Source organism: Prolixibacteraceae bacterium (genome assembly GCA_019720755.1).
GTDB lineage: Bacteria > Bacteroidota > Bacteroidia > Bacteroidales > Prolixibacteraceae > Halosquirtibacter > Halosquirtibacter laminarini.
In genome coordinates, this window is record CP081303.1 from 3,495,858 (window position 1) to 3,553,528 (window position 57,671).

Below are 57,671 nucleotides of genomic sequence, written 5' to 3' on the forward strand. Positions count from 1 at the left end.
CAGAAGACTTTGGTCATGGAAGAATTGAAACTCGTATTTGTGATGTAATAAATGACTTTGAAGATGCTCCAGTGTTGACCAAATGGAGAGGTATCCATAGTTTAATTAGAATAACAACCCAGACATTAGAATCTTCAACAAATAAAGAACGAAGTGATGTGAGGTATTACATATCCTCTTTAGATACAACAGCTGAGAGGTTTAATAAACTTATACGTTCACATTGGGCAATCGAAAATAATCTTCATTGGACACTCGATGTAAGCTTCAATGAAGATAAACAACAGCGAAAAAAAGATCATGCAGCTGAAAATATGAATATGCTTTGTAAAATGGCTCTTAACATCTTAAAGTTGGATACGGAGAACAAAAAAACATTGAAATGGAAGAAAAATAGAGCCATATATGTCGATGAATATAGAGAAAAGCTTATCGCTCGTTCACAGACTTGTTAATTCTATCTAATATCCAACATGTTATAAATGCAATTTCCCTGTCTTTGGAGACCTTAACTTAAGTTTTTTTTTAGTTTTCTTCACGTTCTTTTAATTAAATTATAATTTGTTTTCTTTTTGTTGATTTATGACTTGAATGCAAGCACTAACTAACTGCCTTATAATTAGACTAAGTGGATTTAAATTATTCTGTAGAACAAGTAATTAGAAGTCAAGACTTTTTTTGGTTCTTTTATATGATAGTCTTGTATTTGATGACACTCCTAAAACTACAAATACAATGTTCTGACAATTATTTTTAAACTATCGCAAAAGCGATCGCCTAACATTTACCATAACATCTTTTTATATTGCAATAATTCAACATTTGACACAATCAACATTTTATTCTCTTAACTATAGTTAAATATATAAGCCTATTAAACAAATATAAACATAAAAAAATAAATTTAATCATAAATAAACAAATATAAACATAAAAACAATTACACTATACATAGTGTGGTTTCGTGATATTTAATTAATTTTAATTATTTGAGTATTTTTAACAACTGAATTTTACAAGAGCTTTTTGTGAATGTATTTCAGACAAATAAACAACTATGCAAGAAATTATTTTAGAAGAACCAAGTGCAAATTTTTATGGATTTGAAAAAATAGACTTAAAAGGGAAAACCAAGTACAATCCATTAGCTATAAGAAGTAACGGCAATGTAAAACTTTCAATTGAGCAAATTAGTTTTACACAATGGTTAACAAATGAAGAATTAAATATAGAGCTTTCCAGTATAACAAAAGTTGAGGTGAAATCATTTCATAATATGAAAATAAAATGGCCTCGTAAGGTTTTACGTATACACTTCCAAGATGGAAATGAAATTAAAGTTATGGGTATTTCTTTAGGAGGTAAATTAAGTTTCTCAAAAGGATGGGAGGATAAAGCATATTTATGGAAGGAAAAAATCGATTCAATTTTGAAGAAATAATTGATGTATAATTATGTGACTATTACCTTGTAATCTGTATATTTACATGTACTATTAATTCCCAAAAAGTAAAACAGTGACATTTTTTTAGATCCCGGAACTTTATGTGATTAACAATTTAAATAAAAGAATAATGCAGCCTAAAAACGACCTTGAAAAAGAACTTATAAAGTGTAAGAAAAAAAACAAATATTTGTCGATCTATATCTGTGTAGTGATATTCATATATCTTTTCAATACATTTTTCTAAATTAGGAATCTTATAAGAGTTTGAAGTTATGTATAAATATTCTAAGTAAAGGAGTTGGTTTATAAATCTATAAAATCAATTTCTTTTCTTGTTTTTAGTTCGCTACCCCTGCTTCGACAAGCCCAGCAACCTTTCTGTCTAAGGGTGGTCCCTGAACTTGTCGAAGGCTGAGTAACCTATATCTAAACCAGACTACATATTTTTTTTCTGAAACATCTCACTGATCCTCCTAAAAGCATGCCTGATTCCGTTTCCCCACGATGCTATTTCTAGTACTAGATCAATTGGATTTTAACTGCTTACATCATCTTTGTCTATAAAATTTCAACGGCTTCAATCTTAACTGAATGCAGAAGTATTATGGTAAGGTGTTAAGCCAGGCTTCTGCTTGCTTTGTCCAATTCGGAGCATTAGAGTTATCTAATCCCATTCCATATCCGTGTCCTCCTGTTGGGTATAAATGCATCGTCGATTTTACGTCGTTTTTTACCAATGCTTGATACATTCTAATGGAATTTTCAATGGGAACTGCTTTGTCGTCTGCAGAATGAATGATAAAAGTTGGAGGGGTGTCTTGGGTAACATGCAACTCATTCGAAAATTGGTCGGTTAGTTTGTTGCTCGGTTTTGAGCCTAGTAAGTTTCTACGAGATCCTTTATGTGTAATATCATCCTGCATACTTATAACAGGGTAGATTAACATCATAAAATTAGGACGAGCACTTAAATTATCGATCTCATCGGTTTTATTGTATATAGTAGTATCATAATGGGTTCCGAGTGTTGAGGCCAAATGTCCTCCCGCAGAAAAGCCTATCACACCCACTTGGTTCGCATTCACATGATAGTCGTTTGCGTGGTATCTTATCCAACGTATTGCCCTTTGTGCATCTTGCAAGGGAGCTTTGTGCGAAAAGATCACAGAAGCGGATTGGGGTAATCTATATTTTAATACAAAAGCCGCAATACCTCTTGAGTTAAGCCACTTGGCTATGTCGGTTCCCTCCCAATCGTAAGCCAATCCACTATAGCCTCCTCCTGGCATAATTAAAACGGCTTTACCGTTGGCATTTTTTTTAGACGGAATATAGACTTCTATACTTGGTGTCTGCACATTTCGGATAAATTTGATGTCCGTCTCCCTCAGTATCTCCTTTTCGTTTGATTCTTGATAGTTTGGTAATATCTCTGTTTTCCAAAGTGATATCTGTTTCTGCGCTACACCGTGAAGTGATAAGAAAAATGTCATTAAAAAAATCCATGTTGTTTGTTGCATGTGTGATATGGTTTTATTGGTTTGTTCTATCAAGTTGTTTGATCTAATCTTTTGTTTTGCCTTTCAATCTTTCATTTTTTTATAACACATAGGAGTGTTTTAAAGAGATTGCGTATCCATCAATTCATCGACAGATCTTATATTCGTAAGAGACCTGCTTTCTCCATAAAGCTACTAAATATTTTATTTTAGTGCTTCAAATTAAAGCCTTGAGAAGATACTGAACCTATATCTTTTTCATTCAGGAAGTAGCTTATGAGATGTACTAGGCGGTCTGCTGTTGTGTGTCCGACTTTGTTTTGTCATTATACGATATTAAATAAGATCTAATAGATAGAAGTCTATTTTTTCTATACTTTATCTGTTCTAAATTTCTCAAGAAATGAAGCAGTAGGGTTACAATTCCTCAAAAGATATTTTTGTTCTATGAACACGCTTTCCTGAACCGTGTCGCATCAGTACCTAGCTTTTTAAGTGTTACTTGTTTTCTCCATGTTTGGTTATTCTTTTATTCATGGTTTACACATATCTACTGCATGGTTTGTCCATCGATTTTACACCGAATCGATGGAGAATCGATGGACAAACCATGAACAAACCATGAACAAACCATGGACAAAGTACGAATGAAACCATATGGAGATAGTAATCAATTGATGAAAGCTATTCACAATTGTATTGTGAATCATGTGATTATAAATAGTTGTGTTATGATTTCAATGCGGCATGATGTAGCTTCATTCGAATATTGAAAGATGGGCACTCTTTTGGGAGGTTTTTCAAAGAAAAATGATATTCCATTCTATATTATTCGAGGGGTATATCGGTATGGTTTGCTAAGGTTGAACGATCACAATGTATGATATTGTAGAGGATTCTCATATTTTTCATTCAAATCGCTCGCTTGATTATTGTTAAAAGTGAAATTCAGGGCATAAAAAAAGGTTTCTGTTAAAAAAACAGAAACCTTTTGTAGCGAGAGGCGGGCTTGAACCGCCGACCTCAGGATTATGAATCCTGCGCTCTAACCAGCTGAGCTACCTCGCCATTGCGGATGCAAATATATTGCTTTTTTTATTCCTTACAATAGAGAGATGATAAAAAAATAGATTTTTTTGATTTGTGGTCTCTTTAGATCTTGTAAATGAATGATTTGTAATTTTTTATATGAATATGTTTCACAAAGTGTTCATTTGTATGCTACTTTTTCCTTTAATTTTTTAAGTTTACGATAATTGGACGACTCATCATTGGATTTAGAGTTAAAATTAAAACTATTGCTTATGACCGTTATTAACCTAAGAAAAAAAGTTGTCTTGGAGTATCCTTTTAAGGCCTCTTTAAACTCTTTGTATTATGCTTTGTCTAACCCATCTGGTTTAGAGAGTTGGTTCGCTGATAAAGTGGATGGCTATGATGATTATTTTATGTTTTATTGGGAAGGGGATGAGCAAAGAGCCGAAAATGTAGAGGTAGATCCATTGGTTTTTATTAGATGGCAATGGGATACAAGGGAGAGTGATGAGGAGTTCTTTGAATTTCGAATCGTAAGAGAAGAAGTTGGAGGAGGTATTCTTCTAGTTGTAACAGATTTTGTAGATGCGGATGATGAAGAAGATTCCATTCTACTGTTAAATGAACAGGTTAAGACCTTAAAACGTATGCTTGGCTGTTCTTAGGACGTGAGATTCTGTCTCTCTTTGTAATAATTCATGTCATTTCCTTCTTGTAATTAGAGGGGATGGCATAGATTTGATTTGTCATAAATGAATCATTTTATTGACATACTAATTTGTTATGTCTTTTTTTTCTTTTCTCCTGATCTATACATTGTCGTGTCTTGTATGGGTAGTGAACTGATATTATGACTCTTTATATATTCAGTTAAGGAAAATGCACTTTCTTTTTTATTTATATAAATATATTTCCCCCTCCTTTTTTCAGTGTAATCTTCGATCCTGCCATTAAATTTATGATCAGATTGTTCTTTATAAATTTGCTTGGTGAAAGAGAATATTGACTATTCATAACATACAATTGCTTCGTATTCTTTAAATATATTAATAACTTTGTGTGTCATTTCTTTTAGTTTACTATAAGAGTGAAATAGAATCAAACGATCGATTATTTAGTTCAAAAGATATTCAATGAAGCGTTTACATCGTTATTTATTAAAAGAGTTTATCGGACCGTTTATCATGACCTTTTTCATCTGTTCCTTTGTATTGTTTATGCAGTTTATGTGGCGATACTTAGAGGATTTTGTTGGAAAGGGCTTGGACTGGTCAGTGATTGCGGAGTTGTGTTCCTATATCTTTTTAAGTCTCTTTCCTATGGCTCTTCCTTTGGCTATGCTTATTGCATCCATTATGACACTTGGGAATTTAGGTGAGCGGAATGAGCTCTTGGCAATGAAGGCTGCGGGGATTTCACAAATGAATATTTTCAAGCCATTAATTCTGATCTCTGTCCTTCTATCAATCGGTGCATTTATGTTTAGTAACATGTTGTTGCCCGTTATTAATAGAAAGTTGTCAATCTTAATCTATAGCGTACAGCAGACTAAGCCTGAAGTGATGTTTAAGCCTGGTGCTTTTTCTGATAATATTCCTGGGTATAAGATTAAGGTGGAGAAAAAATCTGAGAATGGCACACTAGAGGAAGTGATGATTTATGATCACTCCAAAAGAGGAGGCAATGTTAATGTAACATTGGCTGATTCGGCATATATGGGATTAACCTCGGATAAAATGAACATGAAATTAACGCTTTTTCATGGCACTACTTATGAAGAGAAGAAACCGGAAAGTCGGAAAGAACGTGAGAATAAGCCACTTTCAGTGATGAGTTTTGATAAGCAGAGCTATTTAATCGCCTTAGAAGGAATGAATTTCAAGCAGAAAGATGAGAATCTATTTAAAAATAGTTATCGATCTCTACCGATGAAGGATCTAACTCATATTGCTGATTCTATATATGATAAGTCGAACCAGTGGGCACGATCTAAGATTGTTAGAGCAAATTTAATTTCGCCTCTTGTTCGAAGTATGGCATATACTAACTATCCTGATTCGGTAAAACAGAGAGTAGATGCTCCAAAGTTTCATGTGGACTCTATTTTGTATGTAGACTCTCTTTATGCAGCTGCTCCATTAAAAGAGCAAAAATCTATCTTGAATAGAGCAATCGAAGATGTTCGTTCTAATCAAAGAACGATTGTTCGCTCTGGAGAAGAGACGATGGGGTTGCGAACTTTGGCCAATAAATATGTGATTGAATGGCATAAGAAATTAGTTCTGTCTATTGCATGTTTGGTGTTCTTCCTTATTGGTGCTCCGCTTGGATCGATTATCCGAAAAGGAGGTATGGGGTGGCCTTTGGTTGCATCCATTGTATTGTTTATCATCTATTATGTCATAAGTAGTACCTTGGAAAAAGTAGCACGAACAGGCTCTATGGATATATGGGAAGCCATGTGGCTCTCTACATTGATATATTTTCCAGCAGGAATAATTTTGACTTATATTTCTGCAAACGACTCCTCTCGTTTTAATATTTCGTTTATCTTTAAGCCCTTGAAAACCTTGATGACCAAATATTTGTTTAAGAAGGATAAAGATGACACGGAGTCTGAAGAGGATTGAATTGAAGAGTAATAAATAAGAAACTATAAGATCTATTGATCTAAATATTACGCCTTAAATAGGCGTCTGTCGTACAAAAAGAGTGAAGCAATGAATATAGCAAACACAGGCAATATTGACGCTCAAGGGGGAGTGTTAAATACCATCGAAGAGGCACTACAAGATATCAGAGATGGAAAATTTGTTATTGTCGTAGATGATGAAGATCGTGAGAATGAAGGAGATTTTATCTGTGCAGCAGAAAAGGTTACTCCTGAGATGGTCAATTTTATGGCAACCCACGGTAGAGGATTAGTATGTGTTTCGTTGACAGAAGCACGATGTGACGAGCTCGAACTAGAGATGATGGTTGGTAAGAACTCTTCTCATTATGATACTCCTTTTACTATCTCTGTAGATAAGATTGGGGATGGTTGTACTACGGGTATCTCTGCTCATGATAGAGCAAAAACAATTCAAGCATTAGTAGATCCGAATACTGATCCTGCTGTTCTTGGTAGACCTGGTCATATCTTTCCATTGAAAGCAAAAGAGCGTGGTGTTTTACGTAGAAGTGGACATACTGAGGCTTCTTCTGATTTGGCTCGTTTGGCAGGACTTTATCCTTCAGGAGTATTGGTGGAGATAATGAATGAAGATGGTTCTATGGCCAGACTTCCTCAGCTTATCGAGATAAGCAAGAAGTTTGGGATTAAGATAATCTCTATCGAGGATCTTATCTCTTATAGGCTGGAGAGAGAGAGTTTGATTGAGAGAGGTGATGAGGTTCAAATGCCTACACAAGATGGTCATTTCCGTTTGATCCCATTCCGCCAAAAATCCAATGGGGTAGAACATATCGCATTGATTAAAGGAGAGTGGGAAGAGGATGAGCCTGTCTTAGTTCGTGTGCACTCTTCTTGTGCAACAGGCGACATCTTTGGTTCTATGCGTTGTGAGTGTGGAGAACAGCTTCACAAAGCAATGTCGATGATTGAAGAGGCCGGTAAAGGGGCAGTCGTTTATATGCAACAAGAAGGTCGTGGTATTGGTCTAATGAACAAAATCAAGGCTTATAAGTTACAGGAAGAGGGACTTGATACTGTGGATGCAAATGTGCATCTTGGTTTCGATCCTGATGAACGTGACTATGGTGTTGGAGCGCAGATTCTTCGTAGTCTAGGGATCAAGAATATGAAATTGATGACCAACAATCCTATTAAACGTGTAGGTTTAGAAGGATATGGACTAAAAGTGGAAGAAACGGTTTCTATAGAAGTGGAACCAAATAAGTTTAATGCATTCTATATGAAAACAAAGAAGGATCGTATGGGACATGTATTAAGAAAGGTGGAGCCTAAAGGAAAAAAATAATACGATATAATTTTATTATAAAAGGCATATCCCTATGGATTTGCCTTTTTCATTTTTATCAAATTATCATATGCTATTTGATGACAAGCCTTTGCAGGACAAGCTCGAAGAGGGAGTGGATTACTATATGAGTGAGCATGGATACCGAGTTATGACAGAAAAATTTCTCATGAAAAAGGGATACTGTTGTGGTAGTGGTTGTAAGCATTGTCCTTATGAACCCCAAGCCATTAAAGGCAATACCACCTTGCAAGAGAAGTTTTTAAATAGTGATGAATAGTTTTTATTGTAGCAGATTATGAAGATTTCAAAAGATATCCGTATCGTTTTTATGGGAACTCCAGGCTTTGCTGTGGAGAGTTTAAAAGCATTAGTTGAAGGGGCTTACAATGTTGTAGCTGTGGTTACTGTTCCTGATAAACCGGCTGGACGAGGACAAAAAGTTCGTATGTCGGAGGTAAAACAGTATGCGTTAGAACACGACCTCCCTGTTTTACAACCAGAGAAATTAAAAACTCCTGAGTTTGTTGAAGCGTTGAGATCTTTTAAGGCTGATCTTCAAATTGTCGTTGCTTTTAGAATGTTGCCAGAAATAGTATGGGCTATGCCAAAGATGGGAACTTTCAATTTGCACGGTTCTCTGCTTCCAAATTATCGAGGGGCAGCTCCTTTAAATTGGGCTTTGATTAATGGAGATAAAAAGACAGGGGTCACTACTTTCTTATTAAAACATGAGATCGATACCGGAAATCTACTTTTCCAAGAGTCTATAGATATTGATCTATATGATAATGTGGGTACTGTTCATGACAAATTGATGGTGATTGGAGCTTCTTTGGTGTGTAAGACTGTAGATGCCTTAGCATCTGGTGATGTTGCTCCAATGGATCAAGATAAAATGATTGCTGAAGGTGCTGTGTCCAATCATGCTCCGAAGATATTTAAAGCAGATTGTCAAGTTTCCTCAGGTCTTAGTGTAATGGATTTTCACAATAAGGTGAGAGGATTATCTCCTTATCCAGCTGCTTGGATTGCATTAAATGATGGGGATAAGAAGTATACTGCAAAACTTTTTTCTACAATTCCTTCTGTAGAATCTCACACGGACCCAATAGGACAAGTTGTTCAAGATAAGGATATGTTAAGAGTCTCTTTGAAGGATGGTTATGTTTGGTTTGAAGAGATGCAACTTGCTGGAAAGAAAAGAATGAAAACCGTTCAATTTATCAATGGCTTTCGTATTGAAAAAGAGTTGATATTAGCATAATTCCCTCCATGGAATATCTACTTATTCTAGATAAATAGCATATTTATCTAGAATAAGTAATTTATTGTTTCTTATCTATTCCTAGGAGCTCTTCCTCTCAAATAGATTGTATCTCCAACATTTGGTTGACGTCCTCTACTCATTCTGTTACGGCGATATAGAGCCTTTAATCTAATACCATATTTTTGAGAAATATCATGCATGTTTTCTCCCTCTACCACAACATGGGTATTGGTTCCTCGTGCTGCTTTTCCTCTTTTTCGCTCTAGATATACATTGGTGTTCGGTTTTGGTAAATCTGATTCATGGGCATCATTATAGTTGAAAATTTCCCACTCCTTTAGTCCATATTTTTGAGCTATAGAAAGATATGTGTCTCCTTTAACGGAGACGATCATTCTACTCTTGTTGTTTTCTGTGATTCTATTTTTATTTCCAATAGTGAATTTAAATCCACCTGAACCACGGTCAAATGGTGATGCTTTATGGGTATTGTAATCTTTTTGGTAGAATTGGTCATATTGAGCAAGATCATTCTCTTCAATAATTCTTATTAAAAGTTGTGGATACTTGGGATTGGTTGCATATCCCGCTTTCTTAAGCCCTCTTGCCCATCTTTTATAGTCTGTTATTTTATGCTTGTAGAGAGGTTGATATCTCTTCTGTTGAAGAAAAATAGAGTGATCTTTGTAAGAGTGCTCTACGGTTTTGTATTTTCTAAAACATTCATTTTTCTTATCATCATCCAAGCGAACTGATGGTCCATCCCAAGAGCTATGACACTTTACGCCAAAATGGTTCTTTGCTTTTACTGCTAGATAACTATTTCCATCCCCCGATTCAAGTATCCCTTGGGCAAGTGTGATACTTGCAGGAATATGATATAGATTCATCTCTTTGATCGAAATTTCTCTATATTTTTCAATATATTCTTTACGAGTCAAAGGATTCTTTGGTCTGAATTTCTTTTTGTTGTTTGCTAAGGCAGGTGTGTTTATTAAGAACACACTATAGAGAACTAATAAGAATAGGGATGTTTTTTTCATCTCTTTGCAATAAGGTTGTATTAAATATGAACTTCTATTGGATAATATCCATTTTCATGGTGTTTTAAAGCAAGATATATACCATTATGTTTTATTAATCCTTAAAATTACTGAGAAAATATTATAAATATAAATATTTCTTCTTTAATCGTTGTTCTTCACCATCTAATGAGCCTTATTATAGCTTATATGATATCATTCGGACATAATATTATCTTTTTTTATATACAAAAGGCCATCCTCGGTGAGAAGATGGCCCTTGCAATTAAAATACAAAATCGAATTATCTATAACTATTTAGATACAACCTCTAGTTCATTTTCAATAAATGAAGAAAGGTGCATTACTTTCTTTTCAACTCCTTTATACATCAGTCCTCCATTAATTTGCATCACACAACCTGGGCAGTCGGTGATTACAATGTCTGCTTTGGTCTCTTCGATGTGCTCAATTTTCTTATTTAGTATACCATTAGATATAGGAGCGAAGTCAAGTGAATAAGTTCCACCGAAACCACAACAAACATTTGTATCTGTAAGTGGTTTGAACTGTTTGCCTAGAATATTTTTCAATAGATTTTCAGCAGTATAGTCCATGGATCTAGTGTTGTGACATGGAGTATGGTAAGTGACCGTTCTTCCGCCTTTCACTCTGAATTTTAGGTTTAGTTGCTCTAAGAACTGCCCCATTGGCATTAGTTTTTCTCCAATTTGTTTAGATAGTTTATATCTATCTGGATCTTCTCTTGTAAAGTCTAAGAACTCATGTTTGATTGCTCCACCACAAGTAGGACATACGACTAGGAATGCATCATAGTCTGCAGGCGACTTCATCTCATCCAAGTTTTTATGGATCATCGTTCTAGCATCTTCTGGATCTCCTGCAGCAATTGCTGGAAGTCCACAACAAACCGATTTTGATGGGATGTCAACCTGTACGCCATGTTTGTGAAGTAAGCGAGCCATTGCCATTCCAATCTCTGGATAGAAGTACTCTACAGCACATCCTGGATAGAAGAAGACTTTCTTCTTAGGATTTGCTAGAGGTTTAATCTCTTTTTGGAATGATTTTGTGAATGATTTCTTAGAAAGAGCAGGGAAGTGTCTAAAGTCTTTTTCTCCACTAAGGAAAGGTACTGTACCAATAATCTTTTCCTTATTAAACTTATTCTTTTTGGTTAAAGGGAATTGGAAAGTTGAACCTAAACCAACGAGATTTTTCATTGTATCAGGTTTCGCTACCACTCCTTTAAATACTTTCTTTTTAATGGTATTAATACCATATTTTTGTCCCACAACCATCTTGAGATTCGAGATCATCTTTTGAAGGTCGATTCCAGAAGGGCAGTTAAATGAACAAGCACGACAACCGATACACATTTTCAAGATGTCTTTTGCATCTGCATCACCTTGGTAAAGTGCAGTCAAAATAAGTCCAATAGAACCAATGTATCTATCACCATAAACATGACCACCTACCATCTCATATGCAGGGCATATATTGGCACAACTACCACAGCGAATACATTTTAATGCTTCTTTGAACTCTGGGTGTTCGAAGAATGCAAGACGACCGTTGTCTAGAAAGACATAGTGAGTCTCTTTTGTTCCTGTTTCGTTTTTGTGTGATGGGTTTTGACCTTTAATCCATGTAACATAAGACGTGATATTTTGTCCTGTAGCACTCTTAGGAAGTACTTTCACAATATCCATGGCCTGTGAGAAGTTGTCGCAAAGCTTTTCGTAACCAACCAATACAATATGTACAGGAGGTATAGTAGAAGACAAACGTGCATTTCCTTCGTTTGTTACAAGTCCAATGGTACCAGTTTCAGCAACAGCAATGTTCGCACCTGTCATACCAACACCCGCTTTGAAATAGTCGTCACGAAGATATTGTCTTGCGATCTCTACCATTCCTTTGATATCATCCGGATCTACAGGCTTACCTGTATATTCAGAGAAAAGTTTTGCTACTTGCTGACGCGTTTTGTGAATTGCAGGCATCACCATGTGTGAAGGGTGTTCGTTACCAATCTGGAGAATCCACTCCCCAAGGTCAGTTTCAATAGGATTTAAGCCATACTCTTCCAACTTGTGATTCAATTGAATCTCTTCAGAAGTCATCGATTTACTTTTCACCATGTACTTGGTGTTATGCTTCTTCATTACCTCAGCAATGTAGTCGCATGCATCTTGACCAGTTCGAGCTTGAAACACCTTAGCACCACTCTTCTCTGCATTCTCTTTAAAGCGATGGAACTGCTCCATTACTTTATTGATATCTCTGTCTTTTAGTTGATAAACTTTCTGACGAAGTGCTTCGAAATCGTGTCCTTGGTAGACATTTGCTTTAGATTGCTTATAAGATGATGCGAAATTTTTTAGGTTTTCGTGAAGTACATCGTCTTTAATTTTGTTACGAATTTGATCGTGGATGTTCATGGTAGTATTTTTATAGGTCTGAAACAATGAAGATAGTAAGCTCTCTAGGTCCGTGTGCACCTACTGTTAGTACACGTTCGATGTCGGCTGTTCGACTAGGACCAGAAATGAATGCGATATAACCACCTTGGTTCTTGGTGTTTTCTGTCATGAAATCAACGATATCATGACTGCATTCAACAATAGTTGAGGCTTTTACGATCACATAAAGATGCTCAGCAACACAGGTTGCAGTACGAACTTGCTCATTACTACACTCAAGAACAACAGTTCCTGTCTCTGCGATTGCATGATTTACTTCGACCAATGCTTCATCCACGCCCTCTTTGCCTATATAGTGCTGGTCGGCTTTTTGTAGGATTTCAGAAGAGAAAAATTTGAAGTCGTGTGCTTCTATTACCGAAAGAAGCTGTTCTTTTTTCATCACCTCCACAGTTGCCGTTACAGCAATAGCCTTCTGTGTAAAAAGGTCAATGATGGAATTTCCTTTACTTGTCATGATACAATTCCCCATTATTTCGTTAGCTACAATTGGCTCTATTTGCAAGTAATTTTCCCCCTTAACATGCAAAAAGAGTCTATCTTTTGTATTTTATTACTTCATCAAAATCAAAATGAATGTTGTTTTCCCCCACAAGCATTCATCCGATAGAGTGGTTTTAGTTTTGTTAGAAAACAGAGGAGTATAATATTCGTTTTTAAAAAATAAAATGCCTCTAGAATTTTGCTTTTATTATCGAATTAAATAATAATTTATTACTAATAAACCAGCTGATTCTTGAGGATCATAGATCTCTCTGTTTCTATATGCGATTTATAGAAATATTTTGAGAAAAAATAAGTGTTGCATAATATGTTAATCGAATGTTGTTTGCAATATATTGATAGATAGTATATTATGGATCGGTGGTTTTGTGTTATTTATTATTGTTCTTAGATTCATTATATATAAAAGTCTATTTTTAATGTGTTTTGACTAGACTAGCATTGTTTCTTGGACATCTAAAAATGGTTATTTTAAAGTCAAGCTTTTTTTGGGAATCTAGTATTGGTCTTTATCAATATAGAATAGGAAAAATGGGATCATGGAAAGTAGAATAAGAATGATTGGAGAGAAGACCCAGAATAACCAAAATAGAAGTATTAGTAATAGTATAATAATGAATTTAAAAACTATTCCAACTCTTGATGCGGTTGTTCTTGCCATTTGATTTTCAAAATGGGATAAAGTAATGTCACGAAACCGTGAGTAAATAAATTGAAGTAGGGCTGATATTACAATAGAGATAACTATCCGGATAATAGGGTTGAATAGATCGAAGAAATTAAGAGTTTTAACCGTAAAGATAAATCCAAAGTATAGAATGATTGCTACTATTTCAAGTTCTATTAGGTGATTTATACTACTTTGAATCTTTTGGAATATCTGTTTTATCATAAACCAGTAATTTACACTCTATGTTTTTCTTAAGATATGTTGTCCTGTGTGATAAATCATATAACAAAAGATACTACATATTTATGCTTTATTTAAAGGACTGTATTTAAATTTACCAAAGAAACAGTTTGACTGTATTATTTAGGTAAATATAATCTTTATTTATGTCGCTAATTTAAGGTTTTTATCCTTCACTAGTTGATGATAAACAATAATTTATTGACATCATGATAAACATATAGATCTTATAATATATATCCTGATGTAGGACATTAAACCGTTTTTGTCAAGCATTGTTATAGTGTATGAATGAAATTCATACACTATAACAAGATCTTTTCTAAGATCAATTTGTAAATAAATTTTTATTCTGTACGACTATGTGTGTACTAAAATTGAGATTTGAATTTTATATTATCACGATAAATAGTAGTCATAGTTGTGGTTATAGATTAATTCAAGCTGCATATTTATGCATAATATGATAAAATATTTCAGATAATATTCATTTGTATGTGTTTTTATTCAAATAAAATTGCATATTTGATGAATAATTGAACGATTTGTATATACGAATTCATTGTAGGTCTTACAGTAGACGCTGGTGATTCATATCCACTTTGTTTCAATTTTAGTCCGTTTACATAGACCTGAAAAATATTAGATATAGATTATGAAACTTTGGGATAAAGGGGGGCAGGTGGATGCTCAGATCGAAAAATTTACAGTAGGATTAGATAGAGAACTAGATAACCAACTAGCTAAATATGATGTATTAGGATCTATTGCACATATAACGATGTTGGAATCAATTGATCTTTTAGAAAAAGAGGAACTATTGCTGTTAAAACAAGCCCTTCGCGATATTTATAAGGATATTGAAGCAGGTAACTTTGTTATTGAGGATGGAGTGGAAGATGTTCATTCACAAGTGGAACTTATCCTTACAAATACCTTGGGAGATTTAGGAAAGAAGATTCATAGTGGGAGATCAAGAAATGATCAAGTATTGGTGGATCTGAAACTTTTCTTCAGAGATAAAATTAGGGAGTTGGTTGGCGACATTACCACCCTATTTAATAGTTTGTTAGCTCAGGCAGATAAACATAAGGATATCCTTATCCCTGGATATACACACCTTCAGGTCGCGATGCCATCTTCATTTGGTCTGTGGTTTGGTGCTTATGCAGAAAGTCTTATCGATGATGTTATCTCTCTTCATTCAGCATATCAGATTTCTAATCAAAATCCTTTAGGTAGTGCAGCAGGGTATGGGTCCTCTTTCCCTCTAAACAGACAGATGACGACAGATCTGTTACGTTTTGATTCGATGAATTACAATGTAGTATATGCTCAGATGGGAAGAGGTCGTGTGGAGAAGAATGTGGCATTTGGGCTTGCTAATGTTGCTTCTACTTTATCAAAGATGGCCATGGATGTTTGTCTCTATATGAGTCAGAATTTTGACTTTCTAACTTTACCTGATGCTTTGACTACTGGGTCTAGTATCATGCCTCATAAGAAGAATCCGGATGTTTTTGAACTTCTACGTTCGCATTGTAATCGAATACAGGGGTTACCTATGCAGATTACTTTGATGATGAATAATCTTCCTAGTGGCTATTTTAGAGACTTACAGTTGATAAAAGAGGAGATATTACCTGCATTGGATGAGATGCAAGAATGTATACATATCGCACAATATGCGATCGATAATTTGACTATAAAAGATAATATTATTCAAGATCCTAAATATCGTTTGCTTTTTAGTGTAGAGGAGGTGAATAAGTTAGTTCTTGAAGGGGTTCCTTTCCGTGATGCTTATAAGAAAGTAGGATTGGATATCCAAGATGGGAAATTTGATACGGATTATAATGTAGCTCATACACATGAGGGGAGTATTGGAAATCTATGTATTGATCAAGTAAAAGATAAAATGAAAAAGGTTACGAGTCAATTTCATTTTGAGAAGTTAGATGAGATGACTCATGACTTAATCGGCAAGTAAAATACATTAGGGAGAAGATAAGAAACATCTTCTCCTTAGTTAGCCTAATGACAACCAATGATCTATCATCTCTTGCCCTTGGGTTGTCATGATGGATTCTGGATGAAATTGGACCCCAAATACATTATATTCTTTGTGTTCTATTGCCATTATTCTCCCTTGTTCGTCTTTTGCAGAGACAATAATAGGCATCAGTGGATTGAATTGTTCTACATACCATGAATGGTATAAGCCTACCATTGTATTCTCTTTGGTGGTAAGTCTACATTTCTCTTGATTATTCCAATAAATCATTTTTTGCTGCCCGTGAACCACCTCTTTTAGTTGTACTAGAGGTGCTCCGTAGAATGACCCAATGGCTTGATGTCCTAAACAGACTCCTAAGATTACTTTGGAAGACTCGTAGTGTTCTAGTATTTCATACATCTTAGGCCTATCCTTTGGAAGGCTTGGCCCAGGAGAAAATATAATATGAGTAAAACTTACTATCTCTTCTAATGTTACAGTTTGATGTGATACTACTACCACCTCTTCAACTCCGATACTGGAATTGCTGATAAGCTGCTTTAAGTTGTATGTAAACGAGTCGTCGTTATCAATAATTATAACGCGTTTCATGACTTTATCTTTTTTTGATTCTCGCAAAAATAGTAAAACTATTTTGACAATTGGGTTCTTCTTTTATTGTTCGTTACACAAGATCATCAAGGCCAAATTACTTTATGATTGTGTCAGGTATTTCCTTTGTGTGAGAAAGGTGCTTTATATAAATTGTTAATGTCTGGTTAATTATGTTAATTATGTTAATTGATATAATATTGCATTGATTCATACGTCTGATATAGTACAATGATTTAATTAATTCATACTTTAAAAAATGTTATATGATATATAAGGGTTTGATTTACAGCATGGTAGTGCTTCTTTTTTTTACAGGTTGTAAAAAAGAGGATAACAATAGTAGTTTGGGTCCCAAAAATCTTAAGGAGTATTTAGTGAAAAAGTGTGCTTACGTACATGAGATCAATGGATTTTATGTGGTTGCAAGTGATGAAACTCCTAAAGAGTCTAATGGAAGTAGTTCTAAAGAGATATGGACTGAAGCGATTAAGCTATTTAGTAATTATTTAGATCAAGACGAAGATGGTGTAATAGATAGTGATAAGAATGAACTTGCAGATGGTTTAAGCAAAAATATGATCTTTTGTGTCGGTTCTGAAAAATTTGTAAATGCACTATCTGAATCCTCATTTACAGGTGATGTGGAGAATACGATTGGATTTATGACTGATAAATGGCCGTATGATAAAAGCTATACTGGTAAGGGGTGGACCTTGGATCAGTTGTCGTCTTCTACTTGGCGACCAGAACCGTTTAATGCGATATGGGAAGAGACTTATCACACAGTAACAGAAGCACTGAGTCGTATAGATGATAGTTTCAAATTCACTGAAGGTAAGTTACTTCGTGTGACAATGGATGCTGATATTGCAGATGGTACTTATAAAACAGAAGTGCAGAATAAAGAAGAGAATGGAAATTATGATAAAGTTACAGCTGTGAATGAGTATATACATCAGATTTGGGCTATCTCTAACTGTGGACAAGAGTCCAAGTTAAATAGCCATCAAACAAAGGCCTTGAAATTTATGAAAGAAAAAGGTGTGGACCTAAGAGTGAACCCTAAGTATGCACATCAACTTGGAAATACTGTGAAGCCTGTAAAGTGATGATAATCCATATGAATTTAGAATGAGTGAAATATCGATTAAGAGTTTTGTAAATAACATACCTAATAGATAGTTCTTCTTTGTGCTCACTCTTTTTATGAGACCATATTTTAAGAAAGCAACTCCTTAATTATTACATTATAAAGGAGTTGCTTCTTATGTTGTTCTATATAAAGGATTTCATTATTTCCTTTGCTTTTTACGACAGGATCTAGATCGTAAACTTACCGATGCTAAATGGTGCATCACTATTTTCTCTGTAAAGAATAACTTCTTGTTGGTTTGGAAGAACTACAAATTGATCAAAATTGTGATCCGTTTTCATACTTTTCAGTAGGTTTCCTTGACGATCTAAAGTGAGTAGATTATCAAAGCCTACATAATAGTTCTTGCCATTGTTTTTCTTTTTGTATATCGGTTTGTCTTGGTGATCAACAAAAAGATAGTCATTGCAAAATTGAGCATGTTTGAAATAACAGTGTTCATTACTTTTTTTCATGTTCTTTCCTCCCATAATATTACGAATACTATTTCCTTCTGCATCTACAATGGAGATCATATTGTAAGATGTATAGGATATGCACATTCTGTCTCGATCTTTTTCGAGATAGCATAAGAGTTTGGATGGATCCATATTCTCTAGTTTAGAATCGATACGAGCATTATGAGCAATATGTTTGATGATTTGTTTATCCATGAAGTTTCCTTTGACAATATTTAGAAGAAGCACGTTATTATTTTCTTCTGATACATCCATTTTTGTAGCAGTATATTGATTGTTTTTCCCCATTTGTATGCTTGTAAGGAAGTTTTCAATCTTGCTAAATACTGAGGGAAGGTAGTTCTCTTTCTTCAATACTTCTTGAATATTGTAGTAGTAGATGAGGTGTTTAGAGTAATCTACCATAAGAAATCCCTTTTTGTAAGGAATGATTTGATTATATCGAGAGATCTCCTGTGGTCCTTCTCCTTTAACTCCAGTTTGTGCTAAAGGTTTTAGTGTCTCTTTATCAATGATATGTATTCCTCTATTGTCTGCTGATTTATCTACTATAACGAGATAATTACTGTCAATTAATTTAATCTCTTTTACTGCCCCTATATTTAATTCATTTAAGGAGTTGCAAGCTTTTGTCGAAAGTTTGCTTGTTTCACACTTTGCTTGATCTAAAGTATAGTCATGTGATAATTTTGTCTTACATCCCATGCATATTGCGATAGCAATTAAAAATATGGATATTCTCATAGTTGTTTAATGTATGTCAAATAGTGTTTTTATATCAAAAAATATGCCATGATTATGTTCTTTTGAACTTTAAGTATAGAATTCTGAGAAGTTTAAATCGCAAAAACTGATGTTTGCTCGAAGACTATAATTTATACTTGTTTGCGAGTCCTAAAAACGATAGTTTTGTAAATGAATAAATATAGTTGTAGATCTGTTTGTAGGGAAGATACGTAAGGAGCGTATCCCCACTGTAAAAGGAACTTTTTGGGTATTGAGATGAATAATCAGCTAATTGATAGGATGAATTTTCTTGGAGCAAAGAGAGCTCCATTCTTTTTTATGATTGACTATAGAGGGGAGTCGGGCAAAGTGATTCCTTTAGATGAGTTGGATCATAATAGCATCCGATTTGATTTTAATGGAATGAGAAATCACTCGGAATTGAACAACTCTCATAGAGATGATATTCTGCTAAAATCACATCCGCACTCATTAGAGTATTTTCAGAAAGCTTTTCATATTGTTCGTGATGGTTTGAACCATGGGGACTCTTTCCTTACAAACCTTACGATGAAAACACCTGTAGATGTTTCTGTCGACTTGCAAACGGTCTTCGAAAATGTAAAAGCGAAGTATCGTTTATGGTATCGAAATCACTTTGTTTGCTTTTCTCCTGAGATATTTGTGCAGATAAAAGATCACACAATCTCCTCTTTCCCCATGAAAGGTACGATAGATGCCAATGTTCCTGATGCTTTCAATATCATTATGAATGACCCCAAGGAACTTTCTGAGCACTTTACTATTGTTGATTTAATACGCAACGATTTAAGTAGTGTCTCTCAAAATGTCATGGTGGAGAAGTTTCGTTATATCGATCGTGTGGAGACTCAAAATGGAGCGCTACTACAAGTTAGTTCACATATTAAAGGGGAACTAGAGGACGATTGGCACTCTAATATTGGAAATATCTTTAATAAACTTTTGCCTGCGGGTTCCATTACAGGAGCTCCAAAGAAACGTACCTGTGAGATTATTGAAGAGGCAGAAAAGTCGAAGAGAGGATACTATACAGGGGTCTCTGGTATATACGATGGAGAGTCACTCGATTCTATGGTAATGATTCGCTTTATAGCAGAAGAGGGGGATAGATATTTCTTTCATAGTGGAGGAGGAATCACTGCAATGAGTGATTTAGAATCAGAATATGAAGAGATGAAAAACAAGATATATGTGCCTATTTATTGAGACCATATGTGTGAGTGATGGAAAAGTGAAAGCGCTAGAATACCATCAGCAAAGACTGAATCGCACTTTACAATATTTTTATCCCATAGCTGCCATCGATCTTAAGGCTTTTACAGATTCATTAGATCTGCCCATGAGTGGTACTTATCGTTTAACAATAACCTATGGTAGAGATGTTATTGATTATAAAATGGTCCCTTACAATATTCGATCTATAGAACGTTTTGTCTGTGTGGAGGCTCCCGATATTCGTTATGACTTTAAATATGAGAATAGGGATGCACTGAACTTATGTCGTGACCTGGTAGGGGAAAATGAAGAGCCAATATTGATTCAGAATGGATTGGTGACGGATACTACATATACCAACCTTATCTTTTATAGAGACGGTAGGTGGTTTACCCCCAAAGAACCTCTCTTAAAAGGAACACAACGTCAATTTTTGCTTGAACAGAAGCTTATTGAGACATGCGATATCTATCAACATGATTTGCATTTATATGAAAAGTTTCGCCCAATTAATGCGATGATGGGATGGGATAATGCGCCTTGTTTTTCTATCATTGAGCATCTTGTTGATTCACTATAATGAGAATGCATTGAGATTAAAACATCTAGAATGTAGCGTTGGATTGATAATTTGAATGCAAGTATGCTAAAACATGTGAGTCTATTCTATCTTAATTTCTTTTACTACCTCCTGTTTTAGGTGTTCATTAATATTTCGAATAATGTGATTTCGCATCATATAGACATCATGTTTGATGATAGAACTGTCTAACTTGACATGTAATACCCCCTCTTTCATATAGAGTTTTTGGGTACGTTCCATAATATTGGGACCCATAATCTGTTGCCAAGCCTCCAATGCTTCCACCTCTTTGAGTTTATGTTGAAGTGGAGATTTCTTGAGATATTTCTTTAATACTTCCCCCAGTGGTTGTGGTTGATATTTTCGATATTTCATAACTGTTGGTCTAATTCTGACACATCTCCTTTGTCAAGTTGGAAGATTTTGTAGTCGGCACCCTTTTTTTTGAAAATTTGATCTATATGTTCCCTGTTAGTATCTGATATGAAAATTTGTCCAAAATCATCTTTAGAGACCAAATCGATTATTTGTTCAACGCGTTCGGCATCTAATTTATCAAAAATATCATCAAGAACGAGTATTGGTGTAGACTTATTTAGATGTTTCATGAAATCAAATTGGGCAAATTTAAGAGAGATAAGATAACTTTTATTCTGTCCCTGTGATCCAATCTTTTTCATCAAATAATCGTCTAGCTTAAGTTCTAAATCGTCTTTATGAGGACCTGTTGTAGTATAACCCATCGCAAGATCTTTCTGTCTACTCTCTTTCAAAAGTACTTCATACGAGCTCTTATGAAGTGCGGATTTATAAATAAGATCTACTTGCTCTTGTCCGTTACAGATAAAATGATAGTGTTTCTTGAAAATAGGTAAGAATGTTTCAATGAAATTAGCCCGAGCTGTATATATCTTTCCTCCATAATGAATGAGCTGTTGGTCATACACTAAAAGTGTCTCTTCGTCAAAAAAACGTTGACTCGCAAATTGTTTTAAAAGCTGATTCCTCTGTAGTAGAGTCCTGTTGTAAGCGATAAGGTCATGAAGAAAGCCTTTGTTGTATTGGGATATCACACCATCCATAAACTTTCTACGTGCTTCACTACCCCCTTGAATTAAGTTTTGATCAGAAGGAGAGATTAAAACTAGAGGAAATAGACCAATATGTTCTGAAAGTTTCTGATATTCACGATCTTCTCGTTTAAACTTTTTCTTTTGTCCTATTTTATAGCCACATGACAGTACTTCCTGACTCTCTCCTATTTGATACGTTCCCTGTAGCATAAAGAAGGATTCGTCATGCATTACGTTCTGTTTGTCAGAACTAGAGAAGTAACTTTTACAAAAAGATAGGTAGTATATTGTATCCAATATATTGGTTTTCCCCATCCCATTTTTCCCTATAAAACAGTTAAATTTATGAGAAAGGTGAAGGTCAACTTGACCAATATTTTTGTAATTAATAACCGATAAATTTTTAAGATACATGAGGTGACTGCTCCTTATTTCTTTTTTTACTTGCATTATTAAAAACAAAAGTATTAATTTTATAGCTGTCGATAGTATAGAACAGTATTATTATTTGAGTGGAATGGATCTTTTTTTGATAAATTATTACCATCTATTCTCATAAACAGAACAAAATAAAGCTGTTTTTTATCGAAAAAAAATTATTTTTGCCTTCGTACGTAAACAAAACAAACGAAAAATAGATAACAAATTTAAATATGAGCAAGCACGATCAAAACGATCAAATGGATGAAAAATTCCATGAGATTGAAGAAGGACTGAATACTGCAGAGCAGTTTATGGAAAAAAATAGCAAGAGATTAACCATTGGTTTTGGTACACTTTTTCTTCTTGCAGTGGTTATTATCTGTTATTTTAAATACTACAAAGCTCCTCGTGAAGGGAAAGCACGTACTGAAGTTTTTGTGGCACAAAATAACTTTGATCGTGACTCTTTCGATTTAGCTCTTAATGGTGATGGAAGTGGTAATAGTGGTTTCCTAGATATTATCGATGACTTTAGTGGAACACCAACTGCAAATATGGCAAACTATTATGCAGGTATTTCATATCTTCACCTTGGTCAATATGAAGATGCTATCAAGTATCTTTCTGCTTTCTCTACAGAAGACCGCATGTTGAAGCCTATTTCAATTGGTGCACAAGGAGATGCTTATTCTCAACTTAAGCAAGAGGATAAAGCAATCGAGATGTACATTAAAGCTGCCAATAGTATCAAAAACGACATGACAACTCCTCTTTATCTTTTTAAAGCGGTGAAGTTAATCGAAATCAAAGGCAACAAGACAAAAGCTATCGAACTTCTTGAGCAAATCAAAAACGATTATCCTAAGAGTAACGAAGCTCGTATTGTAAACAAATACATTGAACGTTTGAAGTAAGCTTATTGCTTATCTCTTAAAATATTAAAATCCTTCCCTCTCGGAAGGATTTTTTTTATTTTTGTGTGTTACTATTATTTATTATCATGGCTACAAAAAACTTATCAGAGTATAATTTCGATGCAGTGCCTTCTGCACAAGGAATGAAAATTGGATTAGTGGTTGCGGAATGGAATTATCATATTACAGGAAGCATGGCACAAGGAGCAAAAGACACATTGATGAAACATGGTGTGTCTGAAGAGGATATTATCATCAAACATGTTCCTGGCACATTTGAGTTACCTTTAGGGGGGCAATGGATGGCAGAGTATACGGATGTGGATGCGATTATTCATATCGGTTGTGTTATCCAAGGCCAAACACGTCATTTTGATTACGTATGTGATGGAGTGACTAAAGGGACTACGGACCTGAACCTAAAATATAATAAACCTTTTATTTTCTGTGTTCTAACCGATAACGAGGAGCAACAAAGTATTGATCGCTCTGGTGGAAAACTAGGGAATAAAGGGGATGAGGCTGCTGTTGCAGCGATTAAGATGGTAGATCTAAAGAAACAATTCTAAATGGTATTGCTTCATGCTCCATTGAGATAAAATTATTGTTTTTGAATTTTAATAAAGGGAAGCTTTTAAATAAAGGCTTCCCTTTTTCATCTTATTTCTGTGTGTTGCCTAGTAAAAATATACCTAGGTCTATAATCCCTCATTATTTTGTTGTGACTGGATGAGCTTTAATACATTTCCATGATTTATTATAATGGCTGTAACTTGATTGTTATATCCCTCTAGTACAGAGTTTCATTAGAATAGAAGAATCTCCTCTTTTGTTTTGTGCACTTTTTCTTTAGAATGTACAAAATGCATCGTATTACATGGTCTTTGTAATTGGAATTTAATAATCAAATAAGAACGAGTGTTATGTTTTGTTCTTATCTAAATTGAATCTATTGTATTATATGGTTAAAGTTGCTAACTTGGTGTTATAATCTTGAACCTTAGAAGTTATGCAATCTATTTTCTCCTACAGAGGGTGTCTTTTGATGCTCTTTTATTGTCTATGTATTGACCCTATATATTCGCAGTATGTTGTTATTCATACCGCCAGTAATCAGTGTAAGAATTGTGGCGATAATGAGGACTTTGATCACGACGGGGTTCCTAATGGGGTTGATCTAGATGATGATAATGATGGAATCTTAGATGAATATGAATCGTTCCAAGAGATTAAGACATTTTATAATGGCGATTTTGAAATGTATCCTGTTAATGAGTTTCACGATAAATATTCGTCTAATGGGGTGTATAGTGGATTTATTACCATAGGTAGGGGTGATGGAGGATATGGCTGGCAAACTACAGATCCTACAGGAAGGGTCGAGATATGGCAGAGTGGTTGTTGGGGAACCTATGCTAAAAGTGGGAAGCAGTATATCGAGCTAAATTCCGACAATCCCTCTAGGCTTTTTCAAGTGTTTGCAGTCAAACCAGGAGAATTGATCTATTATAAAGTTTCCCATAGGGCAAGACGGTTTCCTGATTGGGCATCTCCTGATGATCCTGATGTTACGAAGCCTACTGATGTGGACGTAATGAGCATCTATATCTTTCCTGATAACCCTTTACAACCTAATAGAGAAAAGATACCCCCAGTAGAACCAATACAAGAAGTTGCATCCACTTATGTCAATTGGCATACCGTTACAGGTCATTACCGTGTTCCTGCAGGAGTTACCCATGTACAGTTGGGTTTTATGGCAAAATCTACCTCTTCTGAATATATGTCAGTAGGTAATTTTCTTCAGGTCTTGACATAAAATGGAACGATTACAACCTTTTTAAGTTTGGAGACTGTGAAAAAGTTTCATCCTCACCGGAGCAAATTCATTATGTGCTAATCAATGTGGAACATTTTATCGAAATGTGTCTCTTATACGAACGCTTCCCAATGGTAAGCAGTTTATAAGAAATAAAAGAATTCGTTTTACTATAGAGGATAAACTCCCTCCTGTAATTGTATTGAAAGATACCTCTGAGCCTTTTCTTTTTGATGGATGTGATGTGGATGCTGCTATGATGGTTTTGAATATTAAAGATCTATTTACGTCGTATTCAGATAACTATACTGCAAAGGGTGCTCTACGATATCAAGTGAAGGTCGTGAGTCTGACTGGAGATCTTTTGTCTGATTGGAGTAATATTTCAGATATTGAAAACTATGCTATTCCAGTGAATGTAAAGAGCTATAAAGTACTTCTAAGAGTGATGGATAACAACAACAATTATTCTGATATGACCCTTGGAAAGGTGAAGATATTTAATACTCCACAGTTTTTGAATGTTAAAATCGGATGATATAAAAGTTAAAAATAATGTATTTTGCGCCTTAAACAGCATAATAATGAAAATAATACGTTTAACATATTAAATTAAATAAATATGTTAGATGTATTGTTTGTCTCAGTGTAAGAATATGTGTATATGGGCTTTACTATTTTGTCTTTTTATTAGTCAAAATATAGCTCAAGCCACAGATAAGAAAAAAGAGTATCCTTCTGTTTTTAATTGGAAGGCAGTCCAAACTAACTCTATGGATAGCATTCCTTATCCAACAGAGAAGTTATATCCAAAATATTTTGATAACCGAATTGTAATTCCTGTATCCATGATGGCTATGGGGGGGCTTTTGTGGAATCAACGAGGAGATGTAAAAGAGATGCGTGACAACTATATGCTTGGATACAAGTTTCATATAGATGATTACATGCAATATGCTCCGGGTGCTATTGTTTATGGTTTAAATGCTTTAGGCATTGAGGGGCACCATACGGTAAAGAGGGCCACAGTCTCTTTGGGGGCTAGTGTTATTATTATGGGTGTTGCTGTTAATGCTCTTAAATACACAGTCAAAGAACCTCGACCAGATGGCTCTGCTAGTAATTCGTTTCCTTCAGGACATACTGCGATGGCCTTTACGATGGCTACTTTCCTTCATAAAGAGTATGGTCTATATAGAAGTCCTATCTATAGTATGGTTGGTTATGCGCTAGCAGGTGCTACTGGAATCTATCGCGTGCTGAACAACAAGCATTGGATCTCAGATGTGATGTTTGGTGCAGGAATCGGTATTCTAAGTACGGAGGCGGGATATGCTTTAACCCAATGTATGATGGGTGATAAGGGAACTAGATCTCTTGAGAACCGAAAGCAAAAACGATATCATTCGGCGAAACCTCACTTTACGAGGATCTATATTGGCCGTACGATGCCTTTAGGACTCTTAAATAACGAGGAGAGTCCTGAGATATATGCAACACATGGTGTGGAGTATGGGATGAAGGCCGGATATTTTCTCAATACCCATTGGGGTATCGGAGGAGAAATGAATGCTACTTCGTTTTGGATGCAAACACGACGAGATCTTCTTAATGCAAAGCCTGAGCTTATGGGTAGTGCTTCCGTATATATAGGTCCTGCTTATAGTACGATGGTTGGAAAATATTGTAGGTTTGATGCGGACCTCCTTGGAGGATATTGGGTTGGTGCCAAAAACAAGATAACCTCTTTAGATCCTGAAGATACTATTGATGGGGTTCCTTTGACCATCACATGGAAGCCAAGCTCCTCTTTTGGATTTAGTACGTCTGCATCTTTTCATCGTATGATTGGATCAAATTTCGGTTTAGGTGTCTATGGTAGATATGCGATGTCTCGACCGGCTTTTAAGATGGAATCGAATCAGCCGCAAGAGGAAGAATTTTCTGAAGACCTATTTAATTGGCAACAATGGAGTGTTGGACTTTCATTGACAGGATATCTGTGGTAGTCTATTAGACTATATTTATATTGTGTGTGACATTTTGTCGCATCTGTCATATTTATTGTTGGTTTGGCAGTATTGCAAGCGACCAATTGTCGTTTTTTGTATTTGGCACACCATTTGTTTTGTCCTTAAATAGAAAATTTAAAAAACGTCTAACTATATATTGTTCGCATTATGCAAGGAAAAATAGGTGTTACTAGTGAAAATTTATTTCCGATTATTAAAAAGTTCTTATACTCGGATCACGATATCTTTTTAAGAGAGATTGTTTCTAATGCGGTAGATGCAACTCAAAAGTTAAAGACTTTAGGTTCTGTAGGTCAATACAAGGGTAATACAGAAAATCTTCAGGTGACTGTTTCTATCGATAAAGAAGCGCAAACATTAACTGTTTCTGATAACGGTATTGGTTTGACTTCGGAAGAGATGGACAAGTATTTGAATCAAATTGCTTTCTCTGGCGCGACAGAATTCTTAGATAAATATAAAGACGATGCCAATGCTATTATTGGACATTTTGGTTTAGGTTTCTACTCGTCTTTCATGGTATCTTCGAAAGTGGAAGTGGTATCTTTGTCTCACAAAGAGGGGTCTACTCCTGTTAAGTGGAGTTGTTCTGGTTCTCCCGAATACGCTATTGAGGATGCAATTCGTGAAGAGGTTGGAACGGATGTAATCATGCACATCAATGAAGAGTCGAAAGAGTTCTTAGAAGAGGCTCGTATTCAGACTCTACTAGATAAATATTGTAAATTTCTTCCTGTGCAGATCGCTTTTGGTGAGAAGACAGAGTGGAAAGAAGGAAAAGAGGTTGCTACTGGTGAGACTAATGTTATCAACGATACCAATCCTGCTTGGACCAAGAAACCTGCGGATCTAAAAGAGGAGGACTATAGTAAATTCTATCGTCAACTTTATCCGATGGGGGATGATCCAATGTTCCATATTCACTTAAATGTGGATTATCCTTTCAATCTTACTGGAGTTCTTTACTTCCCTCGATTGAAAAATAATGTGGAGATTCAGAAGAATAAGATTCAGCTTTATTGTAATCAAGTGTTTGTTACAGACCATGTAGAAGGTATTGTTCCTGAATTCTTGACTCTGCTTCATGGTGTGATCGACTCTCCAGACATTCCTTTGAATGTATCTCGTTCTTACCTACAGAGTGATTCTAACGTGAAGAAGATCTCAAGTCATATCACTAAAAAGGTTGCTGATCGTCTTCATGAGATCTTTAAAAACGAAAGAGAAGATTTCGAAGCGAAATGGGATGATCTGAAGATCTTTATTGAGTATGGTATGTTAAGTGAGGAGAAGTTCTACGAAAGAGCAATGAAGTTCTTCCTTCTAAAGAATACCGATGGCAAAGCTTTCACTTGGGAAGAGTATGAGAATCTTATCAAAGAGAATCAGACTGACAAGGAGAATAAAATGGTATATCTGTATGCTACAGATAAAACTGAACAGTACTCTTTTATTGAGGCTGCTAAAGCCAAAGGATATGACGTATTGTTAATGGACGATATGTTGGCTACTCCGATGTTGAACCAACTAGAGCAAAAGTTCCCAGAGAAACGTTTTGTTCGTGTCGATTCAAATGTTGCGGATAGACTTATTGAGAAAGAAAACGAGAATAAAGAAGAACTTTCTGCTGACCAGAAAATGGTTCTTAGCCCAATTTTCGAGGCTGTGACTCCTTCTGAGCAAGGCAACTTTATGATCGACTTTGAAGACCTTGGAGAGTCTGCTCAACCAATGGTGATCACTCAGAATGAGTTTATGCGTCGTATGAAAGACATGTCTGCAATGCAACCAGGAATGAATATGTACGGAGATATGCCAGATAGCTATAATCTTGTTGTGAATATTGCTCACCCATTAGTAAAGCAAGTATTTGAGCAAAAAGATACAACCTTAGGTTCTGATTTAGATCATTTTGCTTCGGATATCCAATCTAAGAAAACGGAGATCGAGAGCCTCAATAAGCTGAAAGAGGGTAAAAAAGAGGAGGAAGTGCCACAAGAGGAGAAAGATAAGATGACTGCTCTAAATGGAGAACTTTCAACGCTTGAATCTTCTCGTCGTGAGAAGCTTCAGTCTTTTGGTAAAGATTCTGACTTAGCAAAACAGATGGTCGATTTAGCCCTATTGGCAAACAATATGTTGAAGGGTAAAGCATTGAATGATTTCGTACAAAGAAGCGTGGATTTGATTAAATAATAAATCTTTTCTATCCGTTATATAAAATAAAAAGGGAGGGCTTTGGCTCTCCCTTTTTGTTTTTTTAGCATATCCAAAGGGAACTTATAGCTTATATCTTTTTTATGAGCACTCAAATGTGTAGTTTCGAAAAGAAGATTTATCCATGTATTTATTAAATAATTGACTATATGAAAAGAGGAGTTCTATTTAATCTATTGGTCTCTTTGGCAATCGTTTTGATAAGCACGTCTGCCCAAGCAAAGATAATTAAAACCAATAGTCGAGTGATGACTTATAATCTCCGTTACGACAATCCTCATGATGGAGACCAGTCATGGAGTCATCGAAAAGCGGGTGTCATATCTCTTATTAAATTTCATGGCCCTGAAATACTTTCCATTCAAGAAGGTTTACACCACCAAGTACAGGACCTAAAAGAGGGGCTTGAACACTACGATTATGTGGGGGTTGGTCGCGATAATGGAGACGAAAAGGGGGAGTATGCTGCCATTTTTTATGATTCAGAAAAGTATAGTAAGGTGGAGTCAGGTAACTTTTGGTTGTCTCCTACACCAAATAAAGCTTCCATTGGTTGGGATGCTGCTTGTATTCGTATTTGCACTTGGGTGAAACTAAGAGACAAGGTGACTAGACAACTTCTTTTTGTCTTTAATACCCACTTTGACCATGTAGGCAAAGAGGCACAGCGAAATTCGGCAAAACTTATTGTTGAGAAGATCGATAAATTAACCGAAGGAAGAGAGACACCGTTTGTATTGACAGGGGACTTTAATCTAACTCCAGATGATAAGTCAATTATTTATCTGTCTAAAGAGTTCAACGATTCAAAACAGGTAACACGTCGCAAACCTTATGGTCCTGATGGAACATTTAATAGTTTCGATTTTAACCATAAGTTAGACCAACGCATTGACTATATCTTCACTTCTTCTGAGGTGACTGTGGAGCGTTATGCAGTACTTTCAGATTCAAAGAATAGACATTACTATTCGGATCACCTTCCAGTATTGGTAGATATTCGTTATTAATAAAATGATTTGATTCGTATATAAAAACGGGAAGTAGCTCACTACCTCCCGTTTTTTTTATGCCTATTCAAAAATAGTAACGTGTTTCGTCGCTTATGCTATGGTTTCGTTATTTCTTTTTTTTTGTGTAATCTCCGCATGAGCAGAAGCCAATCTTGCTATCGGAACACGATAAGGAGAACAACTAACATAGTCCATATTGACTGTATTACAGAACATCACAGAACTAGGCTCTCCACCATGCTCTCCACAAATACCGACTTTTAGATTTGGTTTTGTATTACGTCCTTTTTCTGTTCCCATTCGTACCAATTGACCAACACCCTCTTGGTCTAACACCTCAAAAGGATCATGCTTTAAGATACCTTTTTCAATATATATTGGTAAGAATTTACCCACATCATCACGAGAATAACCAAATGTCATCTGGGTTAAGTCGTTGGTTCCAAAAGAGAAGAAATCAGCAATTTCTGCCACTTTATCTGCCGTAAGTGCTGCTCTAGGGATCTCAATCATGGTTCCTACAAGATAATCTACAGTCATGTTATTCTCTTCAAATACTTTTTTAGCAGTAGCATGGATAATATCTACCTGCATTTGAAGCTCTTTCACTGTACCAATAAGGGGAACCATAATTTCTGGTCTTGCATCGACACCCTCTTTCTTCAATTGGATTGTAGCTTCGAGGATTGCACGTGCTTGCATCTCTGTGATTTCTGGATAGGTATTTCCTAAACGACAACCACGATGACCCAACATCGGGTTAAACTCTTCGAGGTCATGTATCGTTTTTTGAATCTCCTCGATCGATATATTGAGCTCTTTAGACAACTCCTCTTGTTGTGCTACTTGATGAGGAACAAACTCATGTAGAGGTGGGTCTAATAGACGAATTGTTACGCCAAAACCCTCCATAGCTCTTAAGATTCCTTCAAAGTCTTCTCTTTGGAATGGAAGAAGCTTGTTTAATGCTTTGCAACGGCCTTCTGTATCCTTTGCAAGGATCATCTCTCTCATCACCTTGATACGTTCTCCATCAAAGAACATATGTTCAGTACGACAAAGTCCAATACCTTGAGCACCAAATTCACGTGCAATCTGGGCATCTTTAGGAGAGTCTGCATTGGTACGCACCTTCATATTTGCATACTTATCCGTTAATGTCATCAGACCCGAAAAATAACCATCTACAGAAGGTGCTTTGGTGTCGATCATACCATTATATACAAAACCAGTAGATCCATCGATAGAGATCCAATCTCCTTGTTTTAACTCCTTGCCATTTGCTTTAAATGAGCGATTCTTGTAATCGATATGAATCTCTCCTGCACCGGAGATACAGCATTTACCCATACCACGAGCTACCACTGCAGCATGCGATGTCATTCCTCCTCTTGCTGTAAGGATTCCTTGTGCAAGGTGCATCCCCTCTAGATCTTCAGGAGAAGTCTCGATACGAACCAAAATAGCTTTTTCATATTTTACTACTTCATCTGCAAAGAATACCACCTGTCCTGTCGCAGCACCAGGAGATGCTGGAAGACCTTTCCCAATTTTCTCTGCTTTTGCTACCGACTCTGTTTTAAATACAGGGTGAAGAAGTTCATCTAGTTTTGCAGGATCTACAGAGAGTATTGCCTCTTTTTCAGTGATTTTATTCTCTTCTAGAAGATCTAATGCAATTTTTACCATCGCTGGCCCTGTACGCTTACCATTTCTAGTTTGTAGAATCCATAATTTTCCTTCTTGGATCGTAAACTCTAAGTCTTGCATATCACAGTAGTGATCTTCAAGCTTCTGTTGTACTTTATTCAGTTCACCATAGATCTCTGGCATTGCTTCTTCTAGCGATGGGAACAGAGATACTCTAGTCTTTTCGTCTACATCTTGTAATTTAGCCCATCTTTGCGATCCCTCTTTGGTAATTTGCTGAGGAGTACGAGTACCAGCCACAACATCTTCTCCTTGTGCATTGACAAGATATTCTCCGTTGAAAATGTCTTCCCCCGTTGCTGCATCTCTAGTGAATGCTACTCCCGTTGCCGAGCTATTACCCATATTTCCAAATACCATGGCTTGGATGTTCACCGCAGTACCCCACTCCGCAGGAATGTTATTTAGGCGACGATAAAGAATGGCTCTATCATTCATCCAGCTGTTGAACACTGCTTCTATAGCCCCTTTTAGTTGTTGCCAAGGATCTGTAGGAAAATCCACTCCTAACTTAGAGTGAATAGCCTCTTTAAAAAGGCCTACCATCTCTTTTAAATCCTCTGTAGTTAGGTCGTTGTCACAATCAACTTTTTTTAGGTCTTTAATCTCTTCAATAATCTCTTCAAAAGGATCAATATCCTCTTTCGATTCTGGTTTTAATCCCATTACAACATCTCCATACATCTGTATGAATCGTCTGTAAGAATCCCAAGCGAAACGTTCGTTCCCTGTCTTCTTAGCAAGTCCTTCAACTGCTTGATCATTCAACCCTAGATTAAGGATTGTATCCATCATACCAGGCATAGATGCACGAGCTCCCGATCTAACGGAAACCAAACAAGGATTCATCTTGTCTCCGAAAGTGGTATTCGTAAGTTGTTCGATATGATGTACGGATTTTTCTAGGTCCTCCCAAATCATCTTCATGACTTGATCTGCTCCCTTTTCGGTGAAAAGAGTACACACTTCAGTTGTGATGGTAACTCCTGGTGGAACAGGAACTCCAATACGGTTCATTTCTGCGAGATTAGCACCTTTTCCACCTAAAAGGTCTCGCATGCTGGCTTTGCCCTCAGCTGCCCCATTTCCGAATGTATAAAAGAATTTATTCATAAATCAAGGTTTTTAGACGACCCCGACCTCAGCCACCTCCGCACATTTCACACTTATTAAACTCACATTAGGCTTTTGAGTTGGATCGTAGGATTATTTAGTTCTATAAATTTACAATGGATGTTTTATATTAAATAGAAATTTAATGTGTTGTAAAATAGGTTTTTATATGTCTTTAAGTATCTTTTTTTAGCTGTTAAAAAAGTATTTTATAAGGACTTTTTGCTATTTAGAACCCCATCTAATCAATTTCATGAATACAGAGAAGGAGTTCGAGAAATTGCAAATATTTATGTATAATATTAATGATGTCTATTTGAAGTAAAACACAACGAAAGTTTATTTTGTTTTTACTCGATGCTTATCCATAATGAATCCTCATAGAGATAATCGACTTCTCCTGTGTTGGTGTTGGAGCTTTTTTTAGATCTTCTTTCTAAGCACTCGTTGCCTAGATAACTTCTCTTATCCTGCTTGAACTATACGATTTTTTCTCATGAATCATGTTATTCAATATTTCGAGACTAATATATGCTCTTTATGTAGTGTATGTGTTCAGTTACTCAATCTCTACCCTCTCAAAATCCCCATCTTAGTATTGTTTTTTGTGATAATCTCATTCTAGATTGATTCGAGGTTCGGTTACCCTTTCTTTACCCTTCCCTTACCCTTTGTTTACTCTGAGGGTAACCAAACCCTAACCAATCCCTATACGAGAAGTATTTCAAATTCCTTTTTCTTATCAATAACATACTCATTATAAAATCTCTATGAGCTATGCGAGAGAAGGCGTATGAAATATGATTTTATACCTTTGGGTGTCGTTTTTAATCAAATTATTGTGTAAAAACAGATATAAATGTTAATTTGTGTTGTGTTTGTTTGTCATTTGTTGCTGAGGTCACAAGTTTTTGATGTAGAAAGTCAATGAATTTAAAGTTTGGGACAGTGAATGGTTCTATCCTGTAATAGAGGTGGATTTGGTATATCGTATCCCTAAAATTTAATCAATGACACATAGGCATTTTTGATTTTATTAAAAACTATACCATTACCTAATACCATGAAGAATTATCTATTTATACTATTGTTATCCCTTTTAACTTCCTGTAGTAATTCGCCTGATTATCGCTACTATTTGTCAGATGTCCCTTTAAAAGTGGTTTCCAAGAAAGGAACCCCTGTTGCGTTGAATGAGACAAGTTTTGCACGTAGGGTGATTTGTCAAGGTCGATATCTTGTATTTTATAATAGAGATAGGGTAGATCAATGTATTGCGATTTATGACTTGAGAACATTACAACCATTAGGATATACAGGAATTAAAGGCGAAGGTCCTGGAGAATTGACCTCTGCTGGAGAGATACTACCTCATAAAGATGGTTTTTTGATGATCGATTATGGGAAATACCTCCTCTACTATTTTAATATAAAAGAGGCACTCTCTAGTAAAAAATATCTTCCTCAAACGGTTGGATCTTTTAGAAAGACCCAAATTCCTGCAAATATTAATATGTTGAACGATAGCCTCTATTTTGGAAATAATATGCTCGTACTCAGTGGAAGAGATTATCAAGTGGATTTTGTGAAAGGAAATCTTTTTACTGGCGAGATAGAGAAAAAGATACAACCTAATCCAAAGGTGAATAGTCTCAAACTTTCTGCCTGTAGTTGTGCTCCTCCCCATCGCTATGTTGTAGCCTATTCACAGTACTACCTATTAACGTTTTACAATCGAAGTGGAGAGGTTATAAAAGAGGTTTATGGTGAAAAAGAGTTGAAGAAGAGACCCCGACACAACTATTTTGGAAAGCCATTTTGGGCTGGCAATGATCTTTTTGTTGGTCATCAAACTGGTTATAGCCATGTTAAGGATAAACGTGGACGATGGAAACAGACTGGTGCTGAGGAGATCCTTCATTTTGATTTAGAGGGTAACTATATAGAGACAATACGACTAGGTTGTACAATCTCTACTTTTGTGGTGATTCCCTCTTCCCACCAACTTTTGGTCCATTGTATTGATGGTGATAATCCGTTTATGTTGGTCTCTTATGAGCCTGTAATAAAGTAAATTTTGTAGTTATTGCGACATCTAAATTTTGTGAGTCTAAACCTTACTAAAATTCTTTCTTACATTTTTTGACTGTTTCATGACTGCTTTTATTATTAATTATATCAAAAATTTTAATGATGAAAAAGTTGCTAATATTATCTGTTTTTACTGTCTTTTGTCTGTTCTCTTACCTTCATGTAGAAGCGCAAGAACCTAGACAAACTGATCCTCCAGAGAAGGGTTTTTCATTAGGTTATTGCTCTCCTTCGATAGAGCATATCTGTTTCTCAGGTAAATATTTTGAATTGGGTTTTAGGGATGTCTACGAAGGCACCAGTGACTAATAATATAGCCTAATTTATTAAAAATAATTTTCTTGCATCGTACTTATCGGTGCAAGAATAATAGTCATGTAATACGAAGAGTCTCTCTTTCATCTTTTTTTCTTTCATGTCTTACCATCGTTACATTATCTAGGAGGATCAAGTGTATCCTGTATGATATCCATCATAAAAATTTAATACTATGAAATATTTTATATTCTTCCTCTTGGGAGTGTTTCTTTTATCTTGTCAAAATGAGATATCAAAGCAGTATTGCTTGACAGATATTTCAGAAAAAGTGGCTCATACTAATAATATTCCTGTAAATATTGATGAAAGCTACTTTTCCAGCCCTGTATTGTGTCAAGACAAATACCTTATTTTTCACAATCGTGATCGAATCGATCAATGTTTAGCCATTTATGATTTAGAGAGCCTAAAGCCTCTTGGCTATACAGGAATCAAAGGAGAAGGGCCAGGGCAGATTATAGAAGGGGGCAATCCGATGCCCTATAAAGATGGTTTCTTAGTATTTGATCTTGCCAAATTTATAATCTTCTATTTTAATATAGAAGAAGCTATTGCGGATAGAAATTATCTGCCAGAGACTTTCTGCTCGATAAGAGATCGAAATAATTTTCCTCTTCATATATCTATGTTAAATGATAGTCTCTATTTGGGGAGTAAGTGTACGTTCCCGAGTCCTTTAAACTATTATTTTAATTTTGTGAAAGGCAATATTTTGACAGGAGAAACCACAAATTTTTCTGATCTGAATCCAGCTTTGGACAGTGTGAAACTAAATTTTAATATTTGCTCTCCTCCCGGTCGTTTTGTGGTGGCCTATAGCGATTACCACCTCTTGTCTATCTATAATCGAAAAGGAGAAGTTGTTCGAGAGATCTACGGAGAGAAAGCGTTGAAGAAGAGAAAACGTAGATCTTATTTTGGAAAACCTCATTGGGCTGGAAATGATCTTTTTATCGATCATCATACGGGTTATAGCCATATTAAAGACAAAAGAGGTAGATGGAAAGATGTAGGTTCTGAAGAGATTTTACATTTTGATTTGGATGGAAATTATATAGAGACGATTCGTTTAGATCACAATGTTTCTACATTTACCATTTTCCCTTCTCGCAAACAGTTACTCGTATATTTGAAAGATAGTGATCATCCTTATGTTTTGGTGCCTTATGATCCCGTCGGTTCTTAAGCTTTCTTTAGTAAGTTAATTACCAAGGTTCTATTTGTCACTTTAGCTGACTCTTAGATGTTAAAAATCATGAATTATTTCTCGCTATATATATTTAAATGATAATCAAATATTAATCAATTAAAATTTTTAATATGAGGAAGTTATTTTTTGTATGTGTTTTTAGTGTATGTGGTTTGTTTGGCTTTTTAAATGTTGATGCCCAAAGATCGAATAGTGGTGAAGAAGAACCAAATATCTGGTGTCCGAATGGATGTATTTCAAAGGAAAAATCTCAGTGTTACTGTTATGGGTGGCATGCTGAAACAGAAGATTATGATTGGGGAGGAAAAGGTTCAAAAGGGACTGGCACTAGATCCAATGGCGAGTAAGTTAAGTCTAAAATGAATTGTCTTGGAGGATTGATCGTATCTTCCAAGATAATTACTATAATTGGCTACCTCCCGTTTTTTTAGTCAGAAATCTAGATTGAGTCTCATTTGTCCTACGTCTACTTGTGTCTGTTTACTCTGTATTATATGTTTTGTGTAAGCATTTGCCAATAAAATTTTAATTATCGTACTTATCTTATAATAGATAAAATTTCTGAGTTCAGATACCTTGTTTTTATCAAGTATCTTAATTTTGCTATCTAGCAACAATCTAAGATGCATGGACTCTAATGTGTTATAAAGGATTCCCATTGCAATGGTTAAAATTGCCAACATGCATTGCAGTCCATCAAACTTCTTTATTTGTATATTCTCTAAATCATAGCTTGATTTGATATGTCTATGGTATTCTTCTATTTTCCAACGAAAGCCATATGCTTGAAAAGCTTCACTAATAACTTCTGTTATTGTATGCTTAGGTGAGTTGGTTAATAACCAACATTTCCCTCCTGATTTGCGTTTTGTAGCAACAAGCCATAGCTCAAATTCCCTCTGCTTTATTCTATATTTAACCTTAACAGCACCACACTCAAAGTTTATCTTTTTACTTTTGTTTTTGCCTCTTTTATTGGCAGTTAATTCCATGAAGAATGGAATTTTTTTCCCAATTGTAGATACAGTAGTTTCTTTGCCTTTGTATATTAATTTGGTATTCTTTTTCAATCTGATTATGAAGTTATCTTGTTGACTAACAACATAATCCTTAATAATCTGACGATCAAATCCTCGATCAAACACACAAGTTACATTCTTTGAAATAGCATTATCTACTTCTTTTAATGCTTCGATTGCTTCATTATTTTCACTCTTGGCTCCATGATCGAAACTGTACAGCTTATTATACAAAGGTGTCATCTTATTGGCCTTATCAATATGTACAACATTCATAAGCCAATAACCTAATCCAACCTTATTTTTCTCATCTCCATCTTTTACAAAATCCAGACCTTCCATGGTCTTAGCATATTTCTTTTGAATATCTGATCCATCAAATAGAATGTAGTCTCCTTCATGAATTGTATCTGACACACAATCCATATGGCCTCTAAGAAGTTTTAAAAAGAAACCTTTTTTATTGTAATGATTTCGAAGCCTTTTGGTCGTTTGTTGTTTGTTTATAGAATCCCCTATAGCTGTTGCTATTTGATTGATAATAACAGACCCTGTCTTAAGAATACCTGTTGTTATCTCACGTGTACAACGTAATTCTGGTTTGGTTAAATGACTATTTAATTTACAAAAATATAGACTTAGCTTGTTCTGTATTTGTTTTGTAAGTATCTTGTTCATGAGCTAGGTTTTAAATGATTATGTTTTCACACTTAAAATAACATTTTTAATCTAGCTTTCCTCGTTTTTACACATGTATTATATTGTGAATGTCAGATACTTGCAGTAATAATACAACTTTTTTCGGGAGGTAGTCAAATTACTATAAATACCTAATACTATGAAATATTTTATATTATTTCTCTTGGGAGTGTTTCTTTTATCCTGTCAAAATGAGATATCGACGCATTATTGCTTGACAGATATTTCAGAGAAAGTGGTTCAACCCGAAGCATCTCCTTTAGAGCTTAATGAATCAGAATTTAGTTTGGCGACAGTTTGTCAAGATCGTTATTTGGTATTCCACAATGGAGATCGAATGGATCAATGTTTTGCCATATATGATTTGGAGACCTTAAAGCCACTTGGTTATACAGGAGTTGTAGGCGAAGGTCCTGGTGAAATTATTAATGGATGTACAGCATTGCCTAGTAGAGAGGGTTTCTTGGTTGTGGATTATAGCAAATATTTGATCTACTATTTTAATATAAAAGAGGCGATAGCAGATGATCATTATCTTCCTGAAACAGTTGGTTCTATTAGAGATCACAAGAATTTTCCAGGGCATATCTCCACGTTAGGGGATGAAACTTATTTTGGAAGTAATATATCTGTTACTAGTCCTTCTAGTTATTATGCGAGTTTTGTTGAAGGGAATCTTTTTACAGGAGAGACGAAGAAGGTATTAGACCCCAATCCTATCGTTGATTTATTTAAACTCTCTTTTAATATCAGCTCTTCTTCCGATCGTTATGTGGTAGCTTACTCTAAATATCATCTTCTATCTATCTATAATCGAAAGGGAGAAGTTGTTCGAGAGATCTACGGAGAGAAAGCGTTGAAGAAGAGAAAACGTCGGTTCTATTTTGGGAAACCTTGTTGTGCAGGAAATGATCTTTTTGTCGATCATCATACGGGTTATAGCCATATCAAAGACAAAAGAGGCAGATGGAAAGATGTAGGTTCTGAAGAGATTTTACATTTTGATTTGGATGGAAACTATATCGAGACCATTCGTTTAGACCATAATGTTTCTACATTTATCGTTCTTCCTTCCCGCAAGCAGCTTCTTGTTAATTTGAAAGATAGTGATCATCCTTATGTTTTGGTGCCATATGAACCCGTCGGTTCTTAAGCTTTCTTTAGTAAGTTAATTACCAAGGTTCTATTTGTCACTTTAGTTAATTCTTGAATGTTAAAAAACATCAATTAATTCTGTGTTTAAATATATATATATATTTAAACACTATTAAGTAATAATTAATTAAAATTTTTAATATGAGGAAGTTATTTTTTGTATGTGTTTTTAGTGTCTGTGGTTTGTTTGGCTTTTTAAATGTTGATGCTCAAAGATCGAATAGTGGTGAAGAAGAACCAAATATCTGGTGTCCGAATGGATGTATTTCAAAGGAAAAATCTCAGTGTTACTGTTATGGGTGGCATGCTGAAACAGAAGATTATGATTGGGGAGGAAAAGGTTCAAAAGGGACTGGCACTAGATCCAATGGCGAGTAAGTTAAGTCTAAAATGAATTGTCTTGGAGGATTGATCGTATTTTCCAAGATAATTACTATAAATACCTAATACTATGAAATATTTTATATTATTTCTCTTGGGAGTGTTTCTTTTATCCTGTCAAAATGAGATATCGACGCATTATTGCTTGACAGATATTTCAGAGAAAGTGGTTCAACCCGAAGCATCTCCTTTAGAGCTTAATGAATCAGAATTTAGTTTGGCGACAGTTTGTCAAGATCGTTATTTGGTATTCCACAATAGAGATCGAGTGGATCAATGTTTTGCCATATATGATTTGGAGACCTTAAAGCCTCTTGGTTATACAGGAGTTGTAGGCGAAGGTCCTGGTGAAATTATTAATGGATGTGCAGCATTGCCTAGTAGAGAAGGTTTCTTGGTTGTGGATTATAGCAAATATTTGATCTACTATTTTAATATAAAAGAGGCGATAGCAGATACAAAATATCTTCCTGAAACAGTTGGTTCTATTAGAGATCACAAGAATTTTCCAGGGCATATCTCCACGTTAGGGGATGAAACTTATTTTGGAAGTAATATATCTGTTACTAGTCCTTCTAGTTATTATGCGAGTTTTGTTGAAGGGAATCTTTTTACAGGAGAGACGAAGAAGGTATTAGACCCCAATCCTATCGTTGATTTATTTAAACTCTCTTTTAATATCAGCTCTTCTTCCGATCGTTATGTGGTAGCTTACTCTAAATATCATCTTCTATCTATCTATAATCGAAAGGGAGAAGTTGTTCGAGAGATCTACGGAGAGAAAGCGTTGAAGAAGAGAAAACGTCGGTTCTATTTTGGGAAACCTTGTTGTGCAGGAAATGATCTTTTTGTCGATCATCATACGGGTTATAGCCATATCAAAGACAAAAGAGGCAGATGGAAAGATGTAGGTTCTGAAGAGATTTTACATTTTGATTTGGATGGAAACTATATCGAGACCATTCGTTTAGACCATAATGTTTCTACATTTATCGTTCTTCCTTCCCGCAAGCAACTTCTTGTTAATTTGAAAGATAGTGATCATCCTTATGTTTTGGTGCCATATGAACCCGTCGGTTCTTAAGCTTTCTTTAGTAAGTTAATTACCAAGGTTCTATTTGTCACTTTAGTTAATTCTTGAATGTTAAAAAACATCAATTAATTCTGTGTTTAAATATATATATTTAAACACTATTAAGTAATAATTAATTAAAATTTTTAATATGAGGAAGTTATTTTTTGTATGTGTATTTAGTGTATGTGGTTTGTTTGGCTTTTTAAATGTTGATGCTCAAAGATCGAATAGTGGTGAAGAAGAACCAAATATTTGGTGTCCGAATGGATGTGTTGCAAATGAAGAAACTGAGTGTTACTGTTATGGGTGGCATGCAAAAACAGAAGATTATGATTGGGGAGGAAAAGGTTCAAAAGGGACTGTCACTAGATCCAATGGCGAGTAAGTTAAGTCTAAAATGAATTGTCTTGGAGGATTGATCGTATCTTCCAATATAATTACTATAAATACCTAATACTATGAAATATTTTATATTATTTCTCTTGGGAGTGTTTCTTTTATCCTGTCAAAATGAGATATCGACGCATTATTGCTTGACAGATATTTCAGAGAAAGTGGTTCAACCCGAAGCATCTCCTTTAGAGCTTAATGAATCAGAATTTAGTTTGGCGACAGTTTGTCAAGATCGTTATTTGGTATTCCACAATGGAGATCGAATGGATCAATGTTTTGCCATATATGATTTGGAGACCTTAAAGCCACTTGGTTATACAGGAGTTGTAGGCGAAGGTCCTGGTGAAATTATTAATGGATGTACAGCATTGCCTAGTAGAGAGGGTTTCTTGGTTGTGGATTATAGCAAATATTTGATCTACTATTTTAATATAAAAGAGGCGATAGCAGATGATCATTATCTTCCTGAAACAGTTGGTTCTATTAGAGATCAGAAGAATTTTCCTGGGCGTATCTCTATGTTAGGGGATAGCCTCTATTTTGGTAATAAGATAATTGTTACAAGTCCTTCTAGTTATTATGCAAGTTTTGTTCAAGGGAATCTTTTTACAGGAGAGACAGATAAGGTATTGGAGCCTAATCCTATCGTTGATTTATTTAAACTTTCTTGTAATATCAGCTCTTCTTCCAATCGTTTTGTGGTGGCTTACTCTAAATATCATCTTCTATCTATCTATAATGGAAAGGGAGAAGTTGTTCGAGAGATCTATGGTGAGAAAGCGTTGAAGAAGAGAAAACGTAGATCATATTTTGGGAAACCTTATTGTTCAGGAAATGATCTTTTTGTGAGTCATAATACGGGTTATAGCCATATTAAAGACAAAAGAGGCCGGTGGAAGTCTACAGGGAAAGAGGAGATTTTACATTTTGATTTGGATGGAAACTATATCGAGACCATTCGTTTAGACCATAATGTTTCTACATTTATCGTTCTTCCTTCCCGCAAGCAGCTTCTAGTGAATTTGAAAAATAGTGATCATCCTTATGTTTTGGTGCCATATGAACCCGTCGGTTCTTAAGCTTTCTTTAGTAAGTTAATTACCAAGGTTCTATTTGTCACTTTAGTTAATTCTTGAATGTTAAAAGATGTCAATTAATTCTGTGTTTTACATATATATATAAACACTATTAAGTAATAATTAATTAAAATTTTTAATATGAGGAGGTTATTTTTTGTATGTGTTTTTAGTGTATGTGTTTTGTTTGGCTTTTTAAATGTTGATGCCCAAAGATCGAATAGTGGTGAAGAAGAACCAAATATCTGGTGTCCGAATGGATGTATTTCAAAGGAAAAATCTCAGTGTTACTGTTATGAGTGGCATGCTGAAACAGAAGATTATGATTGGGGAGGAAAAGGTTCAAAAGGGACTGGCACTAGATCCAATGGCGAGTAAGTTAAGTCTAAAATGAATTGTCTTGGAGGATTGATCGTATTTTCCAAGATAATTACTATAAATACCTAATACTATGAAATATTTTATATTATTTCTCTTGGGAGTGTTTCTTTTATCCTGTCAAAATGAGATATCGACGCATTATTGCTTGACAGATATTTCAGAGAAAGTGGTTCAACCCGAAGCATCTCCTTTAGAGCTTAATGAATCAGAATTTAGTTTGGCGACAGTTTGTCAAGATCGTTATTTGGTATTCCACAATGGAGATCGAATGGATCAATGTTTTGCCATATATGATTTGGAGACCTTAAAGCCACTTGGTTATACAGGAGTTGTAGGCGAAGGTCCTGGTGAAATTATTAATGGATGTACAGCATTGCCTAGTAGAGAGGGTTTCTTGGTTGTGGATTATAGCAAATATTTGATCTACTATTTTAATATAAAAGAGGCGATAGCAGATGATCATTATCTTCCTGAAACAGTTGGTTCTATTAGAGATCACAAGAATTTTCCAGGGCATATCTCCACGTTAGGGGATGAAACTTATTTTGGAAGTAATATATCTGTTACTAGTCCTTCTAGTTATTATGCGAGTTTTGTTGAAGGGAATCTTTTTACAGGAGAGACGAAGAAGGTATTAGACCCCAATCCTATCGTTGATTTATTTAAACTCTCTTTTAATATCAGCTCTTCTTCCGATCGTTATGTGGTAGCTTACTCTAAATATCATCTTCTATCTATCTATAATCGAAAGGGAGAAGTTGTTCGAGAGATCTACGGAGAGAAAGCGTTGAAGAAGAGAAAACGTCGGTTCTATTTTGGGAAACCTTGTTGTGCAGGAAATGATCTTTTTGTCGATCATCATACGGGTTATAGCCATATCAAAGACAAAAGAGGCAGATGGAAAGATGTAGGTTCTGAAGAGATTTTACATTTTGATTTGGATGGAAACTATATCGAGACCATTCGTTTAGACCATAATGTTTCTACATTTATCGTTCTTCCTTCCCGCAAGCAGCTTCTTGTGAATTTGAAAGATAGTGATCATCCTTATGTTTTGGTGCCATATGAACCGGTTTAAAAGTATTTGCCTAATAATCATATTAACCACTCTTTTTATTGGGTGTAAAGAGAGTTATCAAAGTCCTTTTATCGGGAAGAAGATTCATTTCGATCCACAATTGAAATATATTTCTGACTCTGCTCGTATTCGGGATATTCCGAATCGGTTCATGGGGGGTACGTATCGTTTTTTTACCATTCATGATGCGATATGTCCCAAATGTATATATGGGAAATTGAATATGGTAGATAGAGCGCTTTATTCGGGTATCCATCATATGGATAAGATAGAGGTGGTTCATGTGTTGAATATCTCTAGATCGGATTCTATCTATTTTGTGAACAGAATGTACGAAAAGGTGGATGTGAAAGGAGTATTGTTGTGGGATAGAAACTTTATTTTTGAAGAGACAAACGAACTCTTCACTCCTAACGAGACAGAGCGTGTGCTCTTTGTGGATCCTAATAATCAAGTGTTGCAGACTGGCGATCCATTAATGGATCGTGATGCCATCGATCGGTATAATGCCATCATTGATACAATAAGAGGGTTATGAGATGGATAATTGGCATAGTTTTTTTATATTTATTAACAAATTGTAGTGTCTCTCCAAAATTAGAACTTGGAGGTGTAGGAGTGGGCGATTTTGGTTCCAATCAGACCATATGGATTGAGAGCTCGCATTTGCCTACCCAATTTGAGGTGCATTATTGGATAAGAAACCGTTCGAAGTCACCTATTTCGATATATCGAATCTCCTCCTCCTGTGGCTGTGTATCTCCAATGTGGGATATGCATCCTGTGATGCCTGGAGATAGTACCTTTGTAAAGGTTGTCATCGAGCAAGAGAAGAAACAACAGATGCTGAAGAGGTGCTTGATAAAGCATAGTGGCACAGTAATCCATGACACTCTTTTATTTAAATCAAGATAGTGTAATAACCGAACCTAGAGGTGTTATGAGAAAAATAATATTTGTGATAACTGTTTTTATCGGAGCTTTCGCTTTTTTAGGCTGCTCCAATGATGATAAGGTGAAAGAGTCTTCAAAAGATAGTTCTGTTGCGCGAGATGTGGCAGTTCCTGTGAATGTTGCAGTGATTAAAAAACAGTCTTTTGACCACACTTTTAGATTCCAAGGCGTGGTGAAGGCTTCGAAGAATATTGTGGTCTCTTGCTCCTCTACTGGAGTGGTTCACTTTAAGAGAGAGATAGGGCAATCTGTAAAGAAAGGAGAGGTGATCGTATCGATGTCGAGTTTAGAGTTAAGGGATCGATTGGATCAGGCAAAGATTCAGTTAGACAAATCCAATCTAAGTTATATGAACTCCCTGTTAGGAAGGGTTCATCAACTAAAAGATTCCGTTAAATTAGACAAGGGCTTAAGAGGCTATTTAGAGTTACAGTCAGGCCTTACGGAGTCAAAAAGAGAATATGCTTCGCTGTTGAGACAGTTTAAAAGTCTACAGATATGTGCTTCTTTTGATGGACAGATAACAGAAGTTCTTGTGTCGGATATGCAAAAATGTCGCACTGGAACAGAGCTATTTCGTTATGTTCCTCAAAAAGATTATCAGGTTTCCTTCAAAATATTGGAGAGCGATCTTCAAAGTATTCACCTGAATGATACCATTGAAGTGGATTTGATCGCCTCAAACCAAAAGGTGTATGGAAAAGTAAAACAGATCTCTCCACAAGTAGATGGTTATGGTTTTATCCATGTCGTTGGTACACTTACTCCTAAATCGTCGACCGTTTTGATGGATGGCATGCATGCGACCATCTCCGTAAAACATACGATGAAAGATCAAGTTGTGGTTCCAAAAGAGGTGGTTCTTCGTCGTTCTGGAAAACGGATTGTATTTGTAAAGCATGGAAAAGAGGCTGCTTGGAAGTATGTCCATATTAAGGGTGAGAATGACCATGCGATCTGTATTGAGAAAGGTTTGAAGGCTGGAGATTCATTGATTGTTTCCAATTATGTGAATTTGGCCCATCACTCCGATATCGTTTTAGATCATATTATTGAACTATAATCAAAGACCTTTCTAACTATGCATAAAGAAATTGTTCGACGCCCTATTGCTGTTGGGATGGTATTTCTATCTCTTGCCATTCTGGGAGTGGTATCTTTGTTGAAGTTGCCTATTGCGATGTTGCCTAAAGTGAGTATTCCTCAGATCACTGTCAGAACACAAATGGCTGATGCTAGTGCTACAGTCCTTGAGCAGCAAGTGGTACAAAACTTGAGAAATAGTTTGATGCAGTTACCACATCTTAAAGATATTCATAGTGATAGTCGTGATGGGTCTGGAACGATCTCTTTGCGTTTCTACTATGGAACGGATATTGATAGAGCTTTTGTCGCAACCCACGAGAAGATTGATAGAACGTTGTCTATGTTACCTAAAGAGTTGGAACGTCCACAAGTGATGAAAGCGAGTGTCACGGATCTGCCTGTTTGTTATATTCAAGTAACGCCCCGTGATTCTGTTACCTCTACAAATTTTTTAGCACTGTCTAAATTCGTTCATTCTGTTGTGTTGCGTCGTTTAGAGCAGATTCCTGAGGTGGCAATGGTGGACCAGTCAGGTGTTATGCGTTCACAGATTGTATTGATCCCCAATAGTCCGATGTTGCAAATGCATCATATAACCATGGATGACCTTGAACGTTATCTGCGCAACTCACAAGTACATTGTAATGACTTGAGGGTGGTGGATGGAGCATATGAGTTCTTTTTTAGTTATAATGGCAGTATCCAAACTAGAGCGGATTTAGAAAAGCTGTATTATAAACATGAAGGGGTTACGATTCCTTTAAAAGAACTTGTCTCTATTGAAGAGCGAATGGTTCCTCACCAAGGATTGGTATTAGATGGAGGGAAAAGAGCAATCTCTTTGGCTGTCATTCAGAAGTCTGAAGCGAGATTTCAGGATTTAAAGGCATCGTTAAATGAGGTGATGAATGATTTGACCGCTGCTTACCCTTCTTTGCACTTCGAAGTAAATCGCGACCAAACGACCCTCCTCTCCTATGCGATAGAGAATTTGAAACAGAGTTTATGGATAGGAGCACTCTTGGCAGTGATTGTAATGTTTTTCTTTATGAAGGATTTTCGGGTCTCTCTCTTGATGACTATCACGATTCCAATCAGTTTGGTTATCTGTTTTATGGGGTTCTATTGGCTTCATATTACCATGAACTTAATCTCTATTTCAGGGCTCATCTTGGGGGTTGGGATGATGATAGACAATGCCATCATTGTAATGGATAATATTACACAACATCGAGAGCGTGGTGCTTCTTTAGAAGATGCATGTGTGGTGGGAGCATCCGAGGTGTTCAAACCGATGCTTAGTTCGGCATTGACGACATGTGCGGTTTTTGTTCCATTGATTTTTTTAAGTGGGATATCAGGGGCGCTATTTTATGATCAAGCGATGGCTATCACTTTGGGTTTAGGGATTTCTCTATTGGTGTCTGTTACATTTCTTCCTGTGGTCTATCGTCTGATTTTTCAACACGATACGAAAGTAGACTTTAAAGAGACCCATTGGGTTGAGAAATTAATAGATATTTATGAGCGATGTATGATCTTCTGTATGCGAAGACGCGGTTTGATTTTGAGTCTTTCGTTGGTTGTAATGGTTGCCGGGGGGTGGATTGGTGTAATGCTACCAAAGCAGATGATTCCCACCGTAGCACAAAATGAATTTGGGGTAAAGATCTCTTGGAACCGTCCCGTTACCCTCGTCGAGAATCGTAACCGTGTGACCCAAATATTAGATGGTGTAAAAGATAAAACGACCATGTCTGTGGCTTATGTTGGGACTCAAGACTTTGTGATGTTTCAAGGAGATGCCACTGGAGTTGGAGATGCCATGCTCTATCTATCGACTGCTCAATCGGATAGTTTGGATGTGGTTGCCCAGATGATTGTGGATGGGATTTATGATGTGTATCCTGAAGCGTCAGTTTCTGTAGTTCCTTCAGAGAACTTTCTAACCCTCTTCCTCGGTGGAGAACAGGCCCCCGTGCAAGCCCGATTTTTATTGGATGATATGGAGAATATTTCTCCTTTGCATGAGGTGTGGGATGGTTTAGAGAATCTTTCAGCTTTAGACACAGTTCCAGAGATCTCACTAAAGGAGGTGTGTCAGATTGAGTTAGATCCTATAAAGATGCAGGCTTGGAGTATTGATCCACAACAAGTCGAGAAGATGTTAAAGAGAACGCTTGGTCAGGAGACTATTTTAACTGTCTCAGAAGGAGTTTCTCGTGTTCCAGTGGTGTTGACCATGCCGAGGCAAAAAGATTTTGATTTTATGAATAAAGGATGTGTCTTGAATGGTCAAGGAGATCCTATTCCACTATCACATATTGCAAAGGGGCTTGCCATAGAGCGTCTTAAAAATATAGAGGGAGGTACTGTGGGTAGCTATTACCCTTTGGATATAAACCATGTAGAACAGTTGAAGGATGCCAATTTATTGATGTCCGCTATAAACAAGGTTGTAGATCGGGTGAAGAATGTTTCTGTAGTCTATGGAGGAAGTATATGGGAGAGAGACTCTATGATAAATGAATTGATTGGGGTATTTGTGGTATCCTTACTTCTCCTTTATTTGATAATGACCATCCAGTTTGAATCATTCGTATTGCCATTTATCGTTTTGGTGGAGGTCCCTATTGATCTTTTTGGAGTGATGGGAATGCTTTGGATTTTTGGTCAGTCTATCAACTTGATGTCTTTAATCGGAGTCGTCGTGATGAGTGGTATTATCATCAATGACTCTATCCTTAAAATTGATACGATACAAGCATTGATGATACAAGAGCATATGTCGCTATATAGAGCTTTGCTTGTGGGTGGAAGACGTCGTTTCAAGTCTATTGTGATGACCAGTCTTACCACCATTTTTGCAATGATTCCATTTCTCTTTGGTAGTGGTATCGGAAATGACCTTCAAGTTCCACTTGCAATATCTGTAATTGGGGGAATGACTTTGGGTACATTGGTCAGTCTTTTTGTGGTTCCACTTCTTTTTGTCTTGGTAATGAAGCGTAGGAGGAATGGAAAGCGTAGGATTTATGGAGAGTCAAAAAATGTGTCGTTATGATGAGACGTTCCACATTCTCCACGATACTGTTCTTTGTTGTCCTCTCCTTGATAGGACTGGTTGCAAGTAGACACCTAGATCTTCGTTTGATGCCATCAAGAACATCGAAAAAGGTTTCGGTATATTTTTATTGGCCTAATGCCACTTCGCGTACTATTGAGCAAGAGATTACCTCTAAAATAGAGTCTTCCTTGTCTACACTCCAAGGGGTGAAGGAGATAGAGTCGCGTACGAATGAGGGAGGAGGAAGTGTGACGATCTCTTTAAAGAAGGCCGTAGACTTAGAGATGTTTGAATTTCAAGCACTATCTGTCCTACGCCGAGTATATCGATCTTTTCCGGATGGGGTCTCTTTCCCGTCTTTGAAGGTGGGAGGAGTAGAGAAGGAGAAACCGATATTACGAGTTCAGTTGATCGCTAAAAGCCTTCAGAATGAAATTTACCACTATGTAGAGAAACATGTAATCCCAAAATTGGGTGTGGTTGAGGGGGTTCAATCGGTGATACTGTATGGGAAGAATCGTATGGTGTGGAACATTGAATATAAAACAGATGTTTGTGATATCTTAGGGGTGACTCCCCAAAGAATAAGTCAAGCACTCTCTATGCATCTTAAGAGTTTTCAAGTAGGGGTTATGGAGACTAAGAGTCACTATGCGGTTCAAGTTTGGCTTCGAACAAAAGTTTCCCCAAAGAGTACATTAGCCAATATTCCAATCGAGATTCATAAAGGGAGACAGATTTTATTGGGAGATGTAGCGGATATTTATCGAGCTCCTGTGACTTCTCGACAAGTGGTACATGTGGATGGCAAGCAGGTTGTCTCTTTTACTGTTGTTCCAGAAGAGGGAGTCAATCAGTTGGTGTTAGAACGCACTGTATTGAGTGAAATAGATAAACTTCAAAAGGAGTTGCCAGAAGATTGGAAGTTTAAATTAACATATAATGCAGCGGAGCTCCTTCGAGAGTCTCTTACTACGATGCTTTACCGTACCTTTCTTTCGTTGCTTTTGTTGTTTTTATTTGTATGGTGGGTAACACGTAGTGGACGCTATCTCTTTTATGTGGTGGTTTCCTTATTTGTGAATATTTCTATTGCGATAGGATTCTATCGTCTGTTTGGAGTAGAGGTTCATATGTATGCTTTGGCTGGTTTTACCATCTCTTTGGGAATGGTGATTGACAACACCATTGTGATGATTGATCATCTTCGATATAAAGGGGGAATGCAGGTCTTTTGGGCTATATTGGCAGCAACTTTAACTACGATTGGTGCTTTGTCTGTTATCTTCTTCCAGTCGGAGTCAGTACAGCTTATATTAAAAGATTTTTCTTGGGTTGTGATTATCCATTTGGCTCTCTCACTAGTCATTGCACTGTATTTGATTCCTGCACTCATGGATCGTTTTCCAATAAAAACATCGCATAGTAGAAAAAGGGTAGGGAGACAGCGAATTCAGGTTCGTTTCGCGGGGTATTACAAGCAACTTCTGCTCTTCTTGCGTCGTTATCGTTGGGCTTCTTTGGTGTTGATGATTTGGGCTTTTGGACTGCCTGTATATCTTTTGCCATCTTCTTTAGAAGAGAATGTTCCTATGCACTCTTTATACAATAAAATATTTCAGTCTGAATGGTTTCAGGAGAACCGATATAGCATAGAGAAGTATTTAGGAGGTACGTTTTATCAATTCCATGAAGCGATTGAGCAGGGACATCGTGATGATAAAGTGGAGGAGACAAAGTTGATACTCTCTTGTGAGAATAGGGAAGGGGGAACTTATGAGCATTTAAAACAGATTGCTTATAGAGTGGAACGTCATTTGGCAAAATATCATGAAATTAAGACGTTTATTACGACCCTATCAAATCCTGATCGATTTGATATAGAGGTATATTTCACTCCTAAAGGAGAGAACAGCCCTTTGCCTTTTACGGTAAAAAAAGATTTGGAAGTGTTTGGCGTGGTGACAGGTGGAGTAAACTGGACTGTGAGAGGTGTCGGAAAAGCGTATGCGAAGATGCCTGAGACAGAGATTCCTGATCAGGTGATCGAACTGCATGGTTATGAGTATGATCAGTTGATGAAATATGCCAATGATTTAGTTCTTGCGATGAAGTGTCATGAGCGAGTTAAAAAAGTGAAAGTAGCGGGAGAGACTGGTTGGATGATTGTGAAGAAGGAGGGGCGGAAACTTAAAATGGATAGAGCAAAATTGAATGAAAGGGGTGTGCAACTTTCACAACTATATCGTGCTTTAACCAAACATACGAGGAAGCATCGTTACACTATTCAGACTCCATGGTTAAAGACCCAGCAGATGTCGCTATTTTCTGATCAGTATAATAGATATGATATATGGAGCCTACAGCATGAATATATCGACGGAGATTATGGTTATGTTCCTTTGGGAAGTGTGATGACTATGGAGGAAGGATCAATTGTATTTCCGGTATTAAAGAAGAATCAACAATACCTTCTGTATGTGAATTTTACATTTCAGGGGAGTGATAAGACGATGGAGAAGATTATTGGTGCGGACATACAGTCTATTCAGAGTGAAATGCCTATGGGGTTTACTGTTGACTTCAAAGATTATAATCAACAGTGGTATGAGGAGGATCCTGTTCTTTTGTGGTTGTCTATCGCTTTGTTTATCATCTTTGTTATCTGCACTGTATTGCTTGAATCCATTCGACAGCCCCTTAGTGTGTTGATGGTTTTGCCATTGAGCTTTACCGGTGTATTTTTTATGTTTGGAACTTTGAAGTTGCCTTGTGATTATGGGGGGTATGCTTCGTTTATCATGCTGAGTGGGATTGCGGTGAATGCTGCGCTTTATATCATGAATGACTATAATTCATTTAAGAAAAGGTATTCGGATAGAGGGAGTCTTTTCTGTTTTATGAAAGCAGTGCATTATAAGATCTCTCCAATCATGCTTACGATACTATCTACTGTTTTAGGTTTGATCCCGTTCTTACTGTTCCAAAAAGGAGAGGTATTTTGGTACTCTTTTGCAATTGGAACCATTGGAGGATTGCTATTCTCTGTAGTTGCTATCTTTTTTATTTTGCCACTCTTTATACTACCTAAGGGTGTTTCTAGTAGAAGGTAACCAATGTAACCGATGATACCTTTTAGGGAGATACGACCATTGTGCGATCGATTCTCCGAAAAAGGTTTGTATTTGTTGTAATTTAGATCTCTACGAAATCATCTTTAGGCGCATTACAAACAGGGCATGTCCATTCGCCGGATAATTCATCGAAGGTGTGCTCGTGTTCGGGATCGGATTCGTCATATACATATCCACAGATTTCGCAACGCATCTGCTTGGGTTTTGTTTTTGGTTGGTTTGTATCCTCTTTAGGAGTCTCCTCTTTTTTCGGCTCTTCTTTATGTAACTTGATATGTGTTGGAGAATTTTTAGGAGAGAAACCATGTTTCATCGCTTGATATTGTGCATAGGTCAAAGATTCAATATCCGTGTCGGAGAGCGCATAGTCTATAATCGAGCCGATATAGAGTTGGTGGGTTCCAATATCCATTGACTTCTCTACTTTGCATAGAAACCATGCATTGCAGTTTTCCGTTACAATAGGAATATCTTCTTGTATGATGTGTTCCACCTGGTCAAACTTATTGTTTTGGTCACTGTGGGTGTATCCAAAGGTGGTAATCTGCTCTTTGGAGAGTGCCTGAGTCATAACAGAAATGGCAAATTTCTGACTCTCTTCAATATGTTTTGTTGTGTCGTTATCGTGGTTGCTACAAAAAGCAAACAGAGGAGGGAATGCAGATACTTGAAAAACACAGTTTGCTAGATAGGCTGCTTTCCCTCTATCCGATGCGGAGGATACTACATATATACCATAAGATGGTTTAAGATATGCATCTATTATTTGACTCTCTTTTTCTGTGGGTAGATCGCTTTTTTTCTTCCAACTCATTGTCTCAATTTTATTTAGGTTTCTAATAAAGCTATGATAAATAGAAACAGATGGTAGAAAGAAAAGTTCTATAAGTATTGCTACTTTATAACATGTACGGCATCATTCTTTAGAAAATTAACTTCTCTTTTACGAAGATGTAGTTGGATTGCGATATCGACTGTATCATTTGCTGTAACCCCTGCAACAGGTTTAGAGTAGAATTCCATAATATTGGCTTTCTCTCCTTGTTGCACGTTGGTAAATTCGTTTGCTACTCCTGTTCCATCTCTGAAACTTACTAGATAGCGGTCGAAGGTGATATCTGTTGGAAAGTTTTCTTCCCCAATTGCTTCTACTTTCATTACCAAAGCCAATGTCTTTCCATCCGTTTCAGATGTCTCAAGCCACATGGTCGTCTTCATCTCAAGATTGTGTCCAAAAAGTTGGTCTTTGGCATTGGCATCACATGGACATATGTGGTTTGTTAAGGCACATTGAGAAAAAAGAAGGATACTAAAAAGTGCCACTATTGCAAGTCTTAATTTCATCTTATAATTGGTTTATGGTTCCTACGCGAGTTGGTGTGATTCGTCCTTTGTCGAGCATCCAAAACAGTTTGTGACAACCTTTTGTTAGGTCTTTATACATCTGTTCGGCAACCAAGACTCTTTTGCCTTCATAAAGACCAAGATGATTCACTCCTTCTTCAAGCTGAGTCTCTGAAATAAGGAGTAGTTCGTTACTTGGGATAAAAGAGTGGGTAAGTTGGTTTCTAAACTTAAGAAATAGCCAGTGGTCTTTGTTGATGATTTTGTATCGATCACCAAGAAGCCAATTGAGTCCTTTGGAGAATCTTTTGGCAGATTGTCCTGTTGCTTTCATTGGTTTTTTATCTAAAAATGCTCCTAATGTTTCAATGGCTTGTCCCATTAGTATAAATGAGAAAAAGGTGAACTTCTCTTGTTGAAGTCTTCCTATCTCGTCGATAAAGAATTTCTGAACAAATGCTTTCTGTTGTTCTATTAATTGGTCCTGAATCTCTTTTTCCATCATGGATCTTAGTCACTTTTTTTTCAAAGATATAAATAAAACTCAATCTTACTCTTAAGAAAATTTCTTGCTGTGTAATTGATATGATGAGTTCTTATTTTAAAGTTGTTTAGATCCCAAAGGAACTGTTTGTAAGGTTTAATTTATCGTGGCAGAAAAGATTTTGTTCCACTCTTTTGAAATACTTCATGCTACAACATGTTCGATTTGACTCTATGATCAAGATTATTTATATTGAGATTGTTATTATTGATCTTGATTTAACCTTAAAAACGCAATCATTTCACTATTTTTGAAGTGATAAAAATGAAAATGAAAGCATTAATCAAAATATATAATTGTAAGCATTATGAGCGATACAAATGTAACAAACGTTGAGAGAGTAAAGTGTTTGATTGTTGGATCTGGTCCTGCTGGTTATACTGCCGCTATTTACGCTGCTAGAGCGAATATGAGCCCAGTATTGTATGAAGGTTTGCAACCTGGTGGTCAGTTAACAACGACAACTGAGGTGGAGAATTTTCCTGGTTATCCTGAGGGAGTTACTGGTCCAGTGTTAATGGAGGATCTTAAGAAACAAGCTTCTCGTTTCGGTGCGGATATGCGTTGGGGAATTGTTACAGATGTTACTTTTGAAGGGGATATTCATAAAGTAGTTGTGGATGGTGCTACAACCATTGAGGCTGAAACGGTAATTATCGCAACAGGTGCTTCTGCAAAGTATCTTGGTTTGGAAGATGAAAAGAAATATGCTGGTTCTGGGGTTTCTGCATGTGCTACTTGTGATGGTTTTTTCTATAGAGGAAAAGATATTGCTGTGGTAGGTGGTGGAGATACTGCTTTAGAAGAGGCTATGTATCTATCAAACTTGTGTAAAAAAGTATATCTAATTGTACGTCGTGATGAATTGAGAGCTTCTAAAGTGATGCAAGAGCGTCTAGAGAAGACTGAAAACATTGAGGTTCTTTGGAAGCATCAAACAGTAGGTCTTACTGGAGATGGTGTGGTAGAAGGAGCTGTCTTGGTGAAAAACAAAGGAGAAGAGAATGAGGAGAATGTAGAGATTAAAATTGATGGATTTTTCTTGGCTATTGGACATAATCCAAACTCAGAAGTATTTAAGAAGTATATTAATACAGATGAAGTTGGTTATATCTTAACTGAAGGAGTTACTTCAAAAACAAATGTACCTGGAGTATTTGCTTGTGGTGATGTGATGGATAATAGCTATCGTCAAGCAATTACTGCTGCTGGTTCTGGTTGTAAAGCCGCTTTAGATGCAGAGCGTTATTTGGCAGAAAAAGCTTAATAATAGAGATATTAATTTATCGAAGGGAAGATTCTTTTAAAAGATCTTCCCTTTTGATTTCTATCGGAGGGTTCCAAACAAATTGTTTTGTTCGAATATCTTTACTGCTCTCTCTTCAATGGGAATCCGCTTAATAATAGGGTTTCTAACCCATTTACTTCGAAGGTGTTTTGGAGCTATTACTTTGTATACCAGTGCGTCGTATGTTGAAAGAGCTTTAGGTTTTTCAAAAATATTGATCGGTTCATTTCCTATCTCTGTTAGTAATGCTTCTACCTCTATTTCATATTTTTTGTTCAATGAATTCATTTGATTTACACAATGAATGTGAACAGTCTTCACTTTTCATTCGGTTTCGCTATCGTTATACAATATTTCAAAGGATAGATTAGAGAATAGAATCTTTTCATGCTTTTGTCCTGGCGTTATTAAGCTGCTTTTTATGGTTCCTTTGTATTTAAGAATGGTGAGATATTGGGGATTGATCCAAACACTCCCCTCTACAATAGCTCTTTTTACTTTCTTCTTAGGGGTAAATATTATTTCGTAAATCTCAGAATCTTCAGTTTTGTATGATATAATCTTTGTATTATAAAATCTTGTGTAGTTTATGCTGATTGGTGTTATAATCTTCTTTCTAGATATATGACCTTCACTTATAGGAGTCATCGTAGTCGCTTGAAAAAAATTGTTGAAAGTTAGGTATTGAATTGAGTCTTGATCTTTTAACTTGGCATACCTTCCCGTAATAAGCGATATGTGGTCTAAGTGAATATAGGGGTTTGCCGCAATATATGTTTCTAGGATCTCATTACACTGTTTATTGGTATAGGTCATCTGTCGATAGAAGAAATTGGTCCTTATATGGGCATTTTCTAGCTTTATCATTGCTGATTTAGTAATAAGATCTTTCATGAGTTTGTCTTTGTCTAACGGTCTTACAATAATTTCATCGAGACTTATTTGATTCTGCTCTAAAAGTATGGTTGATCCTATTTTATCTAATGTAATGGATTGGGGTTTATATCCAATGTATGAGATGGTGATATAAGTTGTCTTTTGATTGCATTTAATGGAGAAGTTTCCATCCTTATTAGAGATTGTTTTTCTTCCATCATCGGTTGAGATTGTACAATAGGGAATTGCAGCTTTTGTCTATTTATCCAAGATATTTGAATGGATGGAGGGTTGTCCTAAGCTAATATTGGTAAGGAATAGAACGAAGAGGAAGGGTAGGATTTTGTTTATGTATCTTTTATGTTTATCATAATAGATACTAAAGTTAGTTTGTTCTTATGGTTATTGAATAATGCATCTGTATGTTAATATATGTTTAACTGATTTATTAGAAAGAGTTAACAGTTCTCTGCTGTGTTATATAAAAGTAGGGTTGGAGGTTCAAAAATCAATATTTTATCTGTATTGTATTCTTGTACATTGTTTTTTAATCTAAAATTCACATTACGTTTAAATGTCATTCTTGATGAAATATACAAACAAAAAAGGAGCGTCCATGAATGAACGCTCCTTTTCAAAAAAAGGTATATATTTTAACCATATGTTTTAATTAAAAAACATTAGCCATTTGTGTTTTTGAGTATTTACCTTCTTCAAGTTTCTTTTTCACTTCAACAAATGCCTTAATTGTGTACTCTACATCTTCCAAAGTGTGCATTGCTGTAGGAATAAGTCTTAACAACAATTGTCCTTTAGGAATAACAGGGTATACAACGATAGAACAGAAAAGATTATAGTTCTCTCTTAAGTCCATTACAACATTAGTACCTTCAGGAACACTACCTGAAAGATAAACTGGAGTTACTGGAGAATTCGTAATACCAAGATCAAAATCTGCTTCACGTAAACCACTTTGAAGTGCATTTACGATCTTCCAAAGATTCTCTCTTAGTGAAGTCTCGTTACGAAGGAGTTCAAGACGTTTCAGTGATCCCATAACCATAGGCATAGGAAGAGATTTAGCGAAAGTCTGACTTCTCATATTGTATCGTAAGTAATCACAAACTTCCTCTTCACATGCAACAAATGCTCCAATACCAGCCATCGATTTAGCAAAAGTACCGAAATATAAGTCGATGTCTTTAGTTACACCAAAGTGTTC

52 protein-coding genes and 1 tRNA gene (2 of these 53 cut by a window edge) are annotated in these 57,671 nt (G+C 36.0%); 35 read left to right on the top strand and 18 right to left on the bottom strand.

The window, feature by feature from the left end; genetic code table 11:
* Positions 1–455: the end of an ISAs1 family transposase gene (locus tag K4L44_13825; protein ID QZE13635.1), read on the top strand. 682 nt of this gene lie to the left of the window's left edge; only the last 455 of its 1,137 coding nucleotides appear in the window; its start codon lies off the left edge, out of view; its stop codon occupies positions 453–455.
* Between the two features lie 602 nt (positions 456–1,057).
* Positions 1,058–1,441 carry a hypothetical protein gene (locus K4L44_13830; GenBank protein ID QZE13636.1) on the top strand — a complete coding sequence of 128 codons (384 nt, stop codon included), beginning with the start codon at positions 1,058–1,060 and terminating at the stop codon, positions 1,439–1,441.
* A 608-nt stretch (positions 1,442–2,049) separates the two neighbouring features.
* On the opposite strand, the gene K4L44_13835 is transcribed toward K4L44_13830, so the two are convergent.
* A complete protein-coding gene (locus tag K4L44_13835) occupies positions 2,050–2,967 on the bottom strand; it encodes an alpha/beta hydrolase (GenBank protein QZE13637.1) in 918 nt (305 codons plus the stop codon).
* Between the two features lie 973 nt (positions 2,968–3,940).
* A tRNA-Met gene (locus K4L44_13840) sits at positions 3,941–4,014 on the bottom strand.
* A 236-nt stretch (positions 4,015–4,250) separates the two neighbouring features.
* On the opposite strand from K4L44_13840, the gene K4L44_13845 reads away from it, so the two are divergent.
* From K4L44_13845 to fmt, 5 genes are all read left to right on the top strand, one after another.
* Entirely contained in the window at positions 4,251–4,646 is a 396-nt protein-coding gene (locus tag K4L44_13845) for an SRPBCC domain-containing protein (protein ID QZE13638.1), read from the top strand.
* Between the two features lie 468 nt (positions 4,647–5,114).
* Positions 5,115–6,611: an LptF/LptG family permease gene (locus tag K4L44_13850; GenBank protein ID QZE13639.1), complete on the top strand. Its 1,497-nt coding sequence runs from the start codon at positions 5,115–5,117 to the stop codon at positions 6,609–6,611.
* A 132-nt stretch (positions 6,612–6,743) separates the two neighbouring features.
* A complete protein-coding gene (locus K4L44_13855; protein QZE16010.1) occupies positions 6,744–7,964 on the top strand; it encodes a bifunctional 3,4-dihydroxy-2-butanone-4-phosphate synthase/GTP cyclohydrolase II in 1,221 nt (406 codons plus the stop codon).
* Positions 7,965–7,998: 34 nt separating this feature from the next.
* Positions 7,999–8,244 carry a hypothetical protein gene (locus K4L44_13860; protein ID QZE13640.1) on the top strand — a complete coding sequence of 82 codons (246 nt, stop codon included), beginning with the start codon at positions 7,999–8,001 and terminating at the stop codon, positions 8,242–8,244.
* 51 nt (positions 8,245–8,295) lie between these two features.
* On the top strand, positions 8,296–9,231 hold the full coding sequence (gene fmt, locus K4L44_13865) for a methionyl-tRNA formyltransferase (GenBank protein ID QZE16011.1): 936 nt from the start codon (positions 8,296–8,298) through the stop codon (positions 9,229–9,231).
* 71 nt (positions 9,232–9,302) lie between these two features.
* On the opposite strand, the gene K4L44_13870 is transcribed toward fmt, so the two are convergent.
* The 4 genes from K4L44_13870 to K4L44_13885 form a co-directional block, all read right to left on the bottom strand.
* Positions 9,303–10,277 carry a glucosaminidase domain-containing protein gene (locus K4L44_13870; protein ID QZE13641.1) on the bottom strand — a complete coding sequence of 325 codons (975 nt, stop codon included), beginning with the start codon at positions 10,275–10,277 and terminating at the stop codon, positions 9,303–9,305.
* Positions 10,278–10,570: 293 nt separating this feature from the next.
* Complete coding sequence (locus K4L44_13875) at positions 10,571–12,721, bottom strand: LUD domain-containing protein (GenBank protein QZE13642.1); 2,151 nt, start codon at positions 12,719–12,721, stop codon at positions 10,571–10,573.
* Between the two features lie 10 nt (positions 12,722–12,731).
* On the bottom strand, positions 12,732–13,220 hold the full coding sequence (locus K4L44_13880) for an LUD domain-containing protein (GenBank protein QZE13643.1): 489 nt from the start codon (positions 13,218–13,220) through the stop codon (positions 12,732–12,734).
* Positions 13,221–13,763: 543 nt separating this feature from the next.
* The gene (locus K4L44_13885) at positions 13,764–14,159 is read right to left on the bottom strand and encodes a hypothetical protein (protein ID QZE13644.1); all 396 of its coding nucleotides are present in this window, start codon (positions 14,157–14,159) and stop codon (positions 13,764–13,766) included.
* A gap of 673 nt (positions 14,160–14,832) precedes the next feature.
* Between K4L44_13885 and argH the strand changes: the two genes are divergently transcribed.
* A complete protein-coding gene (gene argH / locus K4L44_13890) occupies positions 14,833–16,167 on the top strand; it encodes an argininosuccinate lyase (protein ID QZE13645.1) in 1,335 nt (444 codons plus the stop codon).
* Between the two features lie 39 nt (positions 16,168–16,206).
* Here the strand turns inward: argH and K4L44_13895 are convergent, their stop codons facing one another.
* Positions 16,207–16,785, bottom strand: coding sequence for an aminodeoxychorismate/anthranilate synthase component II (locus K4L44_13895; protein QZE13646.1), 579 nt, complete (start codon positions 16,783–16,785; stop codon positions 16,207–16,209).
* Between the two features lie 266 nt (positions 16,786–17,051).
* Between K4L44_13895 and K4L44_13900 the strand changes: the two genes are divergently transcribed.
* Positions 17,052–17,897, top strand: coding sequence for a hypothetical protein (locus K4L44_13900; GenBank protein ID QZE13647.1), 846 nt, complete (start codon positions 17,052–17,054; stop codon positions 17,895–17,897).
* A 211-nt stretch (positions 17,898–18,108) separates the two neighbouring features.
* Here K4L44_13900 and K4L44_13905 read toward each other — a convergent pair whose 3' ends face one another.
* Positions 18,109–19,143 (bottom strand): hypothetical protein, encoded by a 1,035-nt coding sequence (locus K4L44_13905; protein QZE13648.1) that lies wholly within the window; start codon positions 19,141–19,143, stop codon positions 18,109–18,111.
* Positions 19,144–19,401: 258 nt separating this feature from the next.
* On the opposite strand from K4L44_13905, the gene K4L44_13910 reads away from it, so the two are divergent.
* Both K4L44_13910 and K4L44_13915 read left to right on the top strand, forming a co-directional pair.
* Positions 19,402–20,373, top strand: a complete 972-nt coding sequence (locus K4L44_13910) for an aminodeoxychorismate synthase component I (protein ID QZE13649.1) — start codon at positions 19,402–19,404, stop codon at positions 20,371–20,373.
* A complete protein-coding gene (locus tag K4L44_13915; protein QZE13650.1) occupies positions 20,357–20,962 on the top strand; it encodes an aminotransferase class IV in 606 nt (201 codons plus the stop codon). Before K4L44_13910 ends, K4L44_13915 begins: the two co-directional genes overlap by 17 nt.
* A gap of 81 nt (positions 20,963–21,043) precedes the next feature.
* Here the strand turns inward: K4L44_13915 and K4L44_13920 are convergent, their stop codons facing one another.
* A complete protein-coding gene (locus K4L44_13920; protein ID QZE13651.1) occupies positions 21,044–21,340 on the bottom strand; it encodes a DUF721 domain-containing protein in 297 nt (98 codons plus the stop codon).
* Positions 21,337–22,452, bottom strand: a complete 1,116-nt coding sequence (gene recF / locus K4L44_13925; GenBank protein ID QZE13652.1) for a DNA replication and repair protein RecF — start codon at positions 22,450–22,452, stop codon at positions 21,337–21,339. The genes K4L44_13920 and recF overlap by 4 nt, the downstream gene beginning before the upstream one ends.
* 239 nt (positions 22,453–22,691) lie before the next feature.
* Between recF and K4L44_13930 the strand changes: the two genes are divergently transcribed.
* From K4L44_13930 to K4L44_13960, 7 genes are all read left to right on the top strand, one after another.
* Positions 22,692–23,375, top strand: a complete 684-nt coding sequence (locus K4L44_13930) for a tetratricopeptide repeat protein (GenBank protein QZE13653.1) — start codon at positions 22,692–22,694, stop codon at positions 23,373–23,375.
* An 86-nt stretch (positions 23,376–23,461) separates the two neighbouring features.
* The gene (gene ribH / locus K4L44_13935; protein QZE13654.1) at positions 23,462–23,944 is read left to right on the top strand and encodes a 6,7-dimethyl-8-ribityllumazine synthase; all 483 of its coding nucleotides are present in this window, start codon (positions 23,462–23,464) and stop codon (positions 23,942–23,944) included.
* A gap of 440 nt (positions 23,945–24,384) precedes the next feature.
* Complete coding sequence (locus tag K4L44_13940) at positions 24,385–25,194, top strand: hypothetical protein (protein ID QZE13655.1); 810 nt, start codon at positions 24,385–24,387, stop codon at positions 25,192–25,194.
* 106 nt (positions 25,195–25,300) lie between these two features.
* Positions 25,301–25,732 carry a hypothetical protein gene (locus K4L44_13945; protein QZE13656.1) on the top strand — a complete coding sequence of 144 codons (432 nt, stop codon included), beginning with the start codon at positions 25,301–25,303 and terminating at the stop codon, positions 25,730–25,732.
* A 91-nt stretch (positions 25,733–25,823) separates the two neighbouring features.
* Positions 25,824–27,203: a phosphatase PAP2 family protein gene (locus K4L44_13950; GenBank protein QZE13657.1), complete on the top strand. Its 1,380-nt coding sequence runs from the start codon at positions 25,824–25,826 to the stop codon at positions 27,201–27,203.
* Between the two features lie 168 nt (positions 27,204–27,371).
* Positions 27,372–29,423, top strand: coding sequence for a molecular chaperone HtpG (gene htpG, locus K4L44_13955; GenBank protein ID QZE16012.1), 2,052 nt, complete (start codon positions 27,372–27,374; stop codon positions 29,421–29,423).
* A 170-nt stretch (positions 29,424–29,593) separates the two neighbouring features.
* Complete coding sequence (locus K4L44_13960; protein ID QZE13658.1) at positions 29,594–30,454, top strand: endonuclease/exonuclease/phosphatase family protein; 861 nt, start codon at positions 29,594–29,596, stop codon at positions 30,452–30,454.
* Between the two features lie 93 nt (positions 30,455–30,547).
* Here the strand turns inward: K4L44_13960 and ppdK are convergent, their stop codons facing one another.
* Positions 30,548–33,280, bottom strand: a complete 2,733-nt coding sequence (gene ppdK, locus K4L44_13965; GenBank protein ID QZE13659.1) for a pyruvate, phosphate dikinase — start codon at positions 33,278–33,280, stop codon at positions 30,548–30,550.
* 1,063 nt (positions 33,281–34,343) lie between these two features.
* Between ppdK and K4L44_13970 the strand changes: the two genes are divergently transcribed.
* The 4 genes from K4L44_13970 to K4L44_13985 all read left to right on the top strand — a co-directional run bounded on the left by K4L44_13970 (position 34,344) and on the right by K4L44_13985 (position 37,246).
* Positions 34,344–35,354 carry a TolB-like 6-bladed beta-propeller domain-containing protein gene (locus tag K4L44_13970; protein ID QZE13660.1) on the top strand — a complete coding sequence of 337 codons (1,011 nt, stop codon included), beginning with the start codon at positions 34,344–34,346 and terminating at the stop codon, positions 35,352–35,354.
* 116 nt (positions 35,355–35,470) lie between these two features.
* On the top strand, positions 35,471–35,680 hold the full coding sequence (locus K4L44_13975) for a hypothetical protein (protein QZE13661.1): 210 nt from the start codon (positions 35,471–35,473) through the stop codon (positions 35,678–35,680).
* A gap of 181 nt (positions 35,681–35,861) precedes the next feature.
* Entirely contained in the window at positions 35,862–36,875 is a 1,014-nt protein-coding gene (locus tag K4L44_13980; GenBank protein ID QZE13662.1) for a TolB-like 6-bladed beta-propeller domain-containing protein, read from the top strand.
* A gap of 134 nt (positions 36,876–37,009) precedes the next feature.
* Positions 37,010–37,246 carry a hypothetical protein gene (locus tag K4L44_13985; protein QZE13663.1) on the top strand — a complete coding sequence of 79 codons (237 nt, stop codon included), beginning with the start codon at positions 37,010–37,012 and terminating at the stop codon, positions 37,244–37,246.
* An 84-nt stretch (positions 37,247–37,330) separates the two neighbouring features.
* On the opposite strand, the gene K4L44_13990 is transcribed toward K4L44_13985, so the two are convergent.
* Positions 37,331–38,596, bottom strand: a complete 1,266-nt coding sequence (locus K4L44_13990; GenBank protein QZE13664.1) for a transposase — start codon at positions 38,594–38,596, stop codon at positions 37,331–37,333.
* Between the two features lie 160 nt (positions 38,597–38,756).
* Between K4L44_13990 and K4L44_13995 the strand changes: the two genes are divergently transcribed.
* The 12 genes from K4L44_13995 (at position 38,757) to K4L44_14050 (ending at position 52,376) form a co-directional block, all read left to right on the top strand.
* Positions 38,757–39,770 (top strand): TolB-like 6-bladed beta-propeller domain-containing protein, encoded by a 1,014-nt coding sequence (locus tag K4L44_13995; GenBank protein QZE13665.1) that lies wholly within the window; start codon positions 38,757–38,759, stop codon positions 39,768–39,770.
* A 143-nt stretch (positions 39,771–39,913) separates the two neighbouring features.
* A complete protein-coding gene (locus tag K4L44_14000; GenBank protein ID QZE13666.1) occupies positions 39,914–40,150 on the top strand; it encodes a hypothetical protein in 237 nt (78 codons plus the stop codon).
* Between the two features lie 73 nt (positions 40,151–40,223).
* Positions 40,224–41,237, top strand: coding sequence for a TolB-like 6-bladed beta-propeller domain-containing protein (locus K4L44_14005; protein ID QZE13667.1), 1,014 nt, complete (start codon positions 40,224–40,226; stop codon positions 41,235–41,237).
* A gap of 139 nt (positions 41,238–41,376) precedes the next feature.
* The gene (locus K4L44_14010; GenBank protein QZE13668.1) at positions 41,377–41,613 is read left to right on the top strand and encodes a hypothetical protein; all 237 of its coding nucleotides are present in this window, start codon (positions 41,377–41,379) and stop codon (positions 41,611–41,613) included.
* 73 nt (positions 41,614–41,686) lie between these two features.
* On the top strand, positions 41,687–42,700 hold the full coding sequence (locus tag K4L44_14015; protein ID QZE13669.1) for a TolB-like 6-bladed beta-propeller domain-containing protein: 1,014 nt from the start codon (positions 41,687–41,689) through the stop codon (positions 42,698–42,700).
* A gap of 138 nt (positions 42,701–42,838) precedes the next feature.
* Entirely contained in the window at positions 42,839–43,075 is a 237-nt protein-coding gene (locus K4L44_14020) for a hypothetical protein (protein ID QZE13670.1), read from the top strand.
* Positions 43,076–43,148: 73 nt separating this feature from the next.
* Positions 43,149–44,156, top strand: coding sequence for a TolB-like 6-bladed beta-propeller domain-containing protein (locus K4L44_14025; protein ID QZE13671.1), 1,008 nt, complete (start codon positions 43,149–43,151; stop codon positions 44,154–44,156).
* Positions 44,143–44,694: a hypothetical protein gene (locus K4L44_14030; protein QZE13672.1), complete on the top strand. Its 552-nt coding sequence runs from the start codon at positions 44,143–44,145 to the stop codon at positions 44,692–44,694. The genes K4L44_14025 and K4L44_14030 overlap by 14 nt, the downstream gene beginning before the upstream one ends.
* Entirely contained in the window at positions 44,691–45,071 is a 381-nt protein-coding gene (locus K4L44_14035) for a DUF1573 domain-containing protein (GenBank protein QZE13673.1), read from the top strand. Before K4L44_14030 ends, K4L44_14035 begins: the two co-directional genes overlap by 4 nt.
* Before the next feature lie 25 nt (positions 45,072–45,096).
* Positions 45,097–46,173 carry an efflux RND transporter periplasmic adaptor subunit gene (locus K4L44_14040; protein ID QZE13674.1) on the top strand — a complete coding sequence of 359 codons (1,077 nt, stop codon included), beginning with the start codon at positions 45,097–45,099 and terminating at the stop codon, positions 46,171–46,173.
* An 18-nt stretch (positions 46,174–46,191) separates the two neighbouring features.
* Entirely contained in the window at positions 46,192–49,260 is a 3,069-nt protein-coding gene (locus tag K4L44_14045; protein QZE13675.1) for an efflux RND transporter permease subunit, read from the top strand.
* Positions 49,257–52,376: an efflux RND transporter permease subunit gene (locus K4L44_14050; GenBank protein ID QZE13676.1), complete on the top strand. Its 3,120-nt coding sequence runs from the start codon at positions 49,257–49,259 to the stop codon at positions 52,374–52,376. The genes K4L44_14045 and K4L44_14050 overlap by 4 nt, the downstream gene beginning before the upstream one ends.
* Positions 52,377–52,458: 82 nt before the next feature.
* Here the strand turns inward: K4L44_14050 and K4L44_14055 are convergent, their stop codons facing one another.
* The 3 genes from K4L44_14055 to K4L44_14065 form a co-directional block, all read right to left on the bottom strand.
* Positions 52,459–53,211: a flavin reductase gene (locus tag K4L44_14055; GenBank protein ID QZE13677.1), complete on the bottom strand. Its 753-nt coding sequence runs from the start codon at positions 53,209–53,211 to the stop codon at positions 52,459–52,461.
* Positions 53,212–53,291: 80 nt separating this feature from the next.
* Positions 53,292–53,741, bottom strand: coding sequence for a hypothetical protein (locus tag K4L44_14060; GenBank protein ID QZE13678.1), 450 nt, complete (start codon positions 53,739–53,741; stop codon positions 53,292–53,294).
* Position 53,742: 1 nt separating this feature from the next.
* Entirely contained in the window at positions 53,743–54,246 is a 504-nt protein-coding gene (locus K4L44_14065; protein ID QZE13679.1) for a hypothetical protein, read from the bottom strand.
* Between the two features lie 346 nt (positions 54,247–54,592).
* Here K4L44_14065 and trxB point away from each other — a divergent pair, with 346 nt between their 5' ends.
* Positions 54,593–55,552, top strand: a complete 960-nt coding sequence (trxB, locus tag K4L44_14070) for a thioredoxin-disulfide reductase (GenBank protein ID QZE13680.1) — start codon at positions 54,593–54,595, stop codon at positions 55,550–55,552.
* 60 nt (positions 55,553–55,612) lie between these two features.
* Here trxB and K4L44_14075 read toward each other — a convergent pair whose 3' ends face one another.
* The 3 genes from K4L44_14075 to K4L44_14085 form a co-directional block, all read right to left on the bottom strand.
* Entirely contained in the window at positions 55,613–55,861 is a 249-nt protein-coding gene (locus K4L44_14075) for a hypothetical protein (GenBank protein QZE13681.1), read from the bottom strand.
* 36 nt (positions 55,862–55,897) lie between these two features.
* Positions 55,898–56,695, bottom strand: coding sequence for a carboxypeptidase-like regulatory domain-containing protein (locus tag K4L44_14080; protein ID QZE16013.1), 798 nt, complete (start codon positions 56,693–56,695; stop codon positions 55,898–55,900).
* A 424-nt stretch (positions 56,696–57,119) separates the two neighbouring features.
* Positions 57,120–57,671, bottom strand: the 3' end of a protein-coding gene (locus tag K4L44_14085; protein ID QZE13682.1) for a pyridoxal phosphate-dependent aminotransferase family protein. It continues 693 nt past the right edge of the window; 552 of the gene's 1,245 nt are visible here — the last part of the coding sequence; its start codon lies off the right edge, out of view; the stop codon is at positions 57,120–57,122.

Excerpts from the sequence above, each read along its gene's own strand:
- K4L44_13830 (QZE13636.1), top strand. The coding sequence starts at position 1,058 with ATGCAAGAAATTATTTTAGAAGAACCAAGTGCAAATTTTTATGGATTT.
- K4L44_13835 (QZE13637.1), bottom strand. The coding sequence starts at position 2,967 with ATGCAACAAACAACATGGATTTTTTTAATGACATTTTTCTTATCACTT.
- K4L44_13845 (QZE13638.1), top strand. The coding sequence starts at position 4,251 with ATGACCGTTATTAACCTAAGAAAAAAAGTTGTCTTGGAGTATCCTTTT.
- K4L44_13850 (QZE13639.1), top strand. The coding sequence starts at position 5,115 with ATGAAGCGTTTACATCGTTATTTATTAAAAGAGTTTATCGGACCGTTT.
- K4L44_13860 (QZE13640.1), top strand. The coding sequence starts at position 7,999 with ATGGATTTGCCTTTTTCATTTTTATCAAATTATCATATGCTATTTGAT.
- fmt (QZE16011.1), top strand. The coding sequence starts at position 8,296 with ATGGGAACTCCAGGCTTTGCTGTGGAGAGTTTAAAAGCATTAGTTGAA.
- K4L44_13870 (QZE13641.1), bottom strand. The coding sequence starts at position 10,277 with ATGAAAAAAACATCCCTATTCTTATTAGTTCTCTATAGTGTGTTCTTA.
- K4L44_13875 (QZE13642.1), bottom strand. The coding sequence starts at position 12,721 with ATGAACATCCACGATCAAATTCGTAACAAAATTAAAGACGATGTACTT.
- K4L44_13880 (QZE13643.1), bottom strand. The coding sequence starts at position 13,220 with ATGACAAGTAAAGGAAATTCCATCATTGACCTTTTTACACAGAAGGCT.
- K4L44_13885 (QZE13644.1), bottom strand. The coding sequence starts at position 14,159 with ATGATAAAACAGATATTCCAAAAGATTCAAAGTAGTATAAATCACCTA.
- argH (QZE13645.1), top strand. The coding sequence starts at position 14,833 with ATGAAACTTTGGGATAAAGGGGGGCAGGTGGATGCTCAGATCGAAAAA.
- K4L44_13895 (QZE13646.1), bottom strand. The coding sequence starts at position 16,785 with ATGAAACGCGTTATAATTATTGATAACGACGACTCGTTTACATACAAC.
- K4L44_13900 (QZE13647.1), top strand. The coding sequence starts at position 17,052 with ATGATATATAAGGGTTTGATTTACAGCATGGTAGTGCTTCTTTTTTTT.
- K4L44_13905 (QZE13648.1), bottom strand. The coding sequence starts at position 19,143 with ATGAGAATATCCATATTTTTAATTGCTATCGCAATATGCATGGGATGT.
- K4L44_13910 (QZE13649.1), top strand. The coding sequence starts at position 19,402 with ATGAATAATCAGCTAATTGATAGGATGAATTTTCTTGGAGCAAAGAGA.
- K4L44_13915 (QZE13650.1), top strand. The coding sequence starts at position 20,357 with ATGTGCCTATTTATTGAGACCATATGTGTGAGTGATGGAAAAGTGAAA.
- K4L44_13920 (QZE13651.1), bottom strand. The coding sequence starts at position 21,340 with ATGAAATATCGAAAATATCAACCACAACCACTGGGGGAAGTATTAAAG.
- recF (QZE13652.1), bottom strand. The coding sequence starts at position 22,452 with ATGTATCTTAAAAATTTATCGGTTATTAATTACAAAAATATTGGTCAA.
- K4L44_13930 (QZE13653.1), top strand. The coding sequence starts at position 22,692 with ATGAGCAAGCACGATCAAAACGATCAAATGGATGAAAAATTCCATGAG.
- ribH (QZE13654.1), top strand. The coding sequence starts at position 23,462 with ATGGCTACAAAAAACTTATCAGAGTATAATTTCGATGCAGTGCCTTCT.
- K4L44_13940 (QZE13655.1), top strand. The coding sequence starts at position 24,385 with ATGCAATCTATTTTCTCCTACAGAGGGTGTCTTTTGATGCTCTTTTAT.
- K4L44_13950 (QZE13657.1), top strand. The coding sequence starts at position 25,824 with ATGTATTGTTTGTCTCAGTGTAAGAATATGTGTATATGGGCTTTACTA.
- K4L44_13960 (QZE13658.1), top strand. The coding sequence starts at position 29,594 with ATGAAAAGAGGAGTTCTATTTAATCTATTGGTCTCTTTGGCAATCGTT.
- ppdK (QZE13659.1), bottom strand. The coding sequence starts at position 33,280 with ATGAATAAATTCTTTTATACATTCGGAAATGGGGCAGCTGAGGGCAAA.
- K4L44_13970 (QZE13660.1), top strand. The coding sequence starts at position 34,344 with ATGAAGAATTATCTATTTATACTATTGTTATCCCTTTTAACTTCCTGT.
- K4L44_13975 (QZE13661.1), top strand. The coding sequence starts at position 35,471 with ATGATGAAAAAGTTGCTAATATTATCTGTTTTTACTGTCTTTTGTCTG.
- K4L44_13980 (QZE13662.1), top strand. The coding sequence starts at position 35,862 with ATGAAATATTTTATATTCTTCCTCTTGGGAGTGTTTCTTTTATCTTGT.
- K4L44_13985 (QZE13663.1), top strand. The coding sequence starts at position 37,010 with ATGAGGAAGTTATTTTTTGTATGTGTTTTTAGTGTATGTGGTTTGTTT.
- K4L44_13990 (QZE13664.1), bottom strand. The coding sequence starts at position 38,596 with ATGAACAAGATACTTACAAAACAAATACAGAACAAGCTAAGTCTATAT.
- K4L44_13995 (QZE13665.1), top strand. The coding sequence starts at position 38,757 with ATGAAATATTTTATATTATTTCTCTTGGGAGTGTTTCTTTTATCCTGT.
- K4L44_14000 (QZE13666.1), top strand. The coding sequence starts at position 39,914 with ATGAGGAAGTTATTTTTTGTATGTGTTTTTAGTGTCTGTGGTTTGTTT.
- K4L44_14005 (QZE13667.1), top strand. The coding sequence starts at position 40,224 with ATGAAATATTTTATATTATTTCTCTTGGGAGTGTTTCTTTTATCCTGT.
- K4L44_14010 (QZE13668.1), top strand. The coding sequence starts at position 41,377 with ATGAGGAAGTTATTTTTTGTATGTGTATTTAGTGTATGTGGTTTGTTT.
- K4L44_14015 (QZE13669.1), top strand. The coding sequence starts at position 41,687 with ATGAAATATTTTATATTATTTCTCTTGGGAGTGTTTCTTTTATCCTGT.
- K4L44_14020 (QZE13670.1), top strand. The coding sequence starts at position 42,839 with ATGAGGAGGTTATTTTTTGTATGTGTTTTTAGTGTATGTGTTTTGTTT.
- K4L44_14025 (QZE13671.1), top strand. The coding sequence starts at position 43,149 with ATGAAATATTTTATATTATTTCTCTTGGGAGTGTTTCTTTTATCCTGT.
- K4L44_14030 (QZE13672.1), top strand. The coding sequence starts at position 44,143 with ATGAACCGGTTTAAAAGTATTTGCCTAATAATCATATTAACCACTCTT.
- K4L44_14035 (QZE13673.1), top strand. The coding sequence starts at position 44,691 with ATGAGATGGATAATTGGCATAGTTTTTTTATATTTATTAACAAATTGT.
- K4L44_14040 (QZE13674.1), top strand. The coding sequence starts at position 45,097 with ATGAGAAAAATAATATTTGTGATAACTGTTTTTATCGGAGCTTTCGCT.
- K4L44_14045 (QZE13675.1), top strand. The coding sequence starts at position 46,192 with ATGCATAAAGAAATTGTTCGACGCCCTATTGCTGTTGGGATGGTATTT.
- K4L44_14050 (QZE13676.1), top strand. The coding sequence starts at position 49,257 with ATGATGAGACGTTCCACATTCTCCACGATACTGTTCTTTGTTGTCCTC.
- K4L44_14055 (QZE13677.1), bottom strand. The coding sequence starts at position 53,211 with ATGAGTTGGAAGAAAAAAAGCGATCTACCCACAGAAAAAGAGAGTCAA.
- K4L44_14060 (QZE13678.1), bottom strand. The coding sequence starts at position 53,741 with ATGAAATTAAGACTTGCAATAGTGGCACTTTTTAGTATCCTTCTTTTT.
- K4L44_14065 (QZE13679.1), bottom strand. The coding sequence starts at position 54,246 with ATGATGGAAAAAGAGATTCAGGACCAATTAATAGAACAACAGAAAGCA.
- trxB (QZE13680.1), top strand. The coding sequence starts at position 54,593 with ATGAGCGATACAAATGTAACAAACGTTGAGAGAGTAAAGTGTTTGATT.
- K4L44_14075 (QZE13681.1), bottom strand. The coding sequence starts at position 55,861 with ATGAATTCATTGAACAAAAAATATGAAATAGAGGTAGAAGCATTACTA.